34 protein-coding genes are annotated in these 56,704 nt (G+C 41.9%); 6 read left to right on the top strand and 28 right to left on the bottom strand.

The annotated features are described in order from the left end of the window. Positions 1–873: 873 nt before the first annotated feature. Genes P2W73_RS04330 through P2W73_RS04310 form a run of 5 tightly spaced genes read right to left on the bottom strand, consistent with a single transcriptional unit; the run spans position 874 to position 8,199 of the window. Positions 874–2,580: a RagB/SusD family nutrient uptake outer membrane protein gene (locus tag P2W73_RS04330; RefSeq protein WP_276500765.1), complete on the bottom strand. Its 1,707-nt coding sequence runs from the start codon at positions 2,578–2,580 to the stop codon at positions 874–876. A 23-nt stretch (positions 2,581–2,603) separates the two neighbouring features. Beyond that, on the bottom strand, positions 2,604–5,741 hold the full coding sequence (locus P2W73_RS04325) for a SusC/RagA family TonB-linked outer membrane protein (RefSeq protein ID WP_276500764.1): 3,138 nt from the start codon (positions 5,739–5,741) through the stop codon (positions 2,604–2,606). An 11-nt stretch (positions 5,742–5,752) separates the two neighbouring features. Continuing rightward, complete coding sequence (locus tag P2W73_RS04320; RefSeq protein WP_276500763.1) at positions 5,753–5,908, bottom strand: hypothetical protein; 156 nt, start codon at positions 5,906–5,908, stop codon at positions 5,753–5,755. 15 nt (positions 5,909–5,923) lie between these two features. Then, positions 5,924–6,832, bottom strand: coding sequence for a carbohydrate kinase family protein (locus P2W73_RS04315; protein WP_276500762.1), 909 nt, complete (start codon positions 6,830–6,832; stop codon positions 5,924–5,926). A 35-nt stretch (positions 6,833–6,867) separates the two neighbouring features. After that, positions 6,868–8,199 carry a sugar porter family MFS transporter gene (locus P2W73_RS04310; RefSeq protein WP_276500761.1) on the bottom strand — a complete coding sequence of 444 codons (1,332 nt, stop codon included), beginning with the start codon at positions 8,197–8,199 and terminating at the stop codon, positions 6,868–6,870. A gap of 289 nt (positions 8,200–8,488) precedes the next feature. Between P2W73_RS04310 and P2W73_RS04305 the strand changes: the two genes are divergently transcribed. Together P2W73_RS04305 and P2W73_RS04300 are read left to right on the top strand one after the other, a co-directional pair. Next, positions 8,489–11,296 (top strand): substrate-binding domain-containing protein, encoded by a 2,808-nt coding sequence (locus P2W73_RS04305; protein ID WP_276500760.1) that lies wholly within the window; start codon positions 8,489–8,491, stop codon positions 11,294–11,296. A gap of 197 nt (positions 11,297–11,493) precedes the next feature. Next, complete coding sequence (locus tag P2W73_RS04300) at positions 11,494–11,883, top strand: hypothetical protein (protein ID WP_276500759.1); 390 nt, start codon at positions 11,494–11,496, stop codon at positions 11,881–11,883. Between the two features lie 370 nt (positions 11,884–12,253). Here the strand turns inward: P2W73_RS04300 and P2W73_RS04295 are convergent, their stop codons facing one another. The 3 genes from P2W73_RS04295 to P2W73_RS04285 are packed head-to-tail and all read right to left on the bottom strand — an operon-like array spanning position 12,254 to position 14,152. Beyond that, on the bottom strand, positions 12,254–12,727 hold the full coding sequence (locus P2W73_RS04295; RefSeq protein ID WP_276500758.1) for a cupin domain-containing protein: 474 nt from the start codon (positions 12,725–12,727) through the stop codon (positions 12,254–12,256). 31 nt (positions 12,728–12,758) lie between these two features. Continuing rightward, positions 12,759–13,505, bottom strand: a complete 747-nt coding sequence (locus tag P2W73_RS04290; RefSeq protein ID WP_276500757.1) for a pirin family protein — start codon at positions 13,503–13,505, stop codon at positions 12,759–12,761. A 53-nt stretch (positions 13,506–13,558) separates the two neighbouring features. Next, positions 13,559–14,152, bottom strand: a complete 594-nt coding sequence (locus tag P2W73_RS04285) for an isochorismatase family protein (RefSeq protein WP_276500756.1) — start codon at positions 14,150–14,152, stop codon at positions 13,559–13,561. 109 nt (positions 14,153–14,261) lie between these two features. On the opposite strand from P2W73_RS04285, the gene P2W73_RS04280 reads away from it, so the two are divergent. From P2W73_RS04280 to P2W73_RS04265, 4 genes are all read left to right on the top strand, one after another. Continuing rightward, positions 14,262–14,597, top strand: a complete 336-nt coding sequence (locus tag P2W73_RS04280; RefSeq protein ID WP_276500755.1) for a winged helix-turn-helix transcriptional regulator — start codon at positions 14,262–14,264, stop codon at positions 14,595–14,597. Between the two features lie 455 nt (positions 14,598–15,052). Then, on the top strand, positions 15,053–15,394 hold the full coding sequence (locus P2W73_RS04275) for a hypothetical protein (protein WP_276500754.1): 342 nt from the start codon (positions 15,053–15,055) through the stop codon (positions 15,392–15,394). A 289-nt stretch (positions 15,395–15,683) separates the two neighbouring features. Further along, positions 15,684–16,157 carry a nucleoside deaminase gene (locus P2W73_RS04270; RefSeq protein ID WP_276500753.1) on the top strand — a complete coding sequence of 158 codons (474 nt, stop codon included), beginning with the start codon at positions 15,684–15,686 and terminating at the stop codon, positions 16,155–16,157. Positions 16,158–16,282: 125 nt separating this feature from the next. Continuing rightward, positions 16,283–17,542 (top strand): TPR end-of-group domain-containing protein, encoded by a 1,260-nt coding sequence (locus tag P2W73_RS04265; RefSeq protein ID WP_276500752.1) that lies wholly within the window; start codon positions 16,283–16,285, stop codon positions 17,540–17,542. 416 nt (positions 17,543–17,958) lie between these two features. Here the strand turns inward: P2W73_RS04265 and P2W73_RS04260 are convergent, their stop codons facing one another. The 20 genes from P2W73_RS04260 to P2W73_RS04165 all read right to left on the bottom strand — a co-directional run. Next, the gene (locus tag P2W73_RS04260) at positions 17,959–18,381 is read right to left on the bottom strand and encodes a putative quinol monooxygenase (protein ID WP_276500751.1); all 423 of its coding nucleotides are present in this window, start codon (positions 18,379–18,381) and stop codon (positions 17,959–17,961) included. Positions 18,382–18,492: 111 nt separating this feature from the next. Next, complete coding sequence (locus P2W73_RS04255) at positions 18,493–19,437, bottom strand: sugar phosphate isomerase/epimerase family protein (RefSeq protein WP_276500750.1); 945 nt, start codon at positions 19,435–19,437, stop codon at positions 18,493–18,495. A gap of 75 nt (positions 19,438–19,512) precedes the next feature. Next, positions 19,513–20,982, bottom strand: a complete 1,470-nt coding sequence (locus P2W73_RS04250) for a sulfatase family protein (RefSeq protein ID WP_276500749.1) — start codon at positions 20,980–20,982, stop codon at positions 19,513–19,515. A gap of 2 nt (positions 20,983–20,984) precedes the next feature. Further along, a complete protein-coding gene (locus tag P2W73_RS04245) occupies positions 20,985–23,039 on the bottom strand; it encodes an alpha-L-fucosidase (protein ID WP_276500748.1) in 2,055 nt (684 codons plus the stop codon). A 23-nt stretch (positions 23,040–23,062) separates the two neighbouring features. Further along, complete coding sequence (locus P2W73_RS04240; RefSeq protein WP_276500747.1) at positions 23,063–25,252, bottom strand: alpha-galactosidase; 2,190 nt, start codon at positions 25,250–25,252, stop codon at positions 23,063–23,065. A gap of 8 nt (positions 25,253–25,260) precedes the next feature. Then, positions 25,261–26,772 carry an alpha-L-fucosidase gene (locus P2W73_RS04235; protein ID WP_276500746.1) on the bottom strand — a complete coding sequence of 504 codons (1,512 nt, stop codon included), beginning with the start codon at positions 26,770–26,772 and terminating at the stop codon, positions 25,261–25,263. 25 nt (positions 26,773–26,797) lie between these two features. Then, on the bottom strand, positions 26,798–28,129 hold the full coding sequence (locus P2W73_RS04230; RefSeq protein ID WP_276500745.1) for an alpha-L-fucosidase: 1,332 nt from the start codon (positions 28,127–28,129) through the stop codon (positions 26,798–26,800). 265 nt (positions 28,130–28,394) lie between these two features. Continuing rightward, positions 28,395–30,104, bottom strand: a complete 1,710-nt coding sequence (locus P2W73_RS04225; protein ID WP_276500744.1) for a SusD/RagB family nutrient-binding outer membrane lipoprotein — start codon at positions 30,102–30,104, stop codon at positions 28,395–28,397. Positions 30,105–30,143: 39 nt separating this feature from the next. Beyond that, positions 30,144–33,842: a SusC/RagA family TonB-linked outer membrane protein gene (locus tag P2W73_RS04220; RefSeq protein WP_276500743.1), complete on the bottom strand. Its 3,699-nt coding sequence runs from the start codon at positions 33,840–33,842 to the stop codon at positions 30,144–30,146. Positions 33,843–34,077: 235 nt separating this feature from the next. Next, entirely contained in the window at positions 34,078–35,169 is a 1,092-nt protein-coding gene (locus tag P2W73_RS04215; protein WP_276500742.1) for a FecR family protein, read from the bottom strand. Between the two features lie 69 nt (positions 35,170–35,238). Continuing rightward, positions 35,239–35,826 carry an RNA polymerase sigma factor gene (locus tag P2W73_RS04210; protein ID WP_276500741.1) on the bottom strand — a complete coding sequence of 196 codons (588 nt, stop codon included), beginning with the start codon at positions 35,824–35,826 and terminating at the stop codon, positions 35,239–35,241. Positions 35,827–36,407: 581 nt separating this feature from the next. Further along, positions 36,408–39,860: a HEAT repeat domain-containing protein gene (locus P2W73_RS04205; RefSeq protein ID WP_276500740.1), complete on the bottom strand. Its 3,453-nt coding sequence runs from the start codon at positions 39,858–39,860 to the stop codon at positions 36,408–36,410. Positions 39,861–39,952: 92 nt separating this feature from the next. After that, positions 39,953–43,291, bottom strand: a complete 3,339-nt coding sequence (locus P2W73_RS04200; protein ID WP_276500739.1) for a VCBS repeat-containing protein — start codon at positions 43,289–43,291, stop codon at positions 39,953–39,955. 126 nt (positions 43,292–43,417) lie between these two features. Beyond that, a complete protein-coding gene (locus tag P2W73_RS04195; protein ID WP_276500738.1) occupies positions 43,418–45,286 on the bottom strand; it encodes a RagB/SusD family nutrient uptake outer membrane protein in 1,869 nt (622 codons plus the stop codon). Positions 45,287–45,297: 11 nt separating this feature from the next. Further along, positions 45,298–48,849, bottom strand: coding sequence for a TonB-dependent receptor (locus tag P2W73_RS04190; RefSeq protein ID WP_276500737.1), 3,552 nt, complete (start codon positions 48,847–48,849; stop codon positions 45,298–45,300). A 286-nt stretch (positions 48,850–49,135) separates the two neighbouring features. Beyond that, positions 49,136–50,209 (bottom strand): FecR family protein, encoded by a 1,074-nt coding sequence (locus tag P2W73_RS04185; protein WP_276500736.1) that lies wholly within the window; start codon positions 50,207–50,209, stop codon positions 49,136–49,138. 88 nt (positions 50,210–50,297) lie between these two features. After that, entirely contained in the window at positions 50,298–50,864 is a 567-nt protein-coding gene (locus P2W73_RS04180; RefSeq protein ID WP_276500735.1) for an RNA polymerase sigma factor, read from the bottom strand. A gap of 249 nt (positions 50,865–51,113) precedes the next feature. After that, positions 51,114–52,439: a DUF3472 domain-containing protein gene (locus tag P2W73_RS04175; protein ID WP_276500734.1), complete on the bottom strand. Its 1,326-nt coding sequence runs from the start codon at positions 52,437–52,439 to the stop codon at positions 51,114–51,116. Positions 52,440–52,584: 145 nt separating this feature from the next. Beyond that, positions 52,585–55,905, bottom strand: coding sequence for a choice-of-anchor tandem repeat GloVer-containing protein (locus P2W73_RS04170; RefSeq protein WP_276500733.1), 3,321 nt, complete (start codon positions 55,903–55,905; stop codon positions 52,585–52,587). A gap of 233 nt (positions 55,906–56,138) precedes the next feature. Continuing rightward, a partial coding sequence (locus tag P2W73_RS04165) for an IS982 family transposase (RefSeq protein WP_276500732.1) occupies positions 56,139–56,704 on the bottom strand: 566 nt, incomplete at its 5' end.

Genomic DNA, 56,704 nt, shown 5'->3' with positions numbered 1-56,704 from the left:
ACCTTAGTACATTATTTTTATCCGATTTCTAAAAGACTGCGCAAATTTTGCAAGCCTTTTTTCCCGACCAATAAGGTAATAAGGTCCATTCATTCAAGTAACTTTTTTTCTACTAAGGTTTAGGTGATGCAAATCGATGTTGCTTCTAAAAAGCTGCTTAATATAAATACCTAAAGCCAATATCTTTTCCGGCATCTCAAAGATTGCTTAGTTGCTATGTTGATTGATTCATATTTTGAAATGCAGGTTGTCAAAAGCTTATTTTAATTTTTCTTACTCAACACCACCACTAAACCTTAGTAGAAAATGATTCATAAATTACCAACCTTAGTACATTATTTTTATCCGATTTCTCAAAAACTGTGCAAAATTGCCAACCTCTTTCTTTGACCAATAAGGTAATAAGGTTCAATCATTCAAGTGACTTCTTTCTATTAAGGTTTAGGTGATGCAAAATCGCTGTTGTTTTGAAATCCACCTTAATCTAACCACCTAAAGCCAATATCTTTTCCGGCATCTCAAAGATTGCTTAGTTGCTATGTTGATTGATTCATATTTTGAAATGCAGGTTGTCAAAAGCTTATTTTAATTTTTCTTACTCAACACCACCACTAAACCTTAGTAGAAAAATGATTCATAAACCGCCGACCTTATTACATTATTCTAATTTAACCTCTCCAGGACTGTGCAAATTGCAAGCCTCTTTTCTCAACCAATAAGGTAATAAGGTTCATTCATTCAAATAATTCTTTCTACTAAGGTTAGGTGATATAAACCGAATGTTGTTTTAAGAGCTTCCCTGGTCAGCATATCAAAACCACTATTTTTCCGGCTGCCCCAAAATATGAATTAGCCATTATTTCTTTATTACACCTAATAGCCAGGGTTTTGTTTATACAATCCATTCGTAAATGTGATCTCGGATTGAGGAATGGGTAAATATTCATCTCTTCCCGCTGTAAAAACAGCCGTCGCCAAAAATGTTCTTCTTGTTTTCTCCACAGCGATATACTGATTCAAGGTTGGCGCCGCAATGCCCCATCTTACCAGGTCAAAGAAACGGTGACCTTCTGTTGCAAACTCCAATCTTCTCTCCCACTGCAATGCCTGGCGGGCATAAGCCTGTGTCCAGCCAGCAGCGGGATAAGGCTGTACATTATATTTGGAGGCAAACGTACCGTCTAATTTTTTCAGCTTGCCGGTGCTCGCCGCTGCTCTTGCTCTAACCTGGTTGATCAGTGGTAAGGCTTTATCTTGCTGACCCAATTCTATATAAGCTTCTGCCTGCATCAACAATACTTCGTCGTAACGAATAATATCATAGTTTTTAGCGACGCCCATAAATGGTCCGTTTTTGAAATAGGATGAGCTATTGGCCAGTTGCTGATTACGCATTGTATGAAAATTGCCATACACACCCGGATCACGCACCCAACTGTTGCTGAACAATTTTGTGTTATCATATTTATACACATGCCCGTCAATTCCGACTGTATGATCCAACCTCACATCAACTGTTGCTGTTTTTAAATCAGCGATACCATTGTTAAACGTAGTAAAGTTGGGCAGGCCACTGGCGTCTGTCGTGTGTGCATTCACCAGGTTTTGACTGCCGGCATGAAAACCACAGCAGCCATATTGTGGCGCACCATGCGGGTAGTTCAATCCATCTTCATAATTCAATCGGCCGGATGTGGTACCATCGTTAATAGTAAACTGGATTGCAAAAACTGATTCAGGGCCATTTTCTGTTTCGGGTAAAAAATTATCGGCGATGTCAGGGCTTAATGAATATTTTCCTGATGCAATAACTGACTGAGTTAAGTCAACCACTTCCTGCAACCTTGTCTGGTTGATGTTCACCACCTGGTGCGTTGCATTTTGTTCGTAGGCCTGGAACAATTTTAATTTTGCCAGGTAAGCCTGTGCAGCGTATTTATTGGGCCTACCCAGTTGTGCCTGGGTTTCCGGTAAATTATCAACTGCATATTGAAAATCGGCGGCAATTTTATTCCACGATTCATCATTGGTCAGATCGTTGGAGACTTTTAAAATTTCCTCTTCTGTTGCAGTCTCATCAAAGATGGGAATGTTCTTGTACAACAATTTCATCGTGAAATAGCTGTGTGCACGCAAAAATTTCAGCTCTGCTACTCTTGATTTCTTTTGCGGGAAGTCGGCATCCGATAATGCATTCACAGCACGCAAAGCCACATTGGCCCGTGAAATGGATTTGAATAAATTTTTCCAGGTCCGCGAGACAAAAGCGTCCATAGTCGGCTGAACAAGATTGTAATGTTCCATCGCATCAATCTCACCCACATCTCCGGTACCGCCACCCCCTTTATACGCATCGTCTGAACGAACACTCCCATAAGCCCAATTGCTATAAATGGGGCCGATCATATCTCCATTACCAATGCCGGCATAGGCTGCAGTAACCAAGCCCTCCACCGCAGTGGGAGAAGTAAGATCTGCCGATGATAATACGCCGGTTGGAACATAGTCCAGTTGTTTTTTACAGGAGCTGAACAACAGCATTCCTGAAGCTATATAAGCAATTATATTTCGTTTTTGCATTTTGATTACGTTTTTTGATTTACTTAAAAGGATGCATTGATACCAAAAGTGTAAATCTTAGGTACAGGTATTGGCCCCAGGTCTATTCTTTCAGGATCGGGGCTTAAATGATCTTTACTCTTAAACCAGAACAGGTTTTCCGCCATTAAGAAGAAACGCAGTCTTGAAAAAACAGATTTCTTCTCCAGGCTATAGCCCAGTTGGATATTTCTCATTTTGAAATAGGAAGTACTTACCATGAAATAGTCGGATGTGCGGCCTTCATTGTTATTATCCTTCAGGGTTAATGCAGGCACTTTTGTATTGGTATGTGTAGGCGTCCATCCGTCGAATACACCAGGGCCAACATTCTCTCTGCTTTTCATCAGGTTGTTAAACACGGTGTACACATCAAATCCTTCTCTTCCTGCCACACCCGAACCGAATATGGACAGGTCAAATTTTTTATAGTTCGCATCTATCCTGATACCATATTCCAAAGCCGGAAGTGTTGTACCTATCCAGGTGCGATCGAGATCATTGATCACTTTGTCATTATTGATATCTACATAACGGATCCTGCCGGGGCCGGCGCCGATCTGTGTAGGTGCACCATCTACTTCACTTTGTGATTGGAACAATCCGGCAGTTTTGTAACCGAAGATGTCAAACTGCGAATGACCAATGATCGTGTTAACCAAATTACCCGGGTAAGCTGGACGTACTGCCTCTGGCAACTCCGTGATCTTATCCCTGAAATGAGCAAGATTTAATTGCACATTGTAAGCAAAGTCACCGATTCTTTCACCACGATAACCCAGCACAAACTCCCAACCCCTGTTGGTTTTGGATGCTCCGTTTACTGTTTTCTGCTGTCCTTCACCTAATGCTGATGCAATGGGTGGTGTAATAAGAATACCTGTTGTCTTCCTGGAAAAATAATCGAACGAACCGAAGATTCTATTTTTCATCAGCGAAAAATCAACACCTGCATTTACTTCATCGGTGGTTTCCCATTTCAACCTTGAGTTCGCTGCCTGTGTTTGAACAAATCCTGATGGCAACACACCGGTATTACCACCAGCCAGTGAATAGGCAGTTCCAATATTCATGTATTGCTCCCAGAATCCACCAACCAAATCAGACAGCGCTGTTCCATATCTTGTCGCAAACAGGCCAAAGCGGCTCAAGTCACCAATCTGTTGGTTACCCACACGACCAATACCGGCTCTTAGTTTTAATTCAGTAAACAGTTTACTATCCAGCATAAAAGATTCCCGGTCTATTCTCCAGCCCACAGAAGCGGCTGGGAAAAAGCCATAACGGTTGTCCTCACCAAAACGGGAAGAACCATCCCTGCGAAGGGTTACTGATGCCAGGTATCTATCAGCGTAGTTGTAATCGATTCGACCGAACAACGAATATAAGCGGTTACCAGTTGAACCACCGGCAACCTTGGTATTGCCGGTAGCAGCGCTCAATGTGAAATACTCTTCTGTTTGAATAGTGAAACCTTCTTTCCGGGTATTTTGATAATCGAGATCTGTTTTAATATACTCTGTACCGGCAAGGAATTTGAAATTATTGTCGCTGTTCAAATCCCAGTTGTACCGAACCGTGTTGGAAAAAGTATAACTCAAATATTTGTTTTGATCCAGCGTCAGGCTATTGGTAGTTCTGTTAAATGCACCTTCTGTAAAAGTTGGCAGGATTGTTTTATTCAGGTAAGTAGCATAATCAGCACCCAATGTTGATTTGAAAAACAAATTGCGGATGGGTTGTATTTCTACAAACGCACTACCAAAAGATGACAAGCGGTTGGCGTTATCCCATCTTGATAAAAATTGCATGTGCAATGGATTATTACGATCGGAATAGCCTGCACCGGATGCACCTGCAAAGGTCACACCGTCTTTTTGATAAACAGGAATCGTTGGCGCCAATGTAACGGCTAACCCTGTAGTGGATGCACCACCAATATCCCTTGATACCAATGTTTCATTGGAGTTGGCAACACGGATGTTGACACCAAATGTAGCTTTGTTATTAAATCCTCTTGTGATGGCATTGATGCTTCCACTCATTCTTTCATAACCGGTGTAGCGCAACATACCCGTATTTTTATAATAACCCAGGTTTACTTCCAGTGATGAATTCCTGTTACCGGCCGAAGCGGTTAAACTATTATTGGTCACAAAACCTGTCTTATACATTACATCCTGCCAGTCGGTATTGCCAGCCGGGGTATTTTGATCGCCACCAACAAATGGCTTCACAGTTACAGAGTTCAACACAGGATTATCAAAATCATTGTTCCAACTGAAATCATAAATTTCACCATAAGCACCTGCAGGGTCCTGCCTGTCATTTACAGAAGCTTGCCACAAAGCTTTACCCCTGTCAACAGAATTCAGCATATCAAAGCGGGATGCTTTTTCTGACTGAGCAGAAACACTGCTGTTGAATTGAAAGTTTACTTTACCATCTGTGTTACCGCCATTTTTAGTAGTAACGATAATAACGCCATTCGATGCACGGGCGCCATACACTGAAGCAGCAGACGCATCTTTTAACACCTGCACCGATGCAATCACAGCGGGATCCAGGTTTTGAAATACTTCGGGCCTGGTGGTAGGTATTCCATCAATGATATAAAGCGGATCATTTACACCTAATGTATTTGATCCCCTTATCAGGATCCGGGAGTTACTACCATTGGGCGAGCCCCCATTTTTTTCAATATACAAACCGGCAACACGGCCTTGCAGGGCCTGCATGGTATTGCCTGAACTATTGTTTTTAATCGGCGCCAGGTCCACAACAGCTACAGCACCGGTCAAATCTTTTTTACGTTGCGCCGTGTAACCGGTAACTACTACAATATCTTCCTCCTTCACACCTTCTTCCATCTCAACAGCGAAGCTCAGATTGTCGCCGGTCACTTTGAGTGTAACAGGTTTTCTTCCTATATACGTCAAAGTGAGATCATCACCCGGCGCCGCTTCAATGGAAAATTTTCCCATTACATCTGTAAGCACCGTTTTGTTTTTTGATTGAACAGAAACACCCGGCAATGGTGTTTTATCCGATTTTGCTGTGACTGTACCGGTAATGGTTTTTTGCTGTGCAAATGAAACTATTGCCAGCGACAGCAACGGAAATAAGAAAAGCAGTCTTCTCATAATGGCAATTTTTAAAAGTTTAAAAAATTAGTAACGTTCATGTTCAGAGTGAGTAAGCGTTCATGATCATCCTGTCGTGTGACAGCAGATGAAGGCATGATAGAAGAACCGGGATAAACCGGGTCATCCGACAAAAGATTGAAATAAGCAGCATTGTTCTTTTTCATTGACAGCAGTTTTAGTTATTGAATGAATACAGCGCTTTGTGAAGCAGCGAGTTTTTGTATATCGTTTATTTCGTAAGCGGGCCAGCCGCCGGTATTAGAAGCGACCAATGCACCTAAGGCACTGGCAAAGGCCAGCGACTCTTTGGGCCCGTAATTATTTAATTGTTTGAAAAGAAAAGCAGCCAGGAATGAGTCGCCACTTCCGATGGTATCAGCAACATCGACCACATAGCCGGGATGCCCGTAGAGTTCACCTTCTATATTTACCATGGCTCCATCACCTCCCATCGTAACAATAATGCGGGGCACCTTGAATCTATCTTGTATGATGGCGATCCGGTCAGTCATAGTTTTATACCTGGTAAACCAACCGGTGATCAGTTCCAGTTCCGCACTATTCATTTTTATGATATCGGCCCTGCTTAACAGATCTTCTACCAACTGGCGATTAAAATGCGGTGGGCGCAGGTTAATGTCAAGCACTTTTTGTTGTGCAGTTTCTAATAATGCAAACAGCGTATTTCGGGAAGTGCTGTTTCGGTTGACAAGGCTGCCAAAAATGAAATGACTGGCGCTTTTTACCAGTTCAACGGTAACATCGTCCAACGCAATAAAATCCCAGGCAGCCGGTGCAACAATATCATATTGCATTTCGCCATGTTCATTAGCGGTAGCATTTACAATACCGGTTGGAATGTCGTAGTCCAACTGAATATGATCCGTGGTTATACCATTTTCATTCAACAGGTCAATTAGCTTTTTACCCCGGTCATCGATACCCACACGGGTTACAATTCCCGGATCCAGTCCCAGTTTGCGAAGATGATAGGCCACATTCATTGGAGCACCGCCGGGCACGGCTCCGGAAGGAAGTATGTCCCATAAGATTTCACCAAAACAAACTATTTTTTTTGCATCGGTCATATCAAACGTTTTTTGATTTTAACTACTAAACCTGTTTAATGCAACACCAATGTGTGCTCGATCTGCTCCAGCGATTTGCCTTTTGTCTCCGGCATTATCTTCCACACAAAAATTAACTGGATGCACATCATGATACAGAAGAAAAGAAAGGTGTGACCACCGCCGGCTTTTTCGGCGAGATACGGAAAGGAAAAAGCAATAGCCGCTGCCATCACCCAATGAGTGGTACTTCCCAAGGTTTGCCCTTTGGCCCTGACCTGGTTGGGAAATATTTCTGAAATGAAAACCCAAATGACGGCGCCCTGCGAGAAAGCAAAAAAGGCGATATAAATAAATAAGAATACGGGAACAGCGAAGCCGTTAAAACTTTCGGCGTAAAACGAATACGAAACCATCGCCAGCGTGAAGATCAATCCCAATGAACCGATCAGCATCAGTGTTCTTCTGCCAATGCGATCAATAAAATTCATGGCGAGCAACGTGAACGTAAAGTTGATCAAGCCCAGCCCGGCTGTTGATAATAAGGATGAACTTTCACCAAGGCCCGTCATTTCAAAAATGCGGGGTGAATAATAAATGATGGCATTGATACCTGATACCTGGTTGAATACCGCAAACAGTATCGCCAGCATCACAGGTGTTTTATATCGTTTGGAAAACAAAGGATCTTTTTGCAGAATCGCTTTTTCTTCTTTATCCGTAGTTTCTATTTCGGTGATTATTTTATCAGCTGTAGCCGGGTTGATGATCTTAAATATTTCCCGGGCTTCTTCCACCTTGCCCTTTTTCATGATCAACCAGCGGGGACTTTCAGGTACAAAGCGCAACAGGAAAAAGAAAATAGCAGCAGGAACAGCTTGTATTCCAAGCATCAACCGCCAGGCGTCTTCCCCTGTTTGCCCGATAAGATAATTGGAAAAGTAAGAGACGACGATGCCAAACACCACATTGAACTGGAACAAACCAACCAGTTTGCCTCTTCTTTCTGCCGGTGAAATTTCTGAGATATAAATAGGTGCGGTAACCGATGAAGCCCCAACTCCGAGGCCACCCAAAAAACGGAAGGCCAAAAAAACATACCAATCGTTGGCCAGTGCGGTACCCAATGAAGAGACCAGGTATAAGAAAGCAATAATATAAAGTGTCTTTTTACGACCCAGTTTGTCGGAAGGTACCGACCCCAATAAGGCGCCGATGATTGTTCCTATTAAAGCGATGGAAACAGTGAAGCCGTGTTCGACAGTGGTAAGGGTCCAGTATTTCTGTATTGATTGTTCGGCACCGGAGATAACTGCTGTATCAAATCCAAAGAGGAAGCCGCCGAGGGCAATGACCAGGGACCAAAGAAATACATTTCTTCTATTCATATGGCAATAATTTCTGCCACAAATATGGTTGCCGATAGCCCCATTTGCCTTTCAGTATCGTATCAAAATGATCTGAATTTGTATAATCTGTCAAAAAATATTAATCCATTAATTTTCAAATATTTAATACGCAATTATTTAAACCCTGTTTAGGTCTTTTCAAAATTTGTCTCCGCTTTTTCTAAAAAAATCTCATCGGGGTGGATCAAAAACACCTGCGGAAACGGGATTAAAACAAAGGCAAACATTATTAGAAAGGGAATTCTAAAAAATACATCAACTTGCAGTCATGCTTGTCCGACTGTTTGCTTATTGCTGCGAGGTGAAAAGTGGTATAATTAAAAAGCCATGGGTGTTTTTTGCCCTATGCTTATCCATTCTCCTTTGCTCCTGCTCCGGCCACAAACAGGAAAAAAAATACCGCATCGGTTTTTCTCAATGCACTTTTGGCGATGCCTGGAGACAGACCATGCAAAAGGAAGTAGAAAGAGAACTGTCCTTTCACCCGGAAATAGAGTTGATCGTAAAAGATGCTAACCTTAGTGCGGTCAAACAGATTGCCCAAATCCAGGAATTGATTGACGAAAAAGTTGACCTGCTGATCGCTATCCCCGCCGAAGCAGAACCCATTGCGCCCATTATTGAAAAAGCGTATGCCAAAGGCATCCCCGTTATATTGGTTGACAGGAGTACATTGGCAAAAAACTATACCGCCTTTATCGGTGCCAACAATTATAAAATAGGTTCAGATGCCGGCGCCTATGCTATTGCACTTTTAAAAGCCAAAGGGAATGTCCTCGAAATTGCCGGTCCCGATAAAGGCTCATCAGCGGATATTGGTCGGCATACGGGCTTCACTGATGTAATAAAAAAATACCCGGGCATAAAAGCCTTTCCAAGATTCAGTGCCGATTGGGACAAGTACCCGGTTGAATGGGAAAAACAGTTTACCGAAAAACTGCAATCACTCCCTAATATTGATTTGATCTTTGCTCAAAACGATCGCCTTGGTTTTGCTGCTTATAAAGTATGTAAAAAGCTGGGGCTTGATCAACAAATAAAGATCATCGGCATTGATGGCCTGCCCGGTGAAAATGGTGGTATCGACCTGGTGGAAAAAGGCATTCTGAAAGCAACCATACTTTATCCAACCGGCGGCGAAGAAGCCATTCAAACAGCGTTTAATATTTTAGAAAAAAAGCCTTACCAGAAAGAAACCGAATTGTCGACCACCGTCATTGACTCAACCAATGTCAGGATTATGCGCTTGCAAAATGAAAAACTGCTGGCGCAGCAGGACGATATCGATGAACGGCAAAAAAAGATCGAAGAGCAAATTGCCATTACCGAAAACCAAACCAATATCATCCTGGCGATTTCGACTACACTGGCCCTCGCTTTAATATTTGGTGGTATCCTTTATTATTATTTACAGGAAAATAAAAAGATCAATAAAAAACTGGCGTTGCAGAAAGAAGAAATTGCCGACCAGCGCAACCAGTTGATCGAATTGATGGCTAAAGTGAAAGAAGCTACCGATGCCAAGTTCAATTTCTTTACCAATATTTCTCATGAGTTACGGACTCCACTTACACTCATCATGGGTCCGCTGGAAGATACCTTGTCGTCACCCAAGCTTCATTTCACTATCAGGAATAATCTCGACTTTATCCAGCGAAATTCCATACGACTCTTGCGGTTGATCAACCAGCTGATGGATTTCAGGAAAATAGAAGAAGGGAAAATGAAGCTCCATACGACAGAAAATAATATTTCAGAATTCGTGCTCGAAATAGCCAACTCCTTCCGCGGCATTGCGCAAAAAAAATCCATCTCGTATAAGATCAGCAGCAAGGTGCAGGATCTGAATGTATGGTTTGATGTGACCATGCTTGATAAAGTATTATTCAACCTGCTCTCCAACGCCTTTAAGTTTACGGCTGAAAACGGAACCATTACCGTGACCATTGACAAACTCACTGCGGAAAATATGGCTGTGATCAAAGTGGAAGACACGGGGATAGGTATGGATACCACGCATGCTTTCGAATTGTTTTACCAGGGGCAAACCAGTTTTCGCGGTAGCGGATTGGGATTGTCTCTGTCTAAAGAACTGATCGATCTGCACCATGGATACATTACGGTACAAAGCGAAAAGAATAAAGGCACTGCTTTTGAAATAAAACTTCCGATTGGCAAAGCACATTTGCACCCGGATGAAATACTGGCTGAGAAAGCTTCGCTTATTCATACCTATGAAGATGTGAAGATATACACCACGGATATGGAGCCCGTAGAGCTACAGGAAGAGACAAATGGTACTTATGAAAAAGACCGGTCGATTTTGATAATAGAAGATAATGATGACCTGCGGGCATTTTTGAAAAAAAGAATAGGTGAAAGTTATGAAATACATGAAGCCGACAATGGTGAAAAAGGCATAACAGCTGCATTTGATATTGTTCCCGACCTGATCATTTCCGATATTCTTTTACCGGGACAGGATGGCCTGCAGATCACCGAAACATTGAAGCAGGACATAAGGACTTCGCATATTCCTATCATCTTATTAACCGCCAAGGGAAGCATTTCAGAACAAATAGCCGGTATCAAATCACAGGCCGATGCATTTATTGTAAAACCTTTCAACCTGGAATACCTCGAAGAAACGATTAAAAACCTGTTGAAGAACCGCGCCGTATTACGGGAGCATTATACCAGTGAATTGCCAACCGAATCAAAGACTAACTCAGCCAATAAAATCGACCGGAAGTTTATCAATGAGTTCACGGCACTGGTAGAAAACAATTTATCCAACGAAGATTTTGCGGTGGATGATATCTGTAAAAAGATTGGCATCTCCCGGGTGCAGTTATACCGGAAAGTAAAAGCATTGATTGGTTATAATGTGAATGATTATATCCTGAATGTGCGGTTACAAAAAGCAAAGTTCCTGCTGGCCAAAGAGAATCTAACTATTTCCGAAGTAGCGTTTAGAGTTGGTTTTTCATCCCAGGGCTATTTCTCTACGGTGTTTAAATCAAAGTTTGGTGTGACACCGTCGGAGTTTAAGGATAAGAAAAAGGAAGCGTTGTAAAGCATTCTCTCCTTCAGTCATTATTGATATTATCCCTAAGGAAGTGATTAATGCGGGTTGTATTTGCGCTACATACTGGTAGTAGCGTTTTTTAATTAATTGGTTCTAAAGAAGGCCTTGGAAAAATTGTTTGTAGGATTAAGGTAGCGTATATTAGCGTAAATACACACGTTGGTAGCAACCCTTAAAGAGTCATCATGAAGCGAGTTTTCCTATTCTTCACTTTATCATTTGTCACTGTTTTTGCTTTAGCCCAAGACGATAATGAAAGTTTGGACTGTTCAATTATAAAAAAGGGCACGTTTAAATACTTGGACATTCCGGATACAACAGCATATTTCAAAATAAAGAAGGAAAATCACACTGAGTATCATCGAGACGGCAAATACTACATAAAATCGAAAATTAAGTGGGTTAATGATTGCCAGTATGAAATGGTGATGCTTTCAAATACAATTCCTGATTTTCCATTTCAGCCTGGCGCTGTAATGCTGGTGACCTTCCTTAAAATTGAAGGAGATATTATTTATTACTCAGCAGAAGTAGATGGCGATAAGTGGTATGGGAGACTACGTAAGCTAGAATAGGGCTGCATACAACAGAGGGCTCCTTTGTGCTCTGCCCCTGTTGGTCTTCCAAAAAATAGCACGCCGAACGCCGAGGTTGGTGTGCTGAGCCTGCCTATCGGCAGACAGGCCTGTCGAAGTATCACCAACCGAACTGCTGTAGGACCCTTGTGCCATTAAGAATGAAGCACTACTATGGTCGTATTCAGCGTAATCTTTTACCAGGTTCCATTTCTGATAAGTAGTGGTAAAAGAAAAAGTTAGAAAAATGATTTGGCAATCGAAGTGGCGTATTTTAGCGGAAATACAATCGTTGCCTGCAATTTTAATGACGCATTTTCACATAAAAACAAAAAACACAATATCTGCAGGCAATCCTGCTTTATCTGCCTCATTCGAGAAAATCTTGTGCGTAGGTTGTTAAACCATATTTTTTATCTACTTCCTGGATAAGTGTTACATGTTCCGGAGTATTTTCTGCAACGGGAAGAAATTGACCATATCCGGCTGCTGTTCCTAACTTTCTAAATACATTTTCTAATCCTGCCGGTATTACAGTACATAAAAGTTTAGCAAGTTTATCTGATGTGTTTTTAAAACAATGAATATCTCCTTCAAAAGGGATATTAATAAAGCCACCTTCATTTACAATTTGCCTGCCCGCCTCTGTTTTAAATTCAAGTTCACCTTCTATAAGGAAAAATAATTCTTGTGTGCCCGGGTGTGAATGTGGAAGCGGGCCCCCACCGGGTGGTACAAGCATTTCAATTACCGCATAGTTACCATTCGTTTCTTCTCCCGAAATAATAATCCGATAATTACCTCCTGCAACACCAAGTATTTCTCCCTCAGTATTGCTTTTCATTGTTATATTTTCTCTCATTTGATAACTTATTTTATCTTCTCATACCGCTATACATTCCATTTTTTGTATAACCTGCATCTTTGTCTATCACGAAACAAACGGCTGTGCTTTTTGCATCAACCTGCAGCAGCATATTTTCATCGTCTGTTATGATGCTGTCTCCTTTTTCCAAAGCTGTTTGAGGAATATTTATTGCACCATCAAATACATACAAAAAATAAGCAGTGTTTTTAAAGTGAGGCTTGGGCAAACTCACAGTGGTATTTTCAAAATCCATATCATACACCAAAACATTGCTTTTAATTTCAAGCGGGGCATTGCTTTTTTGTAAGCCGGCAACCAACCGCCAATGATCAGGAACCAATTCACCGGCATTGGCAAACTGCACCTGTGGCTGGTTGTCCTCATTTTCGGGGCGTATAAATATTTGCAGCAACCTTACATCTTCATTGTACTTATCTGCAGGAATACTTTCTTCGTGGTAAATACCGCTTCCTGCATTCATCATCATAATGTTTTGTGGAGTTACAGCAACTTCCTTGCCTGTACTGTCTCTATGCAGCATTGTTCCTCTTCGCATCAGGGTTAGTATCTCATCATTTCTGTGAGGGTGCATTCCTATAAATGCCCCGGGCTTAAGATGGGCATCATCAAACCTGCCTAAATTATAAAAACCCAAATCACCGTTCTCCATATTACGCCCAGGAATTACGATTTGGATACTAAAATTTCCGTGTCCGGCTTTTTGTCTTTCCGACGCCTTGTTAATAGTTAACATGATAATATTCTTTTGATGCTTCAAGCCTTTTGCACAGGCTTGAAGCGTTCTGTTTATTCCATTGATGGCAAAACATCTGTAAATAAAATGCCTAACAATTCTCCGCCTTCAGGTCTTGCCCAATCCTGTGCAATTTCTGCCATTAGCGTATTGGTAGCTGTTAAAACCACACCGGCCTTTGCCATTCTTTGTTGGCTTAAATCTTCACTCATGTTAAATGGTGAACCCGATGCGTCCATCACTGCTTGTACATTAAAACCTTCTTCTACTGCACTAATAGCCGGAAAAACCAAACAAACATCGGTGGTTACACCTGCCATAATCAGGTTTTTCTTTCCTGTTGCAAGTACGGCTTCATGAAAACCTTTGTGTTCCCAACAATTAACGGTGCCTTCTCTTTTAATTCTTTTTTCAAAAGCATCGGGTAAAATATTTGCCAATTCAGGCAATAAAGGGCCTTGTGCTGCGTACTCCTGGCTGCTGGTAAGCACAACAGGAATGTTCAATACTTTTGCCATTTTTGCCAATGCCAATGTTTTCTTTTGTACCTCTTCCAAAGGAATGTTTTTAATCAGTTTCATCGTACCAACCTGATGGTCGATGAGTAATAGTGCCGTGTTTTCGGCTGTAAATTTTGTTGTGTTCATTTTTATTATTTTAAAACTGAATGATAAAATGATCCACAAAGTTATTTTACCTTTACTATACATTTTACAACAATAGGCTTTAATATCCTTACTATAAAAAAGTATAGCAATGGCAAAAAACAATGAGTTCATAGAAATTCAACCTGTTTCAGATGCATTGGAAATTATTGGGGGCAAATGGAAGTTTCCCATTATTTTCAGCTTATGCCACGGCAAAAAACGGTATAAAGAATTAGAGAAAGACTTGAATGGCGTATCGCCCAAAGCATTAACCAATGCATTAAAAGACCTTGAAATAAATGGATTGGTTAAGCGGGAAGTGTTTGCAACCGTGCCCGTAACGGTGGAGTATAGCTTGACGCAATACGGAAAGGATTTAAAACCCGTTTTGCTTTCAATACAGGAATGGGGCAAAAAGCACAGAAAGAAAATTATGCAAAAATAAAAATCCCTTATACCAGTTTTTCTGCCCCTGTTGGTCTTCCAAAAAAATATCACCCCGAACGCCGGGGTTGGTGTACTGAGTCCCGGTATTCACCGGGATAAACTTTGACGAAGTATCACCAACCGCACTACTGTAGGAAACCTCGTACCAGTACTTATATTCTACATGTTATCAATCCCGGTGATGAGAAAGAAATCCTCCTGAGCTTGCCGAAGAATTGTCAACACCTGTTTCATAAAATAACGCAGAAGAATATTTATATTCCTCTGGAAGCATGCACATACCTGCCCTTACTCAACGAGAAACCGAAAACCATCACTAATAATAATCTTACACTTATCGGGCTGTAAAAGTTTTTTCCATTCCAGGTTTGTGGCTGTAAAAAATTGTGGATATTCAGTAGTAAAAGCTGGCATATGCGATATGAAAACCAACCCCGGCGTAATACATATTTTATGAAAACAGTCAATCTTTTATTTTTTGTTATTATTCTGCTTGGAGCCTGTTCGTCCCCAAAGAAAACGACCAAAGCAGCTTCACCGGCAGTAACCCGCGACGACGTATTACGAGGTGGCACTTCTTTTAGTAATGCGGTTATTTTAATGGTGGAAAGTGAAAGCGCAGGACTAAGCGAGGAATACAAATGGTTGGCTAATAATTATCCGGGTTATGGGTTAATCAGGAGGACCCACGTAAAAAAGTCGCCAAAGCACTATGATATCATACGGATCAAAACAAGACAAGGACATGTAAAGGATATTTATTTCGATAGTACAAGCTTTAGGAGGAAAACCTGATCAAGTAGCTTTTCGTCATTCCGGGGTCTCTTCTTTCCCGATGAGTCTCCTCCGGCAGAAACTTTCGGGATATAGGGAAATCAGCGGAGGGACTCGTCGGAATGCTGTATCTCCTTTCATGTCCATACATCAGAAAATAATCCAACCAGTCCTCACTGGCACATGAAACGGAGCACATCCCAATTCATCCAAAAATTTATACAGCCCGTGCAATCCGCTCCTGGATCTGGTGCAGCAATCAGCTTTCTTGCGCTGCAATTGAAAAGAGTACAATCTAAAACCACTGAACATGACAACTGAAACTGATCACATTTTACTACGACGCACATTTGCACTGTCAGCAGAAGCTAAAAGAGCCGGCAATTTTCCTTACGCCTGCGTATTAGCAGACCCTTCGGGAAAACTTATCCTGGAGGCAAAAAACGGGATCATGACCGGTAAAAACCACCTGAACCATGCAGAGATGGTGCTGCTGCTGGAGGCTTGTTCAGCCTTTTCATTTGAAGCGCTGCAATCCTTCACAATTTATACAAGCGCCGAACCCTGTCCCATGTGTGCGGCCGCCATTTACTGGTCGGGTATTGGCCGGCTCGTTTACGGGCTGAGCAGTGAGCGTAAAAATAAATTAAACAATGGCAGCGGGCATATTTCTATGAACAGGCCGGTACGTGAGGTGATTGCCTGCGGCAACAGGCCGATGGAAATTACCGGCCCTTTACTGGAAGATGAGGCCTGGGTTTCGGTTGACGGGCACAGCAACTGATAAAATAAAATGTATAACACGAAAACACTGATTTTAATTTGCTCCATTTTTGGTATCATATTATCACATAAATTAGACTGTTGGTGCGTCGTGCACTCCCCCAAGGTGAAAAAAGATTAACTGACATGAGACTGAAAAAACTTCTACTTATTCCCACACTCTTTTTGATAACTGTGTTTGCGAGCGGACAAACCAGTTCCGATAATGATTTTGCCGCCTTTGCAAAGCAGCAAAACACCCTTTTTGTTGCCGCATACGAAAAGCAGGACGTCGGACACTACAATTCCTTGCTGGAGGAGTTTTTGAAACGATATGGGGACCTGACCAAAGAAGGACAAAAGCAGTATGCCTCCTATTACATCAATGCGTACTATAACCTAAGCTGTACTTACTCTTTGCTGAAGAACAAACAGATGGCTTTGACTTGTTTAGATAAAGCAGTAAAGGCAGGATACGCCAATTATTCGCATATCATAAAAGACAGCGATTTGGACAACATCCGAAATGAAAAGACATTTAAAACGATTATTCAACCGTTGCGGGAAACCGGCGATTACCTGTACATCTTGAAAAAGGACAATAACCGGTTTGCCAAAACTGACAGCATTGAAGTGCCTTCCTTCATTTACCAATCAGCGGATAATCCCGACCTGGTGCGTTTACGCCAGCAATTCAAGCTTGACTCTGTGGCGGGTTCCGGTAACGAAGTTTCAAGGTTTATTAATGTTCTTCATTGGGTGCACAACAGCATTCGCCACGACGGACAACACGAAAGCGGCATTAAAGCAGTAAACGGATTTGAAATCGCTTCTGTTACAAAAGCCAAAAACATTGGTGTGTCCTGCGGTGAATTGGCAACCGTACTAAACGACTGTTTTTTGGCGCTCGGCTTCAAGTCGAGAAAGATATACTGCCAGCCGAAAGACAGTCTGAACATGGATCATGATGCCCATGTGATCAATGCAGTTTTTTCGACTGAGTTAAGAAAATGGCTTTGGATGGACCCGACCAATGATGCTTATGTAATGAACGAAAAGGGAGAATTGTTAGGGATTGATGAAGTGCGAAACAGACTGATCAACAACCAGCCCCTCATTCTTAATCCTGACGCCAACTGGAACCGCCGCAGCTCTACCACTAAAGACAATTACCTGTACTACTACATGGCAAAGAACCTTTACCGTTTTTATTGTACGTTGGAGAGTGGCTTTGACGTGGAGACGACAGGCGGAGATAGAACAATCACTTATGTCAACCTGGTTCCGAAAGGATATGGAAAGTTCAAACAGGTACCTTCCAAAATGCAGTTTTACAACCAAAACCTGAAAACTACATTTATTCATTACACGACCCATAATCCTGCAACGTTTTGGCGAGTTCCTTAACGACAGCTCTAACACCCCAAAGCTTGGATTTAAATTATGGAAACGAAAAGTAATATCTAAAGCCAAGTCTAACGGTACTTCTTTTATAAAAAAAATAAGTGTATTTGGAGTCTAATTGTTACACTTGCTGGAATATACTTAGCATATACTGCAAAAACTTTAGCACGACAAGGAAATAAATACTCCGAAGCTGCCTTAGTTCTTTCATCCTTCCGGGGTTCTCCCTTTACCACAATCAAACTCTGTCTCGGGGTTTGGCCCAAGCCAACCCAGTGAATAAGCTACTTCAATAACCGGTAATCAAACGGCTCATAACCTCCCGGCAATCCGGTTTCATAACGTATATCGTAGGCAACACGTTTTATGACATTGAAAAAATAATTCCAAGCTCCATTTCTTATTGAGGCAATTTTTAGTCATTTTATTTTCATGCCGGGTATGAGAGGAACGGTTTCAACCAATTCCAGTGACTTCACCATATCCTTTGTACCGGTTTTGTATTTTATAAAATGAGGTGTTTGCAGGTGTGCTTTGTAAGCCGTTGAATCTGCATAAATTTCCAGTATCGTGATATGGTTGGGTTTATTTTTTTCCGCTACGGCATATAAGGTCAGCACACCGGGCTCGAGACGAACCGAGGCTTCGATCTCTTCCCTCAGCGCCGTTTTATAGCTTTCCAACTGAGCAGAATCGATCTGGAGTTTTGCCAGCCGCACGAGCTGTTTTTTTTCCTGCGCATTAACGGTCATACCAAAAAATAACAGGCCTGTCGATATAACAGTTGTCAGTAACAAGCGACGGTTCAAAAAAATGGGTTGCAGATACTTTCGCAGTTGCATGGTTACCAGTTTTGATTTTTTAACCCCTCCCTAAAGTTACTGCAACGGCATAAAACAAAAACGCAAAGGGCTGTTTGCTCCTTTGCGTTCCGCGGAGATGAAGCTGTTGTATTAGATTTCCTTCATCACTTTTTCCAGTAATGCTTTTGTCTTCCGGATGCCCTCTTCTTCACTCAATTTACTTCCTTCATATTCGATACCTACATAGCCTTTGAAGCCGGAGTCTTTTACAATTTTCATAATCTTGTTATAGTCGGTTTCAATGCAATTACCCTGCTCATCGAAATCATAACTTTTGGCACTCACGCCTTTTGCAAATGGCATCAGTTCTTTGGTTCCCTGGTAGCGGTCATAGCTTTCAAGGCAATTGGTCCAGTTGTTCGGTTCACGTTTGATGCAGAAGTTGCCAAAGTCAGGAAGCGTTCCCACATTTTTCTTACCGATCTGTTTCATCACCCCCGCAAGCCAACTGCCATCGGAAGAATAGCCACCATGATTTTCTACGATCACATTGATCTTTTCTTTGGCTGCATATTCACCCAACCTGCCCAGGCCATCCACCGCAGCACTGGCCACTTCTTCCCTTGTTCCTTTGCCGGCCGCATTCACCCTGATAGTGGCACAGCCCAGGTATTTCGCTGCATCCACCCATTTGTAATGATTTTCTACCGCCTTCGTACGGTCGGCATCATTGGTAGCACCCAACTCGCCTTCACCATCGCACATGATCAAATGATTTTTTACCCCATTGTCTTTGCATCGCTTCAGTAATTCATTGAGATAACCGGTATCTTTTGCCTTGTCTTTGAAAAACTGGTTGACGTATTCTACCACGCTGATTCCAAAATCGTTTTTTGCTTTAGCAGGAAAATCGAGGTTGTCCAGCTTTTTTGCAAACAGGGCTTTATGCAACGACCACTGCGCCAGTGAAATTTCAAAGAATGATTTCTTCATGGCGTCTGCAGCAAATACATCCTGGCCCAGCACAGAGAGTCCCGCTGCACCGGCTGCAAGTCCACTGAATTGTTGTAAAAATTGACGGCGATTAGATGACATGTAATAGTTTTTTTAATAAATGAAAATAAGCAATCTCTGATTTATGATTATTCTAAATGTTTCATCGAATATTTATTAGTTGACCATCGCTGCGGGGCGAAGGTTTTTACCTTTTCGCTGGGTCAATTCATCACCCAAATCTGTTCTTGCTTCTTCCACCCATCTCAACATTTGCTCTACAATTTCAGGGTACTGCTTTTGCACATCATACACGGTTCCCGGGTCATGCGCCAGATCGTATAAGGCCATTGGTACATCAACAATGGGTGTTGGCCCCGGTTTACCACCCTTGCCCGGAGTGCCCTGGGAATATGCCTGCGATTTATGCGGCAACACCAGCTCCCAGTTTTTATAACGGACCAGTTTTAAATTATTGACATCATAATACACATAAAACACTTCTCTTGGTGTTTGTGATGATTGACCTGTAAGTAGCGGAAGAAAATTAAGTCCATCGATTTTTTGCTGAGGCAGTGATGCGCCGGCAGCAGCAATAACAGTAGGTAAAATATCCATGTTGGTCAATAGCTGGCTGCAAACAGATCCGGCTTCCGTTTTACCAGGCCAACGAATAAAACAGGGCACTCTTGTGCCACCATCCCAGGCAGTGCCTTTGCCTTCTCTTAATCCGCCGGCAGAGCCTGCATGATCACCAAAGGAAAGCCAGGGGCCATTATCGCTGGTGACAATAAGTAACGTATTTTTTGATAGATCATTTTTCTCCAATGCATCTAACACTCTTCCTATTGACCAATCTATTTCACTGATCACATCACCAAATAAACCAGTTTTGGTTTTGCCTTTGAATTTATCCGACACTGCCAGCGGCACATGCGGCATTGGATGAGCCAGGTATAAAAAGAAAGGTCGTTGTTTATTTTTTGCAATAAACTGTTCTGCTTTTTCGGTAAGTGTTGTCGTTAATGCAGCCTGCTGTTCCAGTGTGGTGATGGTTGCGACTTGCCTGTCACCCTCCAATACCGGGAGTGGTGGAAACCTGATTCGCCAATTGGCCGTATCAACGATAGGTTTGCCTTCATAATCGACCGGCCACATATCATGCGAATAAGGAATACCGTAAAAGCTATCAAATCCAAAATGCAGGGGTAAATACGGGGGCTTGTATCCCAAATGCCATTTGCCCAGCATGGCTGTTGTATAGCCTGCTTTTTTTAGCAGGCTCGCTATCGTTTCTTCAGATGGACTCAGTGCTTTTGTACTCCATGGCATCAACGCACCGCCGCTCATGCCAATCCTGTTGGGATAACAACCGGTCAGCAATGCCGCCCTTGAAGGACTGCATACCGCCTGTGCGGCATAGAAATGAGTAAACCGCATGCCGTCTTTTGCCAACCGGTTAAAATTTGGTGTAGTATAACCGGTAGCACCATAAGGTTCGGTATCGCCATAACCCATATCATCCATATTAATGATGATAATATTAGGCTTGACCGATGGTTTTCCTGCTGGTTGTGCCTTAGTAATAACAATCGATAAACAACCTGTAAGCAGCCAGGCAATTTTTTTTATGCATATTAAATTCATAATTACTCTACCGATAGTTCATCAGCAAACAACCATGCTTTACCACCATTGCCTGCATGCCAGGACGGGCAACTGTGAATGCCTTCTGCTACTACTTTGATGTATCGTGCAGTGGAGGATTTAGATAGCGTGAACGTTTTTCTTTCGTTCTCCTGCTGTTGTTGGGGAATGGGTTCGCCAACTTCTCCCAGCAACTGGTAGTTGCTACCGTCTGCCGAAGTGAATACTTTCATCTTTACTGGTAAAAAAATCCATGCACCATGATTACGTAAGAATGAGCCATTGACTTTTGAAAAAGATTCTTCAGTCCCTAAGTCAATGATCGCTTCCATGTCCTTGCCTTCAAAACCCAGCCAGCCCTTGTGAAAGTTTTTGACATCGCCGCTCCAGCCATCAACGAGTGTAACAGGTCCCATGGCGGCATACTGTGACGCATAGCTGCTATTGAGATTAACAGCATATTTTCCTTTTACAACCTTTAACTCGCTGATATCACTTGGCATTTTGCCGGGCACATAAGCCACTGCTTTGATAACACCGCTTTGATTAACTACTATCGGGCCGGAATAAATGGTCGATTGAAGCGTAGGTATGCTCCCATCTGTCGTATAATAAATTTTTGCATTGCTTTCAGCAGAAGAAATAGTCACCGTTGATTCATTACCTGCAATCACTTTTGTCTTTGTCGCCATTTCAGCGTCCGTTCCGATCTGTGGCATGGCCGCAAGAACCTGGGCAACACCTCTCAGTTTGAAAACGTATACCTGCTTTGTTGGTTTACTCGATTTTTCCAATGAAAGTGGTAGTGAAATAACAAGGCCTTCACTGGTTTGCTTCCAGCCTAATTTTTCCTTTGATCCCAATAATTGAATATCAGAGCCGGTCACCGGTTTTATTTTTCTGACGATCAATTCTTTTCCCGGCCAGCCATTCACATAAATGAATGTCTCCCCTTTAACATTCTGCGCAAAGCGGATATTATCACCTTCCTGGAAATAATCCCAGGTTTTAACGTGATAGATAGCTTCGCTATTTATTTTTGTCCACTCGCCTATTTCCCGCAACCGGTCAATACTTACATCAGGAAAAACGCCTTCACGGGTTGGGCCAACATTCAATAAATAATTACCGCCCTTTGCTACCACATCCACCAGGTTCCAGATAAGCTGGTTCGTGGTTTTCCAGTTATGATCATTTTTATTATAACCCCAATGATCGTTCATCGTCATACAACTTTCCCAATCCAAATCGCTTTTGGTATCCAATATCTCCTGTTCGGGTGTACCAAAATCACCGGCCGATTTTCCCTTACTCATTCCCTGCATACCATTTCTTCCTTTCCCTATCCTGTTGTTAATAATAAGACCGGGTTTTAATTGCCGAAGCCAATCATACAATTCCTGTCCCTGTTCTTCTGTCCATTCTTCCACCCACTCACCATCAAACCACAATACACCAGGATCATATTTTGTTACCAACTCTTTTAATTGAGGTTTCAAGTATTCTTCCCGGTATTTGGCAATGTTGGTTTTATTTTCATCCGGATGATGCCAGTCCATGATAGAATGATACATGCAAAAAACAATGCCCTGTTTTTTACAGGCATCGGACAGCTCCTTCATAATATCCCGCTTGAAAGGGGTACGATCCATTACATCATAATCACTCACTTTACTGTCCCATAAACAAAAGCCATCGTGATGCTTGGAAGTGATCACGATATATTTCATACCGGCATTCTTCGCCATGCTTACCCATTCATCGGCATTAAATTTTAACGGATTGAATTGCGGTCCAAACTTTTCGTATTCTTCTTTGGGTATTTGTGCTTCCTGCATGATCCATTCGCCGTAATTGGTACCGCCTTTATATTCGCCTGCCGGTACTGCATACAATCCCCAATGGATGAACATGCCGAATTTGGCATTACGCCACCACTCCAATCGTTTATCATCTTTTGAAATGGGTTGGGCCTTTAACCCGGAAAAAAATAAAAGCATGGCAAACATTCCGGCAATAATGATGGGCAGATGAAGATGGCAGGCGATTTTTTTCACAGCGAGCTTTTGAGTTTAAAAGATTATTCTATTACAAACCAGGTATAGCTTTCGGGTGCTATAGTAAATGATAACTGAATTTCGTTCTTTTCATTCATCCGAACTGATTGCATTGCTTTTCCTTTTTCACCGATAAGGGCTGAATTCCTTAAGCCGGTGTAATATAACGGAACCTGGATGGTTCTCCTGATAGTTTCTTTTAATGGGTTATACAACATCAGCAAGCCTTTTGTTTTCAAAGCCGGGTTCACATGCAATATTCCATCCCAGTCGCGGCCATCAGCTCTTCTAAGATGAATGATATCTGAATTCAAAATAGCACGATAGTTTTTATACCAGTTGATGACGCTGACTACTACCTGTTTTGTTGCATCGGTATCATATAATCTTGGACCGCGATAACAAGCCTGCACTCCTGCTCCATAATATTGCATCATCAATTGTTCATAATCTTTTATATGTTCGCTCAATGGTTCCAGGATGGCTTCGGGCCCACCGCCCTGGTATCTTGTTAATGGAACAAAGCCCCAACCCATCGATGGTGTTTTTTCCCAGGTACCATCGAAGATATTTTGACGGTTTAAAATTTTTTGATTTTCCCGCGGTAAAGAAAAATTCACTTCCCGGTAGCCAATAGCAATCTTATGGGTGCCATCTAAAAAATACCAATCGGGTGCATTGATGTAAATACCTTTTTCATTCAGCCAGCGATACAACTCTTTTTGAATTTCCATTTGCCGCCACTGTGAATCATCCAATCCTTTATGACCGGGGTGTGACACAGAAGCACAAACATCACCGGGATAGGGGCCATCATTTTCCCAAATATCAAAACCAGTTTGTGTAAAAAAGTATTTTATTTTATCCCGGTACGCTAATCCCCATTTACTGCCGAAGCAAGGTGCATTGCCAAAAAAAGCCCCGCCTGTTTTACCGGTTACCGGGTTGATCACATCATCTTCTTCGCTGATGCGCCTTGAACTGAATAAAGAATAACCACCGATTTTAATTCCCTTGCTGTGCGCATACGCAGCGTTATTTTTCCAACGTTTTATATTCTCCGCAGAACTATCTTCCATATTGATATGACTGCCGAAGCTTAAGATCAATGCCTCATAACCTGTAGCGGCGCATTGGTCAATGGCATTTCTTACTTCCTCATCATTCTTACTGACGAGGTGCATGAAGATGGGATTTGCTGTGGTCCATGGAGCAATGCTGCGATACATTTTGCGGATGGCTAATCCTCTTCTCTCCCGGTCATAACTATCCATCAGCAATTCAAAACTGCGGACGGAGGTAAAGGATTCGCCTGCTTTTAATTCAATGCCCGGCGCTTTGTCAGGATACACTTCCAGCACACAGGGAGTAGTATAGTCATAGTTCACCTGCGAGGTATACGATGAATCAATTTTCCAGTGCAATGTCTGATCGCTGATATCATAGCGCATCGCATTGTTGAAAGCGTAATTGGTTTCTACATAAATGCCCTGTTGTTTTTTCATTTTGTCGGGCTTGCCCACCACTGCACTTTCTTCTTCCACTATTGCCAATAGTTCATTTTTAACCCGGTCTATCTTAACGACAGCACCGTCATTTTCAATTGTCACCCACTTGGCGATCAATGGCAGCCCATCATATAAAGCGTAGTGAACTTTTACTGTTAAATCTTTTACCGGCGCTGCATCATTTTTATAAATGAAGCTGATCAAAACACCGGTTGGCTGTTGTGTATTGGATGCCCACCAACCTTTCGCATTCCAATTAATAAACGGTTGGGGTTTGTTGGTTTCAAATTTTACGAACCGAAAGTCATCATCACCTTTCTTAAATTCATCCAACCATTCGGGCAAGAGATAAGCTTTTTCTTTTTGACCATACAAACCACCGACGTTGTACTCTTTTCCATTAATGGTAATTACCGCTTCCGGCATCACGGCCCGCAGCAATTGCTGACCGGTAATCATATTTTTATAATCGGTACATACCGCATTGGGAGATAACCGAAATGTTCTTTTTACAAGGCCGTTGTACAGTGTAATATCTTTTTTGTTGGCGCTGGTGTAAATGGCAGCTTTTTGTTTTACAGGGGTGATAAGCCAATCCTGCTTGTATAAAGCAGGTTCAACTGTCAACGTTTGCAACGGTGACTGAGCTTGCAAAACAAAGGTAATTGTGAAAGCAGGAATTATTGGCAGCAATCTTTTTATCATAAGCAATGCTAATCGGGTAGTTTGTATAATCCAAACTCAGCAAGAGTCGGGTTTAATCGTGATGACAGAATTTTCAATCGAACTTTATTCGTCGTTATTTTATCGAAGCGTAGTAACCGTTTGTAACCTACTGTCGAACCTTTGGCGGCCTGTTTCCAATCTTTGCCATCAAAGTATTCCAAAACAAATTCTTCAATCCGTTGCCCGACAGCAATGTTTTCCTGCAGGCTCAACACGTCAATTGTTTTTTGGGAAGGCAATATCAGTTCTATCATAGTTGTACTGTCCTTTCCTTTAGTAGTAAAGTAAGTATTATAGTCTCCATCCAACAAAGCCTTTGTATTGACAGCATTGCCAGATTTTATAATCGCTCCTTTGCCCAGGTTGTTTTTAAAAGTCTGATCGAGTAACCAGCGAAATCCCTGTAAGCTTTTTATATCGCTGTCTGCCAGTAATCCTCTTTTATCAGGAGGAATATTCAATAACAATACGCTGTTGTAACCAACCGAGCTGAAATAAATGTCCAATAGTTTTTCCGGTGACTTCACCTGGTCATCTTCCTTGCTATGATAAAACCAGCCCGGCCGGATCGATACATCTGTTTCTGCAGGATACCATACTAAGCCCCTGACGTCTTTTATCTTTTCACGGCTACCCAGGTCTTTTCCCATTTTATCGCCTGTGGGTGCATAGGCTACATCCTTTTGCGAACCATCAGCGATTTTTTGCAGCATATTATCATCAGCAGGTATTACACTCCATTCCATTTCCCTGCCATAACCACTTTCTGTACCAACCCAGCGTACATCCGGTCCCATGATGGCGATAGTGGCTGTTGGTTGCAGTTTACGGATATGTGCATACCAGCGGTTGAAGTCATACACTTGTTTTTTCCCGTTCGGGCCTTCACCATTGGCGCCATCAAACCAAACTTCGTCAACACGGCCATATTGAGTCAACAACTCGGTTAGCTGGTTGATGAAATAATCATTGTACGCATCGGTTCCATATATCTTCGCATTCCTGTCCCACGGTGAGAGGTAAACCCCAAATCCAATATTATATTTTTTACAGGCATTGGCCACTTCTCTTACCACATCGCCTTTACCATTCTTCCACGGACTATTCTTTACTGAATGTTCCGTGAACTTGCTGGGCCATAAACAAAAGCCATCATGGTGTTTGGCTGTGATGATGACTTGTTTGAACCCGGCATCTTTAACTGTTTTAATCCATTGCTCCGCATCGAGTGAAACAGGATTAAATATTTTGGGGTCTTCTGTACCATCACCCCACTCTTTATCGGTGAATGTATTGACACCAAAATGAAAAAAGGTTGTCAATTCCAGTTTTTGCCAGCGAAGTTGCCGGGGAGATGGTCTTACGTTTGCGGCTTTTGCAATGATTTCTTTTTCAGTTGCGCCCGGCTTTATCAGTACATAATTCTGCGTTGCGTTTTGCGCATAACTGAATTGCGAAATAAATAGTATAAGACCCGCTGCGATTTTTGTTTTCTGCATTGTGTAGTTGTTCGGAGACAGTTAGTTATTTGAGTTCAACGAGAATAACCGTATCTGGTCCATCGACGCTGATGGCATCTGTTGAAATAGTTACGCTATCTTTTTGCTGTTTAAATTTCACTTTGCCAGATGTTCCTAACAGGGTTACCTGTTTTATTTTTTCTTTCAACGGTAATAGAATGGTATTTGCCTCCGGTGTTTTAAAGAGATGCAGGTAGATCTTTTTATCGTTTTGTGTGGTGACACCCCAGGGTTGAGGACCAAGCGGTCCACCTCTTGTTCCATAAATGCTTTCTCCATATTGCTGCAACCACTTACCGGCTACAGCTAATGTATCTGTAAACTCAGGCTGTATAGCACCACTCGGCATTGGTCCAATGTTCAGCAACAAGTTTGCATTTCGTCCTGCCGCACCCACTAATAATTGGATCACCTGGGAAACTGTTTTATAGCTTGTGTCTGTAATATTATAGCCCCACGAACCATTGATGGTTTCGCATGTTTCCACGGGCAGTTCATCGGATGCTTTTTGAAAGCTAAGCCCTGATTTGTTTTCACCGGGCAGGTCTCTTTCAAACATTTGAAAGTCCTCACCATTTAGCGGTGACAGGTGATGATTGTTTCCAATCATACACTGTGGCTGAAGCCGGTGAATTAAACCATAGATCTCATCATATTTCCAGTCGATGCGGGATGTCCTGTCAGCATCTCCTTCAGGATTGGTTTGATCCCAATGACCATCGAACCAAATGGACATGATCTCACCATAGTTGGTCAGCAATTCTGTCAATTGATTTTTCATGAATTGCAGGTAGGAAGCATAATTACTTTTTGCCGTACGACCGGTGCCTTTTCCTGTTCTTCCCGTTTCGTAGGGATAATCGTTGCGGTACCAATCAAGCGTTGAATAGTATAACCCCAATTTTATTCCTTGCTTCTTACATTCATCTGAAAGCATTTTCAAAACATCTTTACCATAAGGCGTGTTCGTGATTTTCCAATCCGATTGTTTGGTATCCCAATTAGAAAAACCATCATGGTGACGGGTGATAAAAACTATATACTTCATGCCTGCATTCTTCGCCGTAGTCACCCATTTGGCTGCATCAAAGTCAACCGGGTTAAACGCACGAAGCAGGCGGGTATAGTCTTCCACTTTAATATTCCGGTTATTCATCACCCACTCACCGTGCCCCAATACACTTGACAGGCCCCAATGAATAAACATGCCATACTTATTATCCTGGAATTGATGACGGGCTTCCAGGTTTTCTTTAGCAGGCATATAAGTTGACTGCGCAGAAAGCGAACAAATGGTTACAACTAAACCAGCAATGGTGGTTATTAATTTTTTCATATGAACAATATAAAAGTGGTTATCTCAAAGATGAAAATTACCTGATTATCTGCTCAATTGTGTAATTACCTATTCGTTGTTTTTACCCCTTTCTTATGCTGTTTTCACTATTATAGAAAAAAGATACCCCGCAGGTGCGGGGTACTTACTGCTTGCGAAGATGCAAACGACTGCTTATGAGAACAAAAAAAACTGCCTTTGGCTATGCGATCAAAAACCTGATCAGTCACCAACCCAACATGAAAGTTCAGGCAACTGGCTCCGCTTAATCTCCCTCACCAAAATTTGGCGCTGTTTTGTCATACCAGATCCTTTGCGTGCTTAAAGTTGGCAGATCCTGTGCATTAGGTGTAAATCCCTGATCAGTCATAGCTGCCTGCCAATTGGTACGGTTGGCTTCTCCCGGGTCTATTGTCCAGAACCGGCGGGGGATGGTTTCATTAAATGGTTCCCTGGCATAATAAACAGAGACTTTTTTTGGATAGCCGGTTCTTCTTACAAAAACGAAAGCTTCATTGGCATTGCGATAGAAATTCAAATATTGCTGGATGTATATCCTTTCAAGATCATTAACAGCACTGAATTTTACGGCGGGATTGGCCAGGTATGCATTAATCGCTGCATCAACATCTCCGGCAATAGTTGTTGAACCGGCAGCGATGGCAATATCATTCATGGTTTTGATAGATGAAGCAATTCCTTTTTTATACCAATCCTCTGCTGTGCCACGGGTATTTACACTGCCTGCGTAACCTTTTTGGATAAACTCAGCAATAAGGAAACAGGTTTCGGCTGCTGTTACAATCACGTCTCTGAAATCGCCGCTGGTAGCTGAATTATAACGTGGTGAAAAGAATTTTCTATTGATAGGCGATATAAGAAAATACCTGGAAACGGAATTTCCGGTATTGGTATTACCTACAGCAAAAGGATTTTTGATATAATTGGCAACAGAAGGGTTCGTAGTAAAATCAGCCGGTCCGCCCTGGAACCTGATCAAAGGATCAGCGGGATCAATAAAAGCGGGAAGGGTCACTCCATACTTTGTCAATGTGTCCTTGTACTTACCCTGCAGATCGTTGGGTTCAAAATAAACGGGCAATCGCGGATCATTGGATGTCTTCAAAAATTTCATGATAGACGTAGTAGCATAGCGTGTGCTCCTGTAATTGATATCACCCGATGTACCAAAAGGTAAATAATCTATATTCTGGTAAGAAAGCTGGTCTTCATTCGCTTCAATAGGACCTATAGCGTTTTGCATCACCTGCTGAAATATCTCCCTGGTCTTTGCATTATTGGCAACATCCAGTCTTGCTGCAATGCGAAGTTTTAAAGAATTAGCCAGTTTCAACCATTTTGTCCAATCGCTTTTATAAAATACATCCGCTGAGCCATAAGTGTTTTGATTGGGAAGGTTATTATCGGATAATACGGTAATAGCATTATCCAATTCAGTCAGCCATTGTGTAAAAAGATCTTCCTGTTTGTCGTAGGTGGGATTGAAATTACCTTCATAGCGCCCCTGCACCGCCTCCGAATAAGGAACAGAACCATTCATATCAGTCACCTTAATGCCATGCAATGCCTGCAGCACATACGTGACGGCGCCCATTTTTTTATAATTATCCTTATCAGGTTTGGCATCTATTTGCTTTCTTATTTCAAAAAGATTGGGCAATATCTGCAGGTAATAATTGCCATACCGTGTATTCACATTATTGGTCATTTCATACGGATCGGTGGTCATGTGCTGGGTAAAGCGGAACAATTGCTCCATGCTTTCCCATACCCATTCAGTGCCCTGGTAGGTTACTACCCTATCCTCCGCATAAGTGAGCAGGTATTTAATATCAGGCGTGGTAACTACACTCGGATTGGTATTGATTTCCGCAAAATTCTTTTTACAGGAACTGACGGCAGAACAAAATGCTATCAACCCTGCAGCTATTATATATGATTTATAGTTTTGCATAACAATATGATTGATCTTTAAAAAAATGTTTTTTACCACTTAGAATGATGCCCTTAGTGTGAATGTGATATTTCTTGTTTTTGGTAAAAAACCCTCTTCACCGGAAAAAGCTGTATTATTCGAGTTATTGGATGCAGGGTTGTAGTTATAAGGTAATGTCTGGTGCAGGTAAGCCAGGTCACGGCCAATAGCTGACAATGACAATCCGTTCAACTTTAATTTTTCATACAACTTCTTTGGAAAATTATAACTCAATGCTACCTGGCGAAGTGATATCCATGAATTTTTCAGGACCCAATAGTCTGACACACCGGTAGAGGATGAGCCATACCTGTAACCAAATTGTGGTAAATGGGTTGGCTCTACAAAACCCTGGTCGTATGCCTGCTGGTAGGTAAGCCCGCCTACATTTACCTGCGTGCCATTAGGCAATGTCACCATTTGTCCGTCTGCAAATACACCATCCGGAATGATACCATCATCATAAGTTTTACCATCCCACGCACTGGTCCATACAATGCCGCCATGATCCGCATCTCTTCCATGAAGTGTGTTGGGAAATACGCCTGTATGTGTACCATACCTGTATGTGAGCAGTACAAAATCGCCGCCGATCTTGGCATCTATCAGCACATTCAGGCTAAACCCTTTGTAGCTAAAAGTATTATCCCACCCAGCCCTGTATTTGGCATTGATATCACCCACATCCTGTATTTCATTGCTGCGGGCCGGAAATGCAGCTCGTGCGTCAGAACGCCATGCAAGAATTGGTTTGCCCGTTTTAGGGTCGGTTTTGGAATGGATAGTTGTTCTCAACACGCCGTAAGATTGTCCTTCCACTGCCCAGGTACTGATCTCGCCGATATTTGCACCCGGAAGGTTATACTCTTTTACACCAGGGTAAAGTTCTATAATCTTATTGCGGTTTCTTGAATAATTAAATGCAGTGTTCCAACTAAAATCTCTTGTCTTTACCGGGGTAGCATCTATGGATAATTCTACTCCCTTGTTTTGAATATTGCCCGCATTGATCAGGATAGAATTAACACCGGAAACAGCGGGGGTACCAATCCTCAATATTTGATTCTTTGTATTATCCTGGTAAAAACTAACATCAAATCCTAGCCTGTTTTTTAAGAACCGGATTTCCGCTCCAATTTCTTTTGCGATTTTACGGAGAGGTTTTAAATCAGGTTGTAATGCATCTAAGCTTGAGTAAGTAGAAGCAGGTACCTGTCCACCGTTGGCATTGCTAAAACCACTGAATACAAATCCGGGATTAATGACGAAAGGATCTGTATCGCCACCCAATGCCGCGATATTGGTTCTTAGTTTCCCATAGCTAAGCCATGTTGGTAATGATTTAAACGTTTCGGTAAATATCCAGGACAAACTTGCGGCAGGATAATTATAGAAATTATTTCCCGATCCATCTAAATAGGTAAGTGCTGAAGACCAGTCGCCGCGCCAGGTAGTTTGCAAAAAAAGCATATTCTTAAATGAAAGATCTGCGCTGGCATATAATGAATTAAAGCTTTTCCTGCTATTGATACCACCATCAGTAAATGGGGTGTTCACAGAATTGGTGATAAAGTAGTTGCCGGGATAATTAAGCCCTCCTCTTGTTTCAGAATATTCAAAGCTATTGGTGAAGCGCTGCATTTCTGCACCTACATATCCTGCCACGCTAAAATCTTTATTGACTTCCTTGTTCAACATGAGCATAGCCTTTAAAAACTTGCTCTCCCTGTTTTCGAAGCCAAGACCATACAGTCCTCCTCTGAAATCTCTTTGCTGGCCCAATTCTTTATTTTCCCTTTTGATATAAATATTATTGATGTTGCCTTCCAGTACTAACTTAGCCCATGAAGTAAGATCAGCATTGATCGTTAACCTTCCCCGAAGTAGTTGTTCCTTTTGTAAATACTGATTTTCAAAAAGCATGAACCAGAATCTTGATTCGGGTGCTTTGTTGGGCTCATCCGGATCGTTGAGTTGTGGAGCACCTCCAAATATGCTGGTGTACTTGTCTTTTCGCATCCAGTATCTGGTGTCGTAGTTGCGTGGAAGTATCCAGGTAAACAATTTTCCAAAATTATCCGAAGCAAAAGCATCCAGGCCTCCCAGCCGTGGTGGGTTCTTTCCTTCAAAATGACTATACGCAACACCAGCATCAATACCCAGGTATTTGGTCAGTTGATGCGTGGCCCGGATATCGAAGGCGTCTTTGCTGAGTTTGTTATTTGGCACGATGCCCTTTCCTGTGTTGTGATTATAGGAAATACGGAAGGTCGATTTTTCAGAACCTCCATCTACTGCAACATTGGTATTGCTGCCAAGTCCTGTTTGAAATGCATCCAAAAAATTATTGGGTTGCGGCAAATAACTGGTAGGTGTACCATCATAATTCCTCACTTGCTGACCGGTCATGCGTGGCCCCCAGTTTTCCAGTTCACGGTATATCTGCCGGTCAATATATGGTTCGCCGGTAACAGGATCAATGGGGAATACTTTTGTTGTCCATGCTTCATCCGGTTTATAATTCGGTTCACGGTTATCGGTGAAAAAAGCACCTACAGTACCACCACCAAATTCATTTTGAAAATCAGGACCTGCATAGGGATCCATGATATTTACCGATTGATTGACCGATACGCCAATCCCTTTTCTTAATGACCCTTTTTTGGTAGTGATTAAAATAACACCGTTAATAGCACGACTACCGTATAAGGCTGCCGCAGCAGAACCTTTTAAAACTGAAACGGATTCAAAATCTTCGGTATTCAGGTTTTTAAAATCATTTCCGAAATCACGGCCACGGCCATTGAAAACCCCATTATCCATGATCACACCATCTACTACAAAAATGGGCTGATTGTTGGTGCCTAATGTTGAGTTGCCCCTGATCACAATTTTTGAATTGCCAAATAAGCCGCCTGCTCCCTGGTCGATCTGTACACCTGCCACTTTACCCTGCAACGCATTGATCGGATTCACTTCATTAGTTTTGGCTAAATCACTTCCTTTTATTTCGGTAACAGAAAAACCGAGTTGTCTTTTTTGTTTTTTTACTCCTAATGCGGTGACGACTACTTCGCTTAAAGCCGTATTGGCTATCTGTAGTTGTACCGTATAGTTTGAACCGGCACCTATTGTAATTTCAGTGGTTGTATACCCCACTGCAGATATTTCCAACACTTCACCTTCATTGGCCTCTATCTCAAACCGTCCCTCGTTATTGGTTGTGGTACCCCGGGAAGTTCCTTTCACAATAACGCTTGCATTGGCTATGACGGCGCCGTTGGATGAATTTACAATACCGGATATTTTTTTAAAATTATCCGCTGCCCTATCGGCGTCGATTACTACGCTGACGCCGTTTTTCTTCAGGATAATCTGGCTGCCGGATACTTCGTACGAAACATTCAACGGCTTAAAAAGTCGCTCCAATACATCGCCCAACCTTTCTTCCCTTGCTTCAACTGAAGTTTTCTGATTTAGGGGGATGGTTTGTTCTGTATAGGCAAATTTTATTTCAGCGGCTTTTTCAATGCTGGTCAATATAGTTTTTAATCCTTGTTTGTTAATCGACAGCGTAATCTTTCTGTCGAGTATTTCCTGTCCGTTCGTTTTCTTTGCCAGTGCTATGTTGACAAGCGTGAGCATGCTATAAGCCAGCAGCAATGTTACCCGCATAATAGAAAAAACGGATGGGGGCAGTTTTCCTTTTTTGTTCATAATCTAAAGGGAGTTTAGCAGTTAATAAGAATGAAGGCGAAGCATTCCCACAACGAAGGGGAAAATTTCAGGTTGGCGTTTCACTACCAACCTTTTTATTTTTATTGGAACAAGTTTACCGGTGCATAGGCAATTGGTTTTTGTAAGGTTTATTGACGAGTAGTTTCACTACTACATTGACACTCCCCCGCCAGGAAGTTTATACCAGCTCTGCTTTTTTCTTAACGCCCACTTTTTAATTACAGCCGTTGCCTTCCAGGAAAATCTTATTGTCATCGATACGGTAAGTAGCGCCCAGTACTTTACAAAGGATATTCAGTTTCCCTTCCAGTGTTTCTTCATCCAGCAAAACAGTGATACCACCGCATTTGCTAAATTTTTCTTTGTCGTAACTTATATCCACCGTATATACTCCTGATAGCTTTTCGAGGATTTCACCGATTGATTTATTTTCAAAGGAGAAAGTTTTGGCGACCATTGCGTGTTCTTCCAGCAAGGATGAATCCGCTATTTCCGTTTTTGTAAGCGTATTGGGCTTGCTATTGAATACGGCCTGTTGCTGAGGTGTCAGTACCAACTCTTCCTTTTGCAGGTTATCATCTTTTCTGAATACAGAAACCTTACCAGTTTTAACAGCTACGATCACTTTTCCATCCGGCTTATTGGCTACAATGCGAAAACTTGTTCCCAAAACTTTTACAGCTATTCCCTGCACATATACATAAAAAGGCCGGTTTGCATCTTTAGCAATATCAAAAAAAGCTTCACCTTCCAGCTGTACTTCCCGTTTATAAGGCTGGAGAAAACGGGCATATTTCACACTGCTATTGTTCCCGAGTGTAATGGTGCTGCCATCTACCAGGTAAACCACCTGCGGTTTAGCGGTGTTATTGGTAAATTGTAATTCCGCCGGATTAGTTTTATTGATAACAAGTTCAGGTAAGCTTTCACTTTGGGTATTTTTATTTTTTTGTTGAAAAACGAAAACAGCCAACCCGAGCAAGCCAATAACAGAAGCGGCCACCGCATATTTATACCAGCGCTTGCCCAGTTGCGCAACATGGCCTTTAGTATTAATCCGTTCAGTAATCATACTCCATGTATCGCTACTCATTTGACCGTTCTCAGCGGTAGTAAGTTCTCCTTTTTCTGCTTCATAGAGCAGTAAAACCAGCTCCCTCGCTTTTAACAGCAATTCTTCTTTGTCTGAATGCTGCAACAACCAGTTTTTCCAATATTCATTACTATTTTCATCAGGCTGTAAAACCCATAACACAAAGGCATCAGTTCGCAACATTTCTTCCAGCTCAGCTTTTGAATAAGGCATAAAAATGATCAGGCTTTTTACAAAGTGTATAAAAGCCGTTACAGATACTCTTTTTTTCTTAACTTTTTTTTACAAGCCGCAAAATGCAATGAACTGCATACACCGGCGAAGGAATTGAACAGCTTTGTGAAGGAGGTTGCTGGCTGACTGATAATTAATGGACATGATCTCGGCAACCTGTTCAGTGGAAAAGCCTTTATAGAACCGAAGGTTAATTACCTCCTGCTGTCTTTTTGGTAAAAGTTGTATTGCTTTACGAATCTTTTCCAGCTTGTAAACCCGGTCTTCGTTTTCAAGGATAAAAAATTCTATTGGCTGCTCAAGTATAGTATCATCCAGTTCACCAAGATCATCGTTCAAAGAAGAAATTCTGATTTTTTCTTTTTTAATCAATTTATAACGTAATGCTTTTAGCAAATACATGCTGACCAGCTGTACTGGTTTCAGGTTTTGTTTTGAATGCCACAGTTCAACAAAAAGATCCTGTATAGCATCCTGTACTTCATTCTTATCCGGTTTTATTTTCAGTCCATAAAGGATCATCGATTCTACATGATCTTTATACAACGATGCATAAGCATTGAAATCCCCGGCAATAAACCTGAGCCAAAGATCAGCACCCTGCTTTTCAATATGATTAGTTCGCAGATCGTTCATTAATAAACCGTGTTCAGAAAGTGGAACATTTCGCTAAAATAATATTTCCCGGCTATGAGAGATTTTAAAACTTTAAAAGCAGGGCTTACCCCTGGGAAGAGAAGAAAAATATCGCAGCTGCCGGATTCGTCATGTCCCGAAAACCAGTGGAAAGAAAATTTTATGTTTCATTATTTGAACCATGAATCATCCAAATAAGATTGTCCAGACACAAGAAGTGTTGATCGGGCGTTCCATCCCGAAGCCGGTTCAGGACAAGTGCTGACCAAACTAAAACAATAAAAATAAACAGGTGAAAATTATCAGACAATCCCAAATGAAAACACAAACGGGTATTGATTGATTTTACCCGTTTGTGATAATTGTTTCACTTAGAGGTGTTTAAAAATGTAAAAGTAAAATCAGCGAAATCCGATAGCTATCGGATCATCGTTATCTTAACATATCTGCGCCTGCCTGCCGACAAGCAAGTTCTATTCTAAAAAATTTAATCAGTTTCTCAGAGCTGTACTAACATAAAATCAAAACGGCCTGCAGTTATGCAAGCCGTCTATCTTTTGCCTAATGACTACTTAATGATCTTATTTGCCCGGACCATGTCCGCCTGTGGCGGCACTCGCTTTATAAGTATCTTCTTTTTGTTCTGCTAAAAAGCTAACCACATCCCTGATTTCTTTTTTGCTTAGTATATTTTTCATTTCAGGCATACTGGAGGCTGCATTCGTTCTTTTTGCGACCTGGTCCTTAGCAATGGTTTCATTTTGCTGATCGCCGGTCTTCACCACTAAGCTGGTTGCTGTTTCACCATTCAAAGTACCGGAAACCGTCTTTCCATTCTTCAACTCTAATGTAATAAACCCAAAGCCCGGAGCGAGCCTTGCACTCGGGTTGATCAATGCTTCCAGAATTTGCGGACGGGTCAATCTTGCCGCAACCCCATTCAAACGGGGACCAGCATTACCACCCATATCATCATATGAATGACAACGGATACACTGTGCTGATTGGTTTCTGAAAAATATTCTCCTGCCTTTATCCGGATCGCCGCCATATAAACTTCCCGCATAAGCGGATGCCAATGTATCAGGAGAAAGAGAAGAGCTGATTTGTTTGTACTTCGTGATTAACTCAGGTGAACGGGTACTATCGACCGCTTCAGCTAATTCCAGGTAAACGTCTGATGACAATTTTCCGGCACCCATTTTTTGCAGCAAATCATCAAACACAGCTTTTGAATTTTGAACCGGCAAATTTCCAAGTGTTAATAAGGCCGCCTGTTTCTCTTCTGTGGTTTTTGTGTTGATCACATCTGAAAGCAATGATACCATCAATTCTTTTGAAATACTCATTTTGGGAAGCAAATCAATACCTGCGATGCGCACTGATTTATCCTTATCTGCAATCGCCGATTTGATAGCATCACCAATTTGCGCATCACCAATGGCAGCCAATGCCTTTAATGCCTCTACCCTCACGGATGGTTCCTTATCATTTTTAACAAGGTTCATCAACACGGTATTTCCTTCGCTGATCTTTAACTTGCTCACCGCTTTTATGGCACTTGTTCTGACGATCATGTCCTTATTCTGTAACAAACTCACGAAAGTTGCCGATGTCTTTGCTTTTAACGAAGCAAGATCCCGCTGAACGACGCCGCGATAACGGCCGTCTACTCTATCAACCACCGAGGGTTTAGCCCAGGTGCTCAATGCATCGATAGCTTCTGCCCTCATCTTCGCAGGAACTTCTTCCCTTATTGAATAGCTGACAAGGTTCTGCAGCGACTGATCTGTGCCTACCCTGAGGTTGGCATTTATGCAACGCCTGATCAATGCTTCGTTTGTAAACCTTGTGGTGTTTAACAAATTTCCCAATGCAGGTAAGGCCTCTTTTATAGAAAGATCATCGTTGATAGCACGGGCACTTTCGGTTACTACAAACTCATCGACATCGTTTAAAAAGTTGGCAATACCCGGATGAGCCATTCTTCTTAAAGCCACCACAGCGCCAATCCTTACGGCACGGGATGGATTCTTTGCTAAGTTGATAAGCGGATCAGCCTTTCCAATTTTTGCTAATGCCAGGCTGGCTGCATGGCGTATGTAAGCATCCTCATCATTATTTGTTTGCAATAACTCAATCAATGCGTTGATAGCCGGCTCATGTTCTATACGGCCTAATGCTTCAGCAGCAAAGAAACGGGTGCGGCTATCTATATCCTTTAACAGCGGGATCAATTTGCTGCCTGCCTCTTTATATTTTGTATCACCCAGCCATTTTGCCGCCTGTGCTCTTATCTCCGCATCTTTATCCTGTAACAAAGGCAAAAGGCTTTGAGCATATTTTTTTTCTTTTCTTGCCAATTGGCTGATGCCCCAAATGGCATGTACTCTTGCCAATTGGTTTTCGGTTTGAGCCAATGCTTTTTGAAATATTGCATCACCTGAAGCACCTCTTTTTGCTAACTCAAATTGCGCTTTCATGCGAACCCGCATATCGGCATTCTTCAACAAGTCACCCAGCTCATTTTCTTTTTTCGCAGTAAAATCCGCGGCTAGCAAAGTTTTAGTTTGATTTCTTTCAGCAACAGCGGCGCCTCTTTTGTCATCCAATTTCCACACACGGCCATAGTCATGAGTGCCCCATCCATCTATCCAGTCGGCAATGTATAAAGCGCCATCTGGTCCGAAATCAAGGCCTGTTGGCAATACACCACCAACAACTTTTTTACTGTCACCTAATTCAAAGCTGGCTCCTTTTGGTTTTAGTTTAAAGCCATACACACCCGACTGCGCAGGGTTACCTACAAACTCTCCAATGAAAAAAGTGTTTTTGTATTCAGGGTTCAAAGCGGTACCGGGATTATACACCATTCCTGAAGGGCCGCTTACATAATTGCTGATGCAAGGAGTGATATATGCAGCTTGTCCTTCAAAGCGTGGCATCCACATTTTTTCATCCATCCACACTTTATAGGTATTGTTTTCCGGGTCACGATATTTACCGTACTGCCAGTTGCTTCTCCAGCCCGCATCGGAACCATTCACGATATAAACCAGTCTTTCTTTTTCACCGGCATGATCCCCATCATTGTCTTCACTGATAAGATTCGCATATTCATCAAACACAAACTCGTGGGTGTTACGAAGCCCGGATGCAAAAATTTCAAAGTCACTTCCGTCAGGATTGCTGCGGGCAATCACACCGCAATTAGGGTATTCCCATTTTTTGCCGGTTTGGTCTGTGCCGTTAAATCCTATATCGCCGATCTGCCAGTAGATCCTTCCATCGGGACCCATTTCAACTCCCGACATGCCATGACCACTAAATCCAACATGAATACCATAGCCGTGCGACATCGATGTTTTATCATCGGCAATACCATCGCCGTTTTTATCTCTCATCCGCCACATATCGGGGCCTACTGCTACATACAAATCCTTCCCGTCGATCAATAGACCGCCAGCTACATCGGTCACTTCATCATGAAAGTCATCGACTACCAGTTGCGACTGATCGGCCACACCATCGCCGTTGATATCTTTTAGCCTATACACATTTTCTTTTTCTACCGTCATGTCTCTCCAGTCATGCGAGCTGTCGCCATTGACATCCTTTAACCACAAATTATTCTTGCTATTTTCCGGCGATAACACTTTGCGGAGAAAGGCCCGCTTGTCATCAATAGTTTGTAATTGTATGGAAGGTATCTCCCACTCCTGGTGACCACGAATATCAAATTCAGAATTGTTTTGGCGGTTGGTGGTCACATAATAGAGGTCACCATTGTCATCAATATCGATAGCAATCGGTGATATCACTAGTGAATCAATACCCCATAAGCTCATGGTGAGATTGCTGTCAGCGAGTTCGGGTTTCACGATGGATTCAACAGTGGCAGCCACTTTTGCTGCTTTTGCCGGGTCCATTTGTTTGATTTTTTTGTCCGTTGCCTCCTGCTTACAGCCCGTTACACAACTTGCAGCGAACAGGCACAACGAGATAAAGTGATACTTGTTAATTGATACAGCCATTGTTTGTTTATGATAATTATAAAAAAATATTTATGTATACTGCTTAAAATAGAAAGTGTCGTCTGTGACTTTATAAACACGCAAAATACTGGTTATTCTTCTTTTGATGTATTCAATTCATAAGCCACCAGGTTTTTTCCACTAACACCCATTATTATTTTATTGTTTATTTGGATACTGCTTCTGACATCGCCCCAAATATTGAAGCCTGATTTAAACTGTGGAACGTAGTTGAAATTACCTCTCCCGTCTCCCTGAAGCAGCAAGCCATAGTTTGCATCAAACTTGCCCAACCTGATCTTAGTATTGCTATTGTTGCCACAAAGCAAAATATCTGTTTTCCCATCCTTGTTAAAATCTAAAATGTTAATGTTGTAGACAGGCGAGTACTGTACTTGCAGAGGCAATTCCTTTTCCTGGAACTTTCCGGATGCTGTGCTTAAAAAGCAGGTAGTCTCCATGTGATCAGCTACCATGTGCCCGGCATTTTTTAATTCGGTGGATGAAAAAAGATCTTCCATCGTTATATCAGCATAACTTTTGAAATTGGAAAATCTTTTACGCATCACGGGAAGCTGGCCCACCAGTTCATCACGGGTGAGATAAGGATATTTTTTCCCCTGGATATAAAAACTGAAAATGGGATCCACAGAACCATTTTTGTCAAAATCCTTGTAATACATTTCCAGTGGCTCTTGTGGAGTTGCTTTGAACTGTGTATTCAACCCCATGTTTCCGATAACAAGATCAGCACGGCCATCTGCATTAAGATCGCCAACAGCTATTTTGTTCCACCACCCGGAATAACTTTTATCAAAAAAAACGTTGGTGCTATTCACCAGCTTGCCATTTATATTGCGATAAACCGTTACCGGCATCCACTCACCCACCACAACTAGTTCATTTTTTTTATCTGCGTCCAGATCAACCCATGCAGCATCAGTAATCATTCCTGCAGTTGAAAGTTCAGGGCAAATGCCTGCCGTTTGATCGGTAAAATTTCCTTTACCATCATTGATCAAAATGAAACTCTTTGGCGTTTCAGGATAACGGCCAGGAACTACTCTGCCGCCAACAAAAATATCAGGTGCACCGTCGCCATTTATATCTTCAATCCTCACACAGGATTTACTTCCTTTTATTACAGGAAGCGTTTGACTCTTATTAAAATTATTGTTTCCATCATTGAGATAGAGCCTATCCTGCAACATAGAATCTGAAACGGTAAAACTGTTATATCCCCCACTGGCAATATAAATATCCGGGTGACCATCCGCATTAGCATCCAATACAGCAATATCAGCGTCAACACAATTCTTATCCTGCTCCAATGCAGAAATTTTCTTTTGTACAAAAGCGCCACCTTTTTGTTGCATAAAAACCGCTGTCGACTGTCCTGCTCCACCACCGACAATCACATCGTCTAATCCATCTTTATCCAAATCATATTTATACAAACAAGGCCCCTGGCTGGAAAACTTGCTGATCAATAAAAGTTGTCGGTTAAAATCATTGATCCTGGCTGAAGAGTCTGAATATTTTATCGGGGATTGAACCTCGGTAAACCATTTTGTAACCGGCTTCGAAAAAGAACTCTTACTCTTAGCATCTTTTTCGGCAAGTGTCAGTACCTGGTTGGCCTTTATATCATAAAGCTTTTGTTCCTTACCACTATTCCATGTTACAGTTAAAGAATCGATTTTTTCAATTTTCCCTAAACCAAAATGCAGGGTAAATGAAACGTTAGATAAATATCCACGTGCAGGATTCTGTTCCAATGTTTGAACTTCTCCTTTGTGATAAATTTTAACTTTTGTACCAAGCCCCTGTGTATTTCCTGCTTCACCGTTTAATCTCACCTGCAGGAAATGATTGCTATCCAATTTCATTGCTTCGTTACGATAAATAAATGCTGGCTGATTGATATTATTCACTACGAGATCAAGGTCACCGTCGTTATCAAGATCGGCATATAAAGCGCCGTTGCTATTTGAATGTTGGGTAATGCCCCATTCTTTGCTTTTGTTTTGAAATGTATCGCCTTGTTTATTTTGAAAAATATAGTTGACAACATTGGAAGATGGCATATTTTTGATAATATCCATCACATCTTCCCGCTGCAATCGTCCTTTCTCCTCTACATACTCGTTCATATAATTGATAAAATCAAGATTCGTATAATCCCTGAAATAGCCATTGGTCACAAACAGATCTTTCCAGCCATCGTTATCATAATCTGCAAACAATGCGGACCAGCTCCAGTCCGTATTGGATATTCCTGCTATTTGCCCGGTTTCGCTAAAAGTACCATTGCCATTATTTACCTGTAGCATGTTGCGCATATACTGATAATGAAAACCGTTCCGGACATTCAAATCAAACTTTTCATAGTTATCAGGAGCCAACAATAACTTCTGCCGGTGATTATCCTCGGGCAACATATCGAGGGTATAAATATCCTGTAGTCCATCGTTATTGACGTCTGTCACATCATTGCCCATGGAGAACTGGCTATTATGGCCGATACTACTTTGAAGTTGGTTCGTAAACGTTCCGTTTTTATTATTTATGTACAAGTAGTCGGGAACAGTATAATCATTGGAGACATAAAAATCGGACCACCCATCTTCGTTCAAATCAGCAATACCCAATCCTAAACCATAGCTTAATTGGGAGCCATTAATGCCAGCGCTGACTGTTATATCTTCAAATTTTCCGTTGGATTGTTTATACAAGCGAAGCCCCATTTCCGCATTATCTTCTTTCAGTAATTTCGCTGTACCTTCTTCGTTAAGCAAGGCCAGGTTTTTGGGATTATGATTCAGCAACAGCATGTCCAGATCGCCGTCTTTATCATAATCAAAAAAATAAGATTGATTGCTAAACCCTGTACTGGCTAATCCATATGACTCTGCCCGTTCATCAAACATGGGTATTCCCTGGCTGTCGTTACCAATATTGATAAAAAGTTGATTGGCTCTTTTAGCGGGCGGTAAAGCTCCGGAATAACAAACATAGATATCCAGCTTTCCGTCGGCATTGATGTCAACAGCATTGACGCCCGTTTTCCAGGGACCAGGTCTTCCACCGGCATGTGATGCCAGTGTAATATCCTGGAATTGCAGATTGCCTTTATTCAGGTAAAATTTATTATCACTCATGTTGGAAGTGAAATATAAATCGACCAGGCCGTCATTATTAAAATCACCAGCAGCTACACCACCACCGTTGTAGAAATATTCATACATCAGGATGTTAGTGTTTACGCCTTCTGTAAGAGTGTTTTGAAAATGGACACCCGTTTGCTCTGCAGGAAGTAAGGCAAATAAACGGTTTTCGCTTTTATCCTGGGTTGAATTTCGGCAGGAAAAAATAAAAATGACGAACAAACAGTTCAGAAGAAATAAGTGAAATTTTTTTATTCGAAGCAAGTGTTTGTATTTAAATAATTCAAAAAGTCAGAAATTAATACGTGTGAGTTGTAGTGTTGCTATTTAATGAAAAAATCTATGCCACCAACTAAGGCGGCATAGATTTTTTACTTCAATATTTAATTTTTATTTGTAGACAGGATTTTGTTTTAATAAATCGTTACGTTGAATTTCATCTAATCGAATCGGACGGAAATACATCTTGTCATCCCAAGTGCGGTTTTCAAGGGTGTTATTTACAACCGGTGTGTAGGTATAGTCAAACTTTGTCTTATCCTTACGATAAGGAGAAGGCGCTGTTTGACCTGCTTTCAGCGTTCCTACTACCTGAATATAGGTTGTTTTTCTACCCAGCGTTTGAGGAGCTATCATCCAACGTCTTGTATCAAAATAGCGTTGTTCTTCAAAGGCCATTTCTATTCTTTTTTCGGTTCTATAACGCTGCCTGAGTGCATCGCCTGATTCTGTGATTGCAGGCATACCTGCTCTGAATCGTATCTTATTTAACCAGGTACGGGCTTCATCTTCCTGTCCCAATTCGATGCATGCTTCTACATAGTTAAATATAGCTTCTGTGTACCTTAAGTAAGCCCACGGAATATATTGACGGCCGGTGTTATCACGAAGGCTAGGGTTTGGATCAATAAACTTCCTGAAATAATATCCTGTAAAGCTACCGTTCCAGTTTTCAATCGAACTCTGCCTGGTATCGATACCATCAATTTTGGTTGCGCCAACGAAATAAGTCCCGGTTTGTATCTCATTAGCAGGATCGGCAGCTCTGCCGCGGGGTTTCCAGGGTGCACCATCATAAAGTAAAGACACATAGAAACGGGGCTCCCTGTTTACATAAGGGTCGGCACTATGTGCAGAATTGTTCCAGTTAAATTTTGTACCATCCATCATCTCATAATCATCGACTAGTTCCTGAATCGGCGTATTTCCCGCCCAATTATTATACCCGTTGGGCCCCTGGCGAAGACCATGCTGCTGAGCCCCTTCATTTAAATCAAGGCTAAAGGTTCTTTCAAAAATTAGCTCGTTGGTCCCGGTAACGGCTTTATCCGCATCGGGATGGTTGCTTCCACCGCCCATCGCAATAGAAAGATAATTTTTTTTGCCCTCCTCAAACGAAGCAGGAGCTGTCAGATCGGTTTTGTAACCAGACTTTGCCGAATCCAACACCGCTTTCGCAGCATCTCTCGCCGCCGTCCACCTGGCTGTACGATCACCGCTTACAAAGCCCAGCAATTCCGGATTTGCATATCCGGCAATAGTAGCGGACTTTGCCTTGGCTGTAGGAATATCGTGCAGATCGCTGGCATCATATAGCAGTTGTCGCGATTTCAATGCAAGGGCAGCCAGATCTGAAGCATTACCCCTCACTCTTGACTTACCTTTTAACAACAAATAGGCTGAATCAAGATCTTTGATTATAAAAGCACTTACTTCGGCATAAGTATTACGGGCTACCTTAAAATCGTCGTTCAGGCCATATACTTTTGTAATAATGGGAACGCCGCCATAGAAACGGAGCAACTGGTGGTAGTAATAGGCCCTTAAAAAACGAGTCTCCCCCTCCAATCTTTGTTTTAAAGCTACATCATCGAACGTAGCGGTTGGTAAACCCTCCATCGCCAGGTTGGCCCTGCGAATATAATCGTACATGTCAACCCAACTGGTGTGACGGTTTACCCAGCCTTCGTTTGAAGGGTTTAAAATCCCCTCATTGATAGTATTAATACCGCGGCCGGCATGGGTAAAAATCGCTTCGTCGGTAATGCAGGCCAGCATCTGTTCGTCAAACCCACCCTCGTACAAGCCGCCATAAATGCCATGAATAAATGCCTGCGCAAAGGCAGGATCAGTCCAGGTTAAATTGGACTGCACCTGCTCGGTCGGCTCGGTACTTAAAAAGTCTTTTTTACAGCCTAAGAACAAAATACCCGCCGACAATAATAAAAGCAGAATATTTTTATAGATCATCTTCTTCATAATAATATAATTTAGAAAGTTACTCTTGCGCCCAGGCTAAGAATTCTTGCCTGCGGATATACATAGCCATTTTCAGCGGTTCCTTCCGGATCCCATATTTGCATCTTTTCCCAGGTAACCAAGTTTAGCCCGCTTACATAGACACGGAACCGGCTGATGCCAATTTTGTGACCAATATGAGAAGCAAGGGTGTATCCCAGCTCAAAGTTTTTAAAACGCAAATAATTGTTGTTTCTAAGCCAGTAGGTGTTATTGCGGAAGCTTCCTGTGTAATAGGTATTGGTGCGGCTTACCAGTCTTGGGTGCTCGCTGCTGGGATTTTCGACCGACCAACGATTGTTGTAGCTATAGTCTAACCAGTTACCAAATTCGCCGGTTTCATTGAAGTTAATGAGCTGAAAACCTCCTGCTGCTCCCTGGAAAAGCGCAGAAAGATCAAAAGACTTGTAGGAGATATTTATGTTAATACCTCCAGTAAATTTTGGATCCCGTGTTTTATCAAGCCTCACCTGGTCCAAAGAAGTTATTTTTCCATCTGGTTTTCCATCAGGTCCGGAAATATCTTTGAACTTCATGTCACCCGGGCGCAGGCTTTTCGTAGCTGCGGTATAGTCAATTGTATTTGCTGCGATTTCGGCTGCGTCTTTAAATACTCCATCATATTGGTAAGCCAGGAAAGCTTGTCCGTTTGTGCCGAAAGGATGACCGGTAGCCCGCTGATGAGCCGGCACGCCTGGGTTTTCATCCCAGAACACTATCTTATTTTTTGTATAAGCTCCGTTTACGCTTACCCTGAATGTTACATCACTTACCTGGCCATTGTAGCCTACATTAAATTCAAAACCTTTATTGTCCACCTGTCCGGCATTCACCGGAGGAAGTATCCTGGAAATACCTGAACTCTGAGGAGTTGACCCCGCCCGTGGAATAAGAATTTGCTTCCGCTCATTCTTAAATACATCAAACTCGAAAAACACTTTGTTGTTTAATATGGCGCCTTCCAGACCTATATTGGCATTATTGGCTACCTCCCAGGTAAAGTCGGGATTGAAAACACGAGGCTCTACCAATGATCGGACAACCGTTCCGTTGACCACTCGGGTGCCCAGGCCGTACAAGGATAGATATGCATATTCCTGCAATACACCATTGAACTCAACGAGGTCATTGCCCATTTGACCATAGGAACCCCGCAGTTTTAAATTGTTCAGGAAGCTGAAACCCTGCATGAAATCTTCCTTGGTGATATTCCAACCGACCAAAACGCCGGGGAAGAAACCAAATCTGCCAGATTCAGGAAAGATATAAGAACCATCATATCGCCATAAAAATTCAGCCAGGTATTTTTCCTTATAATTATAGGCGGCACGTCCAAAATAGCTTAAGCGGGCCCGTTCAAAACCCGATCCACCTACATTTTGTTGCGCTGTTCCACCCACGTTCAAAACTTCCAAATTGGGTGAAATAAAATTACGCCTGAAGGAAAAGAAGTTATCCCCGTTTCTTGTTTCTTTTTGCACGCCCGCCATCACGCCGATAGTATGATCATCAGCAAAGGTCCGGTCATAACTCAGCATACCTACAAGGTTAATCCTCAACTCGGTCTCATCTGACATAGTCAGTTGTGGATCAGTGAAAGTAGAACGAACCGTTCTGACGAGCTTCGGAGTTACGCCATCAGCTTCAAAGGATACTTTATCCCAAGTATACAATGACCAGGGAGTGGCAAAACGTTTGGTACGCCCGATATACTTATCTGCAGCACCCTGGAGTGTGAGTTTTAACCCTTTGATCCAGGGGTTTGTAATGTCTACCTGGCCATTTGTTTGAATGTAGTCACGTTTGTTTCTATCATACCCTGTGGCACCTGTGGTGATCACCACAGGATTCTCTCCATTTTCGATATCAGGCCCTGGTAAACCATTTGGCCACACGGCTATCTCAGTAGGTTTACCACGTATCAGCATCCTGAAGATAGAGCCGGCGCTGGATGTTGGAAAAAAACGATATTCTTCCCGGCCGGTTATACCGATAGTAGTTGTAATGTACTTGTTTACTTTAGCCTCAAGGTTTAGTCGTAGATCATATTGCTTATACCCCGTTGCCGAATTTTTATAATAAGCGTCTTGCTGTTGGTAACCCGCCGACGCGAGGTATTTCACACTTTCTGAGCCTCCACTTACCTGCAGGGTATGCTGTTGCTGACCCGACCAATCTTTGAAGACAGTTTTATACCAGTCCGTATTGGGGTGGGTGAGTGGACTGGAACCATCAGCAAATTTTTGTATATCGGTTGGCAAATAATATGCATTTACAACTGGCTTAGTGGGGTCAAGTAATTTATAAGATCCTGTTGTTTTAAATGAATTCCAGGCAGCAGTCCACTCCTGGTAAGGAACATCGTTGAACAGTTTCTGCTCATTCAGAAGCTCAGCATACTGCGAGGAATTTCCCATCTCGGGTAATACAGTCGGTTGCTGCCAACCCTTATTGATATCGTACGATACTACAGGCTTTCCAATTTTACCTTGTTTGGTAGTAATCAAAATAACCCCGTTTGCCGCTCTTGCCCCATAAATTGCGGCAGAGGCATCTTTTAAAACCGACATACTTTCTACATCAGCCGGATTCAAACGTTCGAGACCACCAGAACGATCAGGTACCCCATCAATAACGATTAAAGGGCTACTGTTCCCCAGAGTATTAGTACCACGAATGCGAATAGTAGAACCGTCAAAACCAGGCTCACCGCTCCGCTGCATTGCCGTAACACCAGGCAGTCTTCCGGCAAGTGAGTTGGAAAGGTTCACGGTTGGCGACTTGTCGAGATCAGCACCTTTTACTTGTGTGACAGAGCCTGTTACCGTAACTTTCTTTTGGGTGGCATAACCTACAACTATTACCTCGTCCAATTTCTTTTCCGATTGTTTCAATGTTGCATTGACCGTTTCACCACTGCCTACCGTTAGCTCTATTGTTTCAAACCCTACAGCAGAAATAGACAGTACATCCCCCTCATTAGCATCAATCGAAAAATTTCCGTTTTCATCGCTACTGGCGCCTTTGGTTGTACCCTTCACTACCACACTCACATTTGCAATCGGGTTACCCGCAGCATCTTTAATCGTTCCTTTTATAGGTTTGAAAAAAACAAGTTCACTGACATTTTCGCTCTCTACCTGTCTTATCAGGTTAAGTAATTGCTTTTTACTAAGCACTACCTGCTTACCAACAGCTTCATAATTGATACCATAAGGCTGGAACAATGTTTTAAATACATCGTCCAGGGTTTGGTTGTTTACGGAAATAGATATTTTTTCTTTTTCAGGTATGATATTCCGCTGATAAGAAAAACGAATATCCGCCTGGTCGCTTATCTTCCGCAACACATTTTTAAAACTTTCATTTTTAATCTTAAAAGAAATCTTTTGATCCAGGATACCCTGGCCATCAGCCTCTTTGGCAAATGATACTGCTGTAAAAGCAAGTGTCAGAAATGTGTGAAGCAGCAAGACTTTCATGAGAAAAGAGGGAGGTTTAGTACACCATACGGTTTTCTTCATAACTTTAAACAGTTTTGCAATTAGTAATAAATGTAAAAACTCCTTTTCACCGGTTATTTGCTGGGATGAAAAGGCTGCTAACGATTGGCTGCTGTTCCAGAGCGGTCAATCGTTTTTTTTGTAGGTTAGTTTGGTTTCATCTCTTATTTTATTGTTTTTAGACCCGCCAATCTTCCTGGACAGGTTAAGATTGTTAGCATTCTATTCTTATCTTATAAAAAATTGACGCTGCGTTTAGCTTGCGTTTACAATAAAAATTATATCTCGTTTCTTCTCCGTATTATAATTATTTGCAACCCCGGCCTTCGATACTGATGCCGTACTCACTGATACTGAAGGAAGCCCCTACTGTTTTTGTTATTACCTGCAACTTGTCTTCCAGGCTTTCGTGTTCCAGCGAAATAGTAATAAAACAGTTTTTAAACACTTCCTTATCATAGTGAACGGGCAGGTTATACATTTTCTCCAATGTTTTTAACACGTTTGCCAATGGTGCATCTTCAAAATTGTACCCGCTTATATTTTCAGCTTCTATTTCAATTTTGGATTTGCCTGTATAGGATGTAGTTATTAGCTCGTGCTTAGGGGCAGAGTAAGTGCAAATCTGTTGGGGTAGTAAAATCTTTTCACTTGACTTTTCCTGGTCCTTTCCGCGGAGACAAACGGAAACTTTACCGGTTTTTACTGTTACTGATTCTTTGCCGGCCAGGGTATTAACCCTGAAACTGGTTCCCAATACTTTTATCACCATGCTTGTCGTGTAGATGTAGAAAGGCTTTTCAGGATTTTTTTTAACGTCAAAAAAAGCCACGCCGCTCAGGGATACTTTTCGTTTTTTGCCATTCATCAGGCGGCTATAAGTGATGCGGGAACCCTTTGCCAGTGTTACTTTAGAGCCATCTGGCAAAAAAACTAATTCATTTTTTTCGCTGCCATTAAAATGAGTTACCTCAGATGGTGGCAGGTTTTCTTTAGGGACATCTGACACCAGCGAAAATTGGATGTTATTGTTCGGTTTGAGGTAAAGAAATCCCAGGAAAAAGATTAGACTGGCTGCAGCAGCCCAGTACCAACGCCGGTAGCCCGGCCTTTTAATTGCAACAACAGATGAATCATGGCCAATTGCTTGCCGGATGTTCATCAGCATTGATTCAATAATTTCTTTGTTGATTTCTTTGGAAGTTTCCTTCTCATTTGCTCTGAATTCAAGCAAAAAACTTCTCGCACTTTCGGCTATTGCGGCGTTTTCGGGACTGACACTGACCCATTGCAGCCAATATTCTGCATAGGGACTTTGAGGGTTTATTACCCAGTCCACAAATCTATTATCAAGCAATAAGGTGTTAGCTTTCTCCTGCATTTTATTCATATAAGCACGCAATACTAACTTATAATGGAAGTTTTGCTGATTATATACTCAGTTTCCGGAAAGTTTTTTTAAGAAAATTTTAAATGTGGAAAGAGGAAACGGAGCGATATTCCTTTCGCATAGACTTTAAAGCCCTTTGAACGAGGTTCAGAACAGATTGATAGTTCATGTTCATCATGGACGCAATGGTCTCATAGGAAAAATTGTGGTAGAAGCGGAGATATATAGCTTCCTGCTGTCGCTTTGACAATCTTTCCAAGACCTGTTTTAGCACACCGTTGGTTTGCGATTGCTGTTCTTTATAAACGATTGTCAGCTCTACATATTCAGTTTGCAAATTTCCTTCAACAAGCTGCAGCTCTTCTTCGCTGATAAAGGATTGCCGGGCTGTTCTTTTTACTAATTTGTTCCGCAAAGCCCTGAAGAGATAATATTTTGGCTGATCTGTATCCGCCAGGTTTTGACGGCCTTTCCAAAGTTCGATAAAAAGATCCTGGATACTGTCTTTAACCAAATTCAGGTCATCGGTGATCTTCAAACCATAATTGATCAATGATTGCACATGCAACCGATAAATGCTTTCAAGCGCATCAACATCACCGTTTTTAAAACGGCTCCATTCCATATCGTGGGAAGAGGTAAGCAATCAGAGTCAGTTTTTGCAAATCCTTGTTTTTAAAACACGCCTGCAACGGAATATGAAAGTACGAAACTAAAATTCTTAAAAAATATTTTTTTTCTTTTCCATAATATTACCTCACTCTTCTTTGTTATTAACCCTTTCGTTTATTATACCTGACCCAACGTTCGTTTTACAAAATATGGCTTTCCGTGTTTTTATTTTTTTCTTTGAATGATAATGTAATTCAAAAAAGTCTTGCAGTAAGCCAGCTTATCACTTCAATGATGTAAAATCAATCTCCGGCTGTTTAGCTGCTACTGCGTGCTCAAACTTTGTTTTCAAAAGAGTATGCTGATTGAAGAACCCGCAGTTGCCTAAAAAGAAACGATTATTTTCTGTGCCACCGCGATAATCCAGCCGGTAAGATTTCTGTGCGGTAGCATCACCGGTAAATGTAGCTTTACTGATGGGCGTCCATTTTCCATCTTTATTTCGTGTCCATTGATTTTGATAAAAGGCTTTGCGGGAGATATGCCCCGTCGAAGGGTCAAAATTTTCTAAAAACGAATGCAGCCGGGTTAAGTAGGTATGCGTGGCCGGTCTCTTAAAGTTTGCGATCAGCAACCATTCTTTTAACTCCGGTGCATAGAAATAAGCAGTATAGCTGGTATAGTTATCTTCAACAGGCTTTCCCTGTAACAAAAACTTATACGTGGTTCCTGCTTTCCAATTATACCTGAGGTAGCTCTGGCCACCGGAACCTTCATTGCCGAACTCGCCAGTATGAACATCTTCTCCTTTTTTAAGAAGAATGATTTTTTTGTCATCAGGAATCTGTTTGGGGTCGTCTGTATTGAAAGGACTCCAAACAGAAAACAAAATTCTTCTTTCCGTTGACGAATTTACCTGGATGCCAAAATATCCCTCACCGAAACCATTGGCCATAAAATAGGAACCTATGGGGTCCCCGCCAATTGGCACTGTTATTTCATTGTAAAACCATTCGATCTCATTTCCGGCTTGTGAAATATCGTAATTCAGGTGTACTGAAGGGCCGCGGCGACCCCAATAAAAATAATTTCCTTCATTGCTCTTTACATACGCTGTCCTGCCATCAATAGCAGATCCGCTCATGTAAAACTCTTTCAGCTCAGCAAATAAATCACCTGTTTTACTGATTCCCTGCATATTGATTTTTACGTATCCCGGAGATGAAATAATCCACTCGCCGATATACTTCCTGCCGTTATTTTCTGTTACATTCATCACTTTTACTTCATCGTTAATCACACACCGGATCTTGCTCTTTCCTTTTGGAACATTTATTAAAGCAGACAGTTTAAGTGTTCCCGCTTTCTCCACTTTTATAAATGTGCTGAATATAGCCTTATTGCTTTTCCAGTTTTTCCAACCTTCATCGGTTACCCGTTCATTGCTGTTGGCGTCTTTCACCGTAACGAAAGAGTTTCCGCCAACAGGCACGATGATAGTGGTATCCATCTCCGGCGGCTCACTAAGGGTTACCTGCTGATGATGCGTAAAACCACTTGTTAAATAAGAAAAGGCTAAGAAGAATAACGCCGTGCTTACTTGTTTCATACTTTGATAAATGAAAGCTCAATTTAGTTGTTAAATAAGCCGGTGAACTGTTGCTCACTCATCACCCCTATAAAAAAGAAAAGTGCAAACGATTGAAAAAAGGTTCAACCGTTTGCACTAATTATTGAAACAGGCAAACAACGACCTACTTCACAAATGAAATCCTTTTATTTATTGCCTTACCATTTATATTCATAAAATAAACTCCCTGTGTCAATTTGCTGATGTCAATTTTCAACCGGTTGTCGCCTGTCACTATCGGTCTTGATTGACTATTGATAAGCCTGCCGGTTGCATCGAAGATTTGCCATTTGATATTATCCTGAATCGTGGAATAAATGAAAAGATTGAGTTCATTACCTGCCGGATTAGGATAGAGCTTAACCAAATCAGCTTTGCCATCTAAATAAATGGTAACAACCTTTGAATAAGTAAACTGGCCGTCCATATCCTTTTGCTGCAAGCGGTAATAAATTGTTTTCACTCCTAAGGCAGATATGCCTATATCGGTGAAGCTATAATCATGGGTACCTGTCGTATTTAATGCAGCAACTTTTTCCAGCTCATTAAATTGAGCACCATCGACACTTCGCTCCACTATAAATTCGTCCGTGTTCAACTCATTTTCCGTCTTCCAGTTTAGCACAGCGTAGTTATTTTCAAGTTTACCCGAGAACTCCAGCAAGGTTAAAGGAAGAGCAGTATTCGCTTTATTGGAGAAGTAAAAAGTAGAAAACTTATCAATGCTTGCTGTAAGCACATAATCATTTGTCCAATTACCTGCAGTCGTTATAACCTGGCTTGCCCTTTTTGAAATCGCAGCCCGGCAGCCTTCACTATTTTTAAATATACCCAGGTCATTGATTGTGTTGATGCCTGAGCCGGTCCCATTTGAATTAACAGCACCTTTCAGCGCCGCGAGTTCTTCAACTTTTAAATAAAGCCGTATATCAACAGGTGTAGCCGGTTGAAATTGTGGAGTTATAGTTATGTTCCTATCCAGGTACAACCGTTTTTGCCCGTCCTCTCTGACGGTATTATTATTAATAAATAAAGAAGTGGTTACCATGCCGAGGTTGTTTCCATTCGCATTTATTTCTGCTATGGCATTGCCTGAGGCATCCGTGATTGGCACCCATTGATCACTGTTATTATCATCGATTGTTACTGGCTGAACGACCAGACAGCTGCCCGGTGCGCCTGGCGACACGGTTGCCGGCAGAGCCACAAGGTTACTCCTGTTGTTAACTCCCTGGCCATTGGTGCCGTTGAATTCGCTTTTTATACTGAACTGGTTTGAAGCAGGATTAAACTCAAAAACAGCTCCCATGTTTAGGCTGCCCCCGTTACCGGTAATTCCGTAAAGTTTGCCGCCGTTGACTGCAAGGTTCCTGAGAGGTTTTCCATCGGTGCCGGTAAAATCATAACGCTTATGATAGGTATTGGTAACAGGATCCCATTCAAAAATAACTCCCATGCCATTCGCTCCGCCTTCACTGGCAATACCCCAGAACTTTCCATCCAGGAGCAATAAATTGCCTTCAGGTTTACTGCCTGTTGCCAATGCAAAATCAAACTTTTTGGAAAATGTTTGCATGGCGATGTCCCATACGTAGAGCACACCAAGATCGTTAATGCCCCCAAGTGAAGTTACACCGTATAATTTACCGTCAAGGGAGGTCAGCCCAATACCGGGACTTCGTCCGGTAATCTCATCGGTATTATTATAGGTTGGCCCAAAAGAGAATAATTCTGTTAACACATTTGTACCAGGATCCCACTCAAAAAGCCTTCCGTCACTAACATCGATGGTGCCGTAAAACTTGCCGCCAACTTCAATTAAATCTCCGGACGGTCGGAAATTTTGATCAAACTTATACAATGATGAATATGTATTACTTTGAGCGTCCCATTCTACAATATGCCAATCCCAGTTAGGATTTTTGTTTGGCCAGGAGGTTAATGGACCACTAACGGTGTAAAATTTGTCATTGTATTTGAGCATTTTTCCGAAAGGTTGCGGACCGTTTCCTAAGTCTATATCTTTTGTCTTTTTAAACCGGGCAGACAAGCGATCCCATTCGAAAATAACTCCTAATCCATTGATGCCTCCGTCAGTCAATCCGTATAAATTATCATTGCTTGCAATAAGGCTTTGAGGTTTATACCCATTATCAGCGCCATTAAAACTTATTTTCCTTTCGTAGACATTGGAAGTTGGATCCCATTCGAATATCACCCCATTATTAGTGCTTCCGCCTTTACTGGTCATACCATACATTTTTCCATCAAATAATATTAAACTACTATAAGGGTTTTCTCCCGTTGGAGTGTCATCAAAGTCACCAGTGAAGTTGGTATAAATGTATTTGCCAACGTGACCGTTCGTTATCGGATCCCACTCATATAACGCCCCATAAGTGTATCGACCATTTCCTCCGCCCGACATCATCGTATAAAATTTTCCATTGTAAAATAATAAGCTGCCGTAAGGACTATGCCCATGAAGTCCTCTACCATTACCTCCTTCCAAGTCATATCGCATAATGTAATTGTTTATATCTGGCTCCCATTCAAAAATGACCCCAAAGCCATAAAGTCCCCCATCAGTGGTCATCCCATAAAATCTATCATTTACAAAAGTCATCTTTGAATAAGGGTTAGCCCCATTGGCTCCTGTAAAATCTACTTTTTTTAGAAAATCATTTGTTGCCGGATCCCACTCAAAAATGACTCCTTTATCACTTGTGCCACCCGTGTTTGTCATTCCATAGAATTTTCCTTCATGTAGTACAAGATCTCCATATGGATTAGAACCATCCGCTCCATCGAAATCATGCAGCTTCAAATAGGCGTTGCCTACAGGCTCCCATTCGAAAATGACACCCTTATCATTCTCTCCGCCTGTATTGGTCATTCCATAAAGTTTATTCCCCTGCAATGCAAGGCCACCGTATGGACTGCTCCCTGTGGCGTCATCAAAGTCATATTTCTTTGTGTATACATTTGTTACAGGATCCCATTCAAAAATGACTCCTTTATCATTTGCTCCGCCGGCAAGCGTCATTCCATATAGTTTGTTATTCCATACCAGCAAACTCCCATGTGGCTTTGTTCCGTTTCCAGGATCAAAGTCAACCTTTTTGGTATAAATATTTGTTACAGGATCCCATTCAAACAGCACACCCAGATTATTGACGCCTCCTGCAGAAGTCATCGCATACAACTTACCATCATATTCGGTCAACTGATTGTACATCGGCGTAGCACCGGCGTGATGTTTGGGAAAGGAATACAGCGTCTGAATATTTTGACCCTGGCCGTCTGTTCGAAACAAAGTGCCATAGTCATCGGCACCTCCCTGCGGTGTAGTGCCCCACAGTTGATGAATGCCCTGGCCAAAGGATAACCGGGCAATACAGCAAAATAAAATAAGAGCAATACCGGGATAAAATTTTTCTTTCATATTATAAGGTTTAATAAAATACTTAGCCAGAACAAATATGTTCACGCAAGGGCGAAACCCCACGATTAAAAAACTAACCAGGAAGTACGTTGACAGATTTGTTTACAAGGGAAGACCGGGGAAGAAAACAGGAAAGTTTTAGCAATAGATTTGGATGGATGGCGAAGCGGTCAACACAGCGTACAAGAATTTATGTATGTTACAAACAGCTACTAATTAATTCAAGTTGCTAGTTAATTGGTAAGCTTATTCAGTGTAAAAGCCAGAATAAACATTACCAGTTTGAGCAGGAATCCTTTAAAGGTCACTGCGTGTATTTTTCTAAGGAATAGCGCCTTTATTTCGCTAAAGGATGTTTCTATTCCTTTTCTCATTTGTTCTTTAATGAACCGTATCCAGGGCTCATCTGGTCTTTTAGAATTGCTTCTACGTTGAATCATCAGTTCGATCAAATCAGTTTCTTTCATATCATCCTCTATCTGGTAATCAGTATAGGCGGAATCTCCATAAATCCTGCTCTCTGGCGCCACTGCCAATGGTAGTTTTTTCAAAGCCTGTACATCGCTTTCACAACCCGGCACAAATCCAAATTCAACCGGAATGCCTGAGGAATTGACCAATACCTGAACTTTTACTCCATAAAAGTACCGGCGCATACTACACTGTTTACCCCTCCATTGTTTGCCCCGCAATAATTTGCATCGGCTGATTCGAATATTATCACACACCGCTACCGGAAAGGAGTCTATCACATACTCTGAAGCGCCAGCCATACTTTTTAGACAATGACCCAATTGCC

Source organism: Terrimonas pollutisoli, assembly GCF_029360765.1.
Taxonomy (GTDB): Bacteria; Bacteroidota; Bacteroidia; order Chitinophagales; family Chitinophagaceae; genus Terrimonas_B; species Terrimonas_B pollutisoli.
Note: the sequence above shows the minus strand (reverse complement) of the source record. Positions and strands in the feature narration are given on the sequence as shown.

Excerpts from the sequence above, each read along its gene's own strand:
- P2W73_RS04330 (WP_276500765.1), bottom strand. The coding sequence starts at position 2,580 with ATGCAAAAACGAAATATAATTGCTTATATAGCTTCAGGAATGCTGTTG.
- P2W73_RS04325 (WP_276500764.1), bottom strand. The coding sequence starts at position 5,741 with ATGAGAAGACTGCTTTTCTTATTTCCGTTGCTGTCGCTGGCAATAGTT.
- P2W73_RS04320 (WP_276500763.1), bottom strand. The coding sequence starts at position 5,908 with ATGAAAAAGAACAATGCTGCTTATTTCAATCTTTTGTCGGATGACCCG.
- P2W73_RS04315 (WP_276500762.1), bottom strand. The coding sequence starts at position 6,832 with ATGACCGATGCAAAAAAAATAGTTTGTTTTGGTGAAATCTTATGGGAC.
- P2W73_RS04310 (WP_276500761.1), bottom strand. The coding sequence starts at position 8,199 with ATGAATAGAAGAAATGTATTTCTTTGGTCCCTGGTCATTGCCCTCGGC.
- P2W73_RS04305 (WP_276500760.1), top strand. The coding sequence starts at position 8,489 with ATGCTTGTCCGACTGTTTGCTTATTGCTGCGAGGTGAAAAGTGGTATA.
- P2W73_RS04300 (WP_276500759.1), top strand. The coding sequence starts at position 11,494 with ATGAAGCGAGTTTTCCTATTCTTCACTTTATCATTTGTCACTGTTTTT.
- P2W73_RS04295 (WP_276500758.1), bottom strand. The coding sequence starts at position 12,727 with ATGAAAAGCAATACTGAGGGAGAAATACTTGGTGTTGCAGGAGGTAAT.
- P2W73_RS04290 (WP_276500757.1), bottom strand. The coding sequence starts at position 13,505 with ATGTTAACTATTAACAAGGCGTCGGAAAGACAAAAAGCCGGACACGGA.
- P2W73_RS04285 (WP_276500756.1), bottom strand. The coding sequence starts at position 14,152 with ATGAACACAACAAAATTTACAGCCGAAAACACGGCACTATTACTCATC.
- P2W73_RS04280 (WP_276500755.1), top strand. The coding sequence starts at position 14,262 with ATGGCAAAAAACAATGAGTTCATAGAAATTCAACCTGTTTCAGATGCA.
- P2W73_RS04275 (WP_276500754.1), top strand. The coding sequence starts at position 15,053 with ATGAAAACAGTCAATCTTTTATTTTTTGTTATTATTCTGCTTGGAGCC.
- P2W73_RS04270 (WP_276500753.1), top strand. The coding sequence starts at position 15,684 with ATGACAACTGAAACTGATCACATTTTACTACGACGCACATTTGCACTG.
- P2W73_RS04265 (WP_276500752.1), top strand. The coding sequence starts at position 16,283 with ATGAGACTGAAAAAACTTCTACTTATTCCCACACTCTTTTTGATAACT.
- P2W73_RS04260 (WP_276500751.1), bottom strand. The coding sequence starts at position 18,381 with ATGCAACTGCGAAAGTATCTGCAACCCATTTTTTTGAACCGTCGCTTG.
- P2W73_RS04255 (WP_276500750.1), bottom strand. The coding sequence starts at position 19,437 with ATGTCATCTAATCGCCGTCAATTTTTACAACAATTCAGTGGACTTGCA.
- P2W73_RS04250 (WP_276500749.1), bottom strand. The coding sequence starts at position 20,982 with ATGAATTTAATATGCATAAAAAAAATTGCCTGGCTGCTTACAGGTTGT.
- P2W73_RS04240 (WP_276500747.1), bottom strand. The coding sequence starts at position 25,252 with ATGATAAAAAGATTGCTGCCAATAATTCCTGCTTTCACAATTACCTTT.
- P2W73_RS04235 (WP_276500746.1), bottom strand. The coding sequence starts at position 26,772 with ATGCAGAAAACAAAAATCGCAGCGGGTCTTATACTATTTATTTCGCAA.
- P2W73_RS04230 (WP_276500745.1), bottom strand. The coding sequence starts at position 28,129 with ATGAAAAAATTAATAACCACCATTGCTGGTTTAGTTGTAACCATTTGT.
- P2W73_RS04225 (WP_276500744.1), bottom strand. The coding sequence starts at position 30,104 with ATGCAAAACTATAAATCATATATAATAGCTGCAGGGTTGATAGCATTT.
- P2W73_RS04220 (WP_276500743.1), bottom strand. The coding sequence starts at position 33,842 with ATGAACAAAAAAGGAAAACTGCCCCCATCCGTTTTTTCTATTATGCGG.
- P2W73_RS04215 (WP_276500742.1), bottom strand. The coding sequence starts at position 35,169 with ATGCCTTATTCAAAAGCTGAGCTGGAAGAAATGTTGCGAACTGATGCC.
- P2W73_RS04210 (WP_276500741.1), bottom strand. The coding sequence starts at position 35,826 with ATGAACGATCTGCGAACTAATCATATTGAAAAGCAGGGTGCTGATCTT.
- P2W73_RS04205 (WP_276500740.1), bottom strand. The coding sequence starts at position 39,860 with ATGGCTGTATCAATTAACAAGTATCACTTTATCTCGTTGTGCCTGTTC.
- P2W73_RS04195 (WP_276500738.1), bottom strand. The coding sequence starts at position 45,286 with ATGAAGAAGATGATCTATAAAAATATTCTGCTTTTATTATTGTCGGCG.
- P2W73_RS04190 (WP_276500737.1), bottom strand. The coding sequence starts at position 48,849 with ATGAAGAAAACCGTATGGTGTACTAAACCTCCCTCTTTTCTCATGAAA.
- P2W73_RS04185 (WP_276500736.1), bottom strand. The coding sequence starts at position 50,209 with ATGCAGGAGAAAGCTAACACCTTATTGCTTGATAATAGATTTGTGGAC.
- P2W73_RS04175 (WP_276500734.1), bottom strand. The coding sequence starts at position 52,439 with ATGAAACAAGTAAGCACGGCGTTATTCTTCTTAGCCTTTTCTTATTTA.
- P2W73_RS04170 (WP_276500733.1), bottom strand. The coding sequence starts at position 55,905 with ATGAAAGAAAAATTTTATCCCGGTATTGCTCTTATTTTATTTTGCTGT.